The organism is Streptomyces niphimycinicus (assembly GCF_018883605.1).
Classification (GTDB): domain Bacteria; phylum Actinomycetota; class Actinomycetes; order Streptomycetales; family Streptomycetaceae; genus Streptomyces; species Streptomyces niphimycinicus.
In genome coordinates, this window is the sequence record NZ_JAHLEM010000174.1 from 1 (window position 1) to 41,063 (window position 41,063).

Sequence of the window (41,063 nt, forward strand, 5' to 3'; positions counted from 1 at the left end):
CGGGGAATCCGACGTGGCTCAGGACACCATGGAGCAGGCGCGACGGGAGCTGGATGAGGTACTGCGGCCCTGGCGGGAGAAGTTCCCCCGGGTGCGGGTCGTCGACGAGGTCCGGCTGGAGAGCCCGGCCCAGGCGGTCGTACAGGCCGCGACCGACAGCGATCTGCTCATGGTCGGACGGCGGAAGCACCCACCCGCGCTGGGTCCCCGCCTGGGTCCCGTGGTGCAGGCGGCGGTGCACCACGCGGACTGTCCGGTCGCCGTGGTCCCCCACGAATGACCGGGACGCGGCATGGGCGGGACGGATGACCATCCGCATTCCCGACGACGGAGATCCCCATGGTTCACCCCATCACCGCAGGTTTGGACGGGTCACTCGAAAGCCTGGCCGCCACCGACTGGGCGGCGCGGGAGGCACAGTGCCGTCGTGCACCGCTGCGGCTGATCCACGCCTGGGTACTGCCGCCGCAAACTGCCCGTACCGCGCAGGCACCCGAGATGCGCGAGCTCTGGGCGCAGGAGGCCCTGGAGCATGCCAAGGCACGTGTGCTGGCCGCCTACCCGGAGGTGCCGGTCTCCACCGAACTGCTCCCCGAGACGGCCGTCGAGGCCCTGTTGGCCCAGGGCGCGGCCTCCGAGATGCTGGTGCTCGGCTCACACGGACGTGGCGCCATGGGTGGCTTTCTGCTCGGGTCCGTCGGACTGCGGGTACTCGCGCTGTCCACGAACCCCGTTGTGCTGGTGCGGAGGGATGACGGGAAGCGAACCGGGTCTCACACCGGCGATGTCGTCGTAGGCATCCAGGAGCCACCGGAGTCTGCCGCGCCGATCGAGTTCGCCTTCGCCTCCGCCGCGGCGCACGGAGTGGCGGTACGGGCGGTACGGGCTTGGGCGTCGGCGCCCCTGTTCGCCTACGGCCTGCCGTCACGGCCGCCTCCCGACGAGATGCGGGGCCCCGAGCCGTGCGAACGGGATCGGGGACGGTTGGCGGAAGCCGTCGAGCTGTGGCGGGAGAAGTATCCGGACGTCCCGGTCACCGAGCGGGTCGAGCACGGCCACGCGGCGGAGGTCCTGCTGGGAGCTGCGTCGCACGCCGGGCTGATGGTGGTCGGCCGCCCCGTCGACCGGCCCGCCGTGGGCCCACGCCTCGGCCATGCCGCTCACGCGCTCCTCCACCACGCCGCCTGCCCCGTCGCTGTCGTGTCCCACTATGACGTCACTGCTCGTCCGGTCCGGAAGGGAGCACCGATGGCACGCCGCCCACCGCAGGACGAAGACGGACCAGGACGGCTGCCGCGTGCCCGGTACGAGGAGGAACTGCGCCGTCTGCAGATCGAACTGGTGAAGCTCCAGGAGTGGGTGCGGGCCGAGGGACAGCGCGTCGTGGTGGTCTTCGAGGGGCGGGACGCGGCTGGGAAGGGCGGCGCGATCAAACGGGTCACCGCACGCCTCAACCCGCGCGTCGTACGCACCGTAGCCCTGCCCGTGCCCACGGACCGCGAACGCACCCAGTGGTACTTCCAGCGTTATGCCGGGCAGTTTCCCGCCGCGGGGGAGATCGTGCTCTTCGACCGTAGCTGGTACAACCGGGCCGGAGTGGAGCGCGTCATGGGCTTTTGCACCGAGGAGGAGCACCAGCGCTTCCTCCGCCAGTGCCCGGTCTTCGAGCGGATGCTGGTCGAGGACGGGATCCTGCTGCGCAAGTACTGGTTCTCCGTGAGCGACGCCGAGCAGGATCGGCGGTTCCACCAGCGGCTGAGCGATCCCACGCGGCGCTGGAAGATCTCCGCGATGGACCTGGAATCCGTCGCTCGCTGGGAGGCGTACTCCCGCGCCAAGGACGAGATGTTCGCGTGCACCGACATCCCCGAGGCCCCGTGGTACGTCGTCGACAGCGACGACAAGCGCGCCGCCCGCATCAACATGATCGCCCACCTGCTGTCGACCGTGCCGTACGGCGACGTGAGGCTCCCGGAATTGCGCCTGCCGTCCCGCCCCGCGTCCACCGGCTACCAGCGGCCGCCCAAGGACCTGCAGACCTTCGTGCCCGACCACGCGGCCTCGCTCCTGGCGCCGGGCCGTGGACCAGCCCCCGACACGGACACGGACACGGCCGAAGCGAGGGGACACGGATGACGGACACCACACACCGTCCCGATACGGTCCACGCCCTGCTCGCCGACGGCAGCACCGTTGAGATACGCCCCGCGCGACCACAGGACCGGGACGAAGTACTGCGCATGCATCAGGAGCTGTCTCCCGAGGCCATGCGGCTGCGCTTCTTCGCCGTCAACCCGCGCTACGCACAGGAGGCGGCGGAGCGCATCTGCGCACCGGGAAACCGTGGCTACCGTGCGCTCGTCGCCTTGGCCGACGGCCGGGTGGTCGGGGTGGCCGAGTACACCATGCTGCCCACAGCCCCTGGCCAACCGGTGTCCGCGGACATCGCCCTGGCCGTCGCCGAGGGCCGCCACGGCCAAGGCATAGGCACCCTGCTGCTCGAACACCTCGTCCACGCTGCCCGGGAGGCGGGCATCTCCGGCTTCACCGCCGAAGCGCTCGCAGACAATCACGAGGTGCTGAAGGTCTTCGCCGATCTGGGGCTGCGCACCTCCCGTCACTTCGACGGTATCGACGTCCGCTGCACCGTCCACCTGGAGCAGGACGAGCACTACCTGGCGGCGGTGGACCGACGCGGCCGCATCGCCGATGTGGCCAGCCTGCGGCCACTGCTGAGACCACGCTCGGTGGCCGTCGCGGGGGCGGGCCGGCGGCCAGGATCGGTCGGGCGGGCGGTGCTGAGAAACCTGCGGTCAGGTGGTTTCACCGGGGCGCTGTACGCGGTCAACCCGCACGCCCGGGTCATCGAGGGGACACCGGTGTTCCCCTCCGTGGCGGCCCTCCCGCTCGTACCGGATCTCGTCGTACTCGCCGTACCGGCGCCCGCGGTGCCCGACGTCGCCGGGCAGTGCGGCACGGCGGGTGTGCGGGCGCTGGTCGTCCTGACGGCGGGGCTCGACACCGGCCAGGCGGAGGCGCTGTTCACCTGCTGCCGACGCCACGGGATGCGGCTGGTGGGCCCCAACTGCCTGGGCATCGCCGACCCGGCCGACGAGGCGAGGCTGAACGCCACGTTCGCCGCGCATCCTCTGCTGCCAGGGTGCGCGGGGGTCGCCGTGCAGTCCGGGGGCGTCGGCATCGCGCTGCTCGAACGGTTCGGCCGTCTCGGCGTCGGCGTGTCCAGCTTCGTCTCGCTCGGCGACAAGTACGACGTCAGCGGCAACGACATGCTCCAGTGGTGGGAGGCGGACCCCGGCACTCGGCTCGCCGTACTCCACCTGGAGTCCTTCGGTAATCCCCGGGCCTTCTCGCGCACCGCGCGCCGCGTCGCCCGCACCATGCCGGTGCTCACCGTGGACGCGGGCCGCTCGGAAGCCGGACGGCGCGCCGCCGCCTCGCACACCGCCGCCGCGGCCACCCCCACCATGACCCGCGGTGCTCTGTTCACCCAGGCGGGAATCATCGCCACCCGGAGTATCGCCGAACTGGTCGACACCACGGCCCTGTTGCACGCGCAGCCGCTGCCCACGGGCATCCGGGTCGCGGTGGTGAGCAACGCGGGAGGCGCCGGTGTGCTCGCCGCCGACGCCTGCGCCGACGCGGGACTCGCCGTCCCCGCCTTGGACGTCGGCCTGGCCGGTGAACTGCGGCCGGTCCTGCCGCCCGGCGCTGCCACCAGTAACCCCGTGGACACCACGGCCGCCGTCACCGCCGACCGGATGCGCTCCTGCGTGGACCGGCTGGCGGCGCACGGAACCGTGGACGCCGTGCTGGTGGTGCTCGTGCCCACCGCGCTCGCCACCGGAACGCGGGACGACCCGCTGCTGGCCCTCACCGACGCACCGGGACAGCGGCCCCGGCCGGTGGCCGCGGTCCTCCTCGACCAGGAGGCGCCCGTACGGCTCCTCGCAAGCGCCGACGACCGCCCCGTACCCGCCTATGCCGAGCCGCAGTCGGCGGCGCGCGCACTGGCCCATGCCGCCCGCTACGCGCGCTGGCGAGCCGAACCGCCGGGCACCCTGCCACCGCTGTCGGGCATCGACCCCGCCGGTGCAACGGCCCTCGTGGAGGACTTCCTCACCCGTCACCCCGACGGGGGCTGGCCCGACCCCCGTGGCTGCGCCGCGCTGCTCGATTGCTATCGCGTCCCCCAGTTGCCCTGGGCCTGGGCCGAGGACGAGGACACCGCCGTGGCCGCCGCACGGCACCTGGTGGCAGACGAGCGCGACCGGGTGGCCATCAAGGCGTACTGGCCAGGACTGGTGCACAAGAGTGACCAGGGAGCGCTGCGGCTCGACCTGGAGGGACCGGACCAGGTGCGCCACGCCTACCGCGATCTGCGGGCGCACTTCGGGGACCGGATGGCCGGTGCGCTCCTCCAGCCCATGGCCCGCCGCGGCGTGGAGCTGTTCGCGGGTGTCATCCAGGACGAGGTGTTCGGCCCTCTGGTGCTCTTCGGTCTCGGCGGCACCGCCACCGAACTCCTCGCCGACCACGCCGCCAGGCTCGCCCCGCTCACCGACCGCGATGCGCACAGCCTCCTCACCGCCCCGCGCTGCGCCCCGTTGCTCTTCGGCTACCGGGGCGGCGGGCCGGTGGACCTGGAGGGGCTGGAGCAACTGCTGCTGAGGCTGTCCCGGATGGCCTGCGACCTGCCCCAGCTCGCCGAGACCGACCTCAACCCGGTGGTGGCCCGACCCGACGGAGTCGTCGCACTGGACGTCCGGCTGCGCATCCTGCCACGCCACGCGCACGACCCCTACCTGCGGCGGCTACGCGCCGCCCGGCGGTGGCGGGCCTGAGTACCGTGCCGCGCACCCTCACACCTGTGGCACGATCACCACCGGGCATGCGGAGCGGTGGAGTACGGCGTGGCTGACCCGACCGAGCTGCAAACCCGTGTGGTCACGCCGCTGGAGGGCGCCGACCACCAGCAGATCGGCCTGCTCCGACACATCCAGCAGCACCCGGTGCGCCGGCCCCTCGATGACTTCGCGGTGGACCGCGATGTCATCGTGCTCGCGCTCGACCTGATCCAGCACCTCGCTGAGGACGCCCGCCGCCTGCTCCTCGTAGATCAGGCTGGTCGCCTCACGCTCGAGCAGCGACTGGCCCGCATGGGGGTGCGCGGGGCGCCGCCAGGAGCGTAGGGCGTGCAGTGCGGCGTCCCGCGCTCGCGCCTCACGGAAGGCGAACCGGACGGCTACCGACCCCTCCACGAGGTCGCCGACCGCGAGAACCACGCGCCCGAGGGCGCCCGCGCGGTTGCTCTCCCCACCACGGACCACGACCACCGGGCAGACGGCACGTGCCGCCACCGCCAAACTGACCGACCCCAGAAGCGTCTCCGCGATCGCGCCCCTGCCACGGGACCCCGTGACCACGGCGAACGCCTCACGGCTCTGCTCCAGCAGCGCCATCACGGTGTCCTCGGCCAGCACCTCGGCGGACACCTTCACGTCAGGGTTGCGCAACGTCGCGCGTTCCGCGCAGGCGGCGACGATGTTCTCGGCCGCTACATCCCCAGTGGGACGGTCGGTGCCGAACGAGGGCAGACGTCCTTCGTACCGTTCCCATCGGGAAGCATGGACCAGGTGCAAGGGCAGTTCATGGCGTGCCGCCTCGTCCACGGCCCAGTCCAGGGCCTCCAGGCTGGACTCCGATCCATCGACACCCACGACCAGCGGGAGCGCCATCATCCCCACCGCCTTTCCTCCGGTCGGCTCGTGCACCTCGGGTACCCCGTGGCCACGTACACACCGCCCCGCTTCCTCGCCTGGACCGATCCGTCGCCCGGTCCCGTAGGCGCCGGATGCGATCCGGGAACATCGGCCACACGATGAAGGCATGCCGACCCCTCGCCGCGCCGAGCGCTTCGCCGCGGGTCTGTCGCGGGAGGAGGCGGCGCGGCGGCTGGAGGAGTACGGGGCCAATGTCGTCGCCCGGGAGCGGCGCACCCCGGTGTGGCGTCGTGTGCTGCAGCAGTTGCGCGACCCGCTGATCGTGGTGTTGCTCATGGCCGCCGTGCTGACCCTGACCACGGGAGACCTGCCCGACGCCGCGGTGATCCTGCTCGTCATCACGGTGAACACCGTGGCCGGCGTCGTCCAGGAGGTACGGGCGGAACGGGCCGTGGCCGCCCTGACGGCCCTCAGCGCGCCCACCGCCCGGGTGGTGCGCGACGGCGGGGAGTGTTCCGTACCCGCTGCCGACGTGGTGCCGGGAGACCTGGTCCTGCTGGGCGAGGGGGACATCGTGCCCGCTGACGGTGAGGTCGTCGACGCGGCCCTGCTCCTGCTCGACGAGTCGGCGCTGACGGGCGAGTCCGTCCCGGTGGAGAAGGCCGCCGACGCGGACCGGCCGCCGTCCACGGTGTCGGCGGGCACGGTGGTCGTCCGCGGCCGCGGACGGGTCCGGATCACCGGCACCGGCCCGGACAGCGCGCTCGGCCGGATCGCCGCGCTGATGGGTACCGCGCCCGGACTGACCCCGCTGCAGCGCCGACTGGCCCGGTTCGGCAGGGTGCTGGCGGCCGTCACCGTCGCACTGTGCGCGGTGGTGCTCGCCTTGGGGCTGGTACGCGGACAGCCCGTCGAGCTGATGGTCGTGGCCGCGATCAGCCTCGCCGTCGCGGCCGTACCGGAGTCCCTGCCCGCCGTGGTCACCCTCGCCCTGGCTCTGGGGGCACGGCGGATGGCGGAGCGACACGCCATCGTCCGGCGGCTGCCCGCGGTGGAGACCCTGGGCTCGGTCACGGTGCTCGCCACCGACAAGACGGGCACCCTCACCGAGGGTCGGATGGCCGCGGAGAGACTATGGACGCCGCAGGGCGAGGCCACTGTCAGCGGCATCGGCTACGGCCCAGAAGGCCACGTCGTACGCGACGGCCACCCGGTGACCGCGCGCGACGCCCCGGACCTGGCCGCGCTGCTGCGCGCCTCGATGCTGTGCAACGACGCCGCGCTGGAGCCTCCTGCGGACGGCGACAGGCTGTGGCGCGCGATGGGCGACCCCACCGAGGCCGCCTTGCTCACGGCCGGAGCCAGGCTCGGCCTGGACCGGACGGCGCTGGAACGCGAACTGCCACGGGTCGACGAGATCCCCTTCGAGAGCGCGCGCAAGCGCATGACGACGGTGCACCGCGCGCCCGGCGGCGGACTCCGGATCGTGTGCAAGGGAGCCCCCGAGGTCATGCTCCGGCCGCCGGTCCTCACCGACCCCCCGGATACGCGGACCCGGGCCGCCGCCCAGGCCGAGACACTGGCCCGCGACGGATACCGAGTCCTCGCCATCGCCTCGGCCGACCACGACGAAACACGATTCCGGAGCCCGGGTGCCTGGGAATCGGGGCTTTCTCTGCTCGGCCTGATCGGCATCCTCGACCCGCCCCGCGACACCTCCCGAACCACCGTCACGGCGTGCGAACACGCCGGTATCGCCCCGGTCCTCATCACCGGCGACCACCCCCTCACGGCACGGGCGGTGGCCGCGCGCGCGGGCATCACGGTCCGGGAGGACGAGGTCACCACGGGTGAACGCATCCGCCAGGGCACTGCGGGCCCACTGACCGCCTCGCGCGTCTACGCCCGGACCACGCCCGATCAGAAACTGGACATCGTCCAGGCGTGGCGCGCGGCGGGCCATGTGGTGGCGATGACCGGCGACGGCGTCAACGACGGTCCCGCGCTGCGCCGCGCGGACATCGGCGTCGCCATGGGACAGCGCGGCACCGAAGTGGCCCGCCAGGCGGCCGACTTGGTGCTCGCCGACGACAACCTGGCCACCGTCGTCGCCGCCGTCGAGGAGGGCCGCCGCGTCTACGCCAACGTTCGCCGGTTCCTGCTCTACGCCCTCGCCGGAGGAACGGCGGAAATCCTGGTGATGCTCCTCGGCCCGTTCCTCGGCATGCCCCTGCCCCTGCTCCCCGCCCAGATCCTGTGGATCAACCTGCTCACCCATGGCCTCCCCGGAGTGGCACTCGGAGCCGAACCCGTGGAGCCGGGGGTGATGCGCCACCCACCACGCCCGCCCGAGGAGAGCGTCCTAGGCGCCGGACTCTGGCCGCGGCTCCTGGCCATGGGGGTCTTCGTCGCCGGTGTCACCCTGGTCGCCGCGGTCTGGGCCCGGGAGGCCGGACGACCCTGGCAGTCCGTGACGTTCCTGGTCCTCGGCGCCACCCAACTCGGTGTCGCGCTGGGCTCCCGCGCCCGCCCCGGCAGCCTCGCCAACCCGTTCCTGCTGCTGGCCGTGGGGACGGCCCTGGCCCTGCAAGTGGCGGGCGTCTATCTCCCACCCCTGCGCGCGCTGTTGGGCACGGAACCATTGCCCCTTGTCGACCTCGCGATCGCCGGTGCTCTCTCCGGCCTGGGTCACGTCGTCATGCGTGTACAACGAGGGCTCTTCCCGCTTCGCCCGCCCCGCCCCCGCTCGGCGCCCGGCCCGGCCCATCGCTGAACTGGCCGACTGTCGGGTGGCGGACCGGCGAACGCCCAGATGCTCGCGCCGGGCCGTGATGGACATGCCACTGTGAGGGGCGGCGAAGGTCCCGCTTACCCTGATTCGACCGTTCGTCCGTGGACGGCATGATCGGTAAGCGCTATGTGACCCAGGAGTACGCGATGGCCATCTCCACCGATGTGGAGCCCCGCCCGGCGGAGGCCCCCACGGGAGGCCGTCTGCGGACCTGGCTGCTCCAGGGCCTGTCCGATATGGCCAAACAGCAGCCCGGACCGCATGCCCAGGTCCCCGAGGGGCACCGGGGGCAGCGGTGGTGGCGGGTGATGTGCCTGACCGGAGTGGACTGTGACCAGCGCCGTGCTCGCCAGCGTGGCCGCGAACGCGGCGCTGCGGCGCGCGCTGACCACGGCCGTGAGGTAGGCGGCAGTGATCACCATGAAGGACAGCAGCAGGGCCGGATCCGCGTGCCAGGTGGTGAGCATGCGGGAGACGGTCAGGTCCGGCGCCCGTAGTAGTCGGCGTCGGGCGTCGTGGAGGGTACTTCCTCCCCGGAGGATGGGCGGGTGGTCGGGATCGTTGTCCGTGCTGGTGGGGTCCTGGGCGGTGGTCGGGGCCGTGGGTGTCCTCGCCGTCGTCGGATCAGGACCAGCCTGCCCTCGACCGGTGGGGCTGCCGGTGGTTGGCTGCGTAACCGGGCCAGGTGAGCAGCAGGACCAGGGCGAGGCCGTTGGCCTGGGCGGAGAGGATCTCGGCTCGTCGAGTCCGCAGGTGCGGCCGCCTCGGGCCGGGCGGGCCGTCGGCCGCATCGCCACCGGGGCAGTGGTCAGCCGGCGCCGGTCAGCATCGGCCGCGACACCGTGGGAGTGCCCGCCGCCCTGCTTCCCGGCGTTGTGGACGCTGCTGGAGGCCGAAACGCGGATGGTCGTGACCGGGCACAGTACCTCCCAAGCGACCCCCGTAAGCGGATGTGCCACCGAGTGAACCGCAGCGGCCCGCCAGGGCGCAAAGGCTGCAACGGTATCGGTTTCCACTCGCCACACCGACTACTGCGACCTGCGGCTTTGTGCCCCCGGGCCCGGGCCGCGGCCCGGGAGCGCGTCACGGGGCGACGGCCGCGGCGCAGACAGCGCCGGACGCCATGCCGGTGTACGAGGCGCTGCCGGCTGGCGAGCATCCCCGGCCGCGCCCCGGCGTCCGCCTCGGTACCGCCGGAATCGCCGCCGGACGTCACCAGGTCGCGTGCGCCTGCGGGCCGTCTCCGGCCGCGGGCTCACCGCCGGCTTCGGTGAACGCCTGTAGCGCCTCGATGAGATGGCGCCGCTGGCCCGGCGGCATGGCGTCGACGATGCGCGCGATCTCCTGCCGCCGCCGACCCGTGGCCTCACTGACGATCCGCCGACCGATCTTAGTGAGAGAAATCACGCTGGTGCGCCGGTCTCCCGCGGACACACCGCGCGCGACCATGCCCGCCGCGACCAGCCGGTCGATCATGCGCATGGCCGTCGAGGGCTGCACCCCCATCTCCCCCGCCAGCCCGGACAAGCTCAGCGGCCCACGGCCGTCGAGGACGACCAGCATCCGGAACTGCGGCAGCGTCAGGGAATCCTCCACCGCGGCCAACGACCTGGCGGAGACGGCGACCAGCAGCCGGGACGCGGTCAACAGGGCGGTGACCATCGCCTCGGCGGCGGACTCGGAATCTGGGGAACGGCGCGGCATACGCCCTTTCTACCGTCCCGGCCCGCTGCACGGGGCACCCGGCCGGTTCAGGGCGCCCTGCTGCAGCCAGTGACGCTCGATCTGCTCCACCGCCTGATCGAATTCCGGCATTCTGTGGAACTAGAGGGTTCTATCACCGCCGTAGAGGAGTACGGCCCCGAGGAGCGGATCTTCGCCGGTTCCTTCGAAGATCTGCCCGGGGCTCCCGTGGGGTACGCCCTGAACGTGACACAGGGCATGTTACGGAAGTCCCTGCTCGATCGAGTGAGCGAGCATCCGTCGGTCGCCGTCCTCGCGGGTACCCAGGTCCGTCGGCTGGAACGCACCGAGGCGGGGAATTGCCGGACGGTGGTGGCATCGGTCGACGATCCTGACGACCAGCTCACACTGCGGTGGAAAGCAGTCCGAAACCCGGGAGATGGCTGGCATCGACGCCCGTCTCGAAGGCGCCGACCACACTCTTTCACTGGTCCCGGTGCCCACCCCGGAAGACTACCCGCGAACGATCCGGGCACATCGCCGCACGGATGGTATGGCCACGACTGTTCCCGGCGCATCCCCCGGACTGACCTATGTCTTCACGTACCTGATGGGCCGCGAGGCCACACCCGACCAGATCGCGCAATGGTGCCGCACGGTGCTGCGAGACCAGGACCGACCCCTGGCCGACGCACTCGCGCTGCTGGACCGGATCATCACGATCACCCCTCAGATCGTCAGCGCATCGGCGTGGAGGCGTGAAGGGGTGCTGCTCCTCGGGGACTGTGCGCACGGTATGCACAACATCGGTGGCCAGGGCGTGAACACGTCCATCCAGGACGCCCTGCTGGTCGCGGAGGCCCTCTGCCGTCACGCGGAAGACGGCGGCAGCGGGCCGATCGACGACTTCATCGCACTGCGGCGCCCCTTCATCGACGAGTTCCAGACCGCTCGGCAGAGGGTTCTGGCCGATGAGTGACAGCCCTAGATGGTTCGAGAAACGCTTCGAGGAGCTCAGCCTCAGCCTAGCGGGGTTGCGGACGGCGTGGCGCGATGTGATCCTCTAGCGCTCCGCGGGTTCACCTTGTCTGGGGCAGTGGCGACGACTTCCCGTTCACCGCTTTCGGCTCCGTCCGGGGACCGGCGTGGCGCCCGCCCGAGGCCCGGTGAGGCGCCCGCGCAGGCGAGGAAAGCCTGGCAGATGAGTGATCCCTTCCGGCAGTGCCGCGCGGGAGATCCTCTTGGTGTGCTCTCGGTGTCCTCGAACTGATCGCAGCCTCCATGACGTCGCCCCACCGTGTGGAGGGCGCATTCACTCCTCCCGACCTCGATGGGGTATATGACCCATCCACGTGCGGAACCGAGCTTTCTGGCCAGTCTGGCACCAGGTGGGCCCCGAGCCGAGTCGTCCAGGTCCGCAAGTGGCGCCCGGACCCCGACGACGAGTAGGCCGACGACGCCGACATCGTCATGTACGGAGCGCCGGCCCGCAAAACCCATTGGCCGTCACCCACCGGAAGGCTGGAAACAGTCGGTGCGCCTCGCCTCATTGATATAGTTGATTAGTAACAATCGAACAAGGAGGGGTGAGTTCGTGATCGCGACGACCGAGGCCAGACGAGACCGCGCCGGGTGGCCGCCGGGACAGATCGCACTCGGTGCCGCGCCATGGCTGGTGGCGGCGGTGGTGCCGTGGGTGGTGCTACTGGTGCTGCGTGACCGTATGCCCGCGGAAGTGGTCTCGCACACCGGGTCGGGCGGTCCGGACGGCTTCATGTCGGCGCCAAAATTCGTGGCGAGCGTGACCCTTGTCTTCCTGCTCCAGGGCGCGCTGTTCGTCCCGGCACTGATCAAGGGCGCGCAGACGAACGGCCAGTACCTGCTCACCGCCGCCGTGTGCTGGGGGTTCGGTGTGGGTGAGACATACCTCTTCGCCGTGGACCTGCACGCCAACGCCCGCGGCAGCGACTTGGACCACGCGCAGTTGCTGGAGGCGTACGACATCAACTGGGTCCTGCACGGACCGGTCACCGCCGTGCTCGCGGTGGTGGCCGGTGCGGCGGGTGTGCTGATGGCGCGGAAGGCGGAACGCCGGTGACGACCCGCGGGGTGTGGTCCCGCGCCGCCGGGCCCTCCTGGTGCCTGCCCGTCGCCGGGGTCATCCTCCTGGTCGTCGCCCTGCTGGCGATCGCCAACGGCCTGGCGTGGTGGATGTGGGCTCCCGTCTTCTTCGCCGTCTGCACCGCGGGCTGCGGGCTGGTACGGGTCAGCGTGGACGCCGGCGGCGTGCGCGTGGCCTGCGGCCCGGTGCCGGTGCGTACGGTGGCGCTGGAGAAGATCGACAAGGCGGAGGCGGGTTACGCCAGGCTGATGGACATGGGAGGCTTCGGGTACCGCATCATGCCGGGGCGGCACGCCCTGGCGCTGCGCCCGGGCGACGCGCTGTGGCTGACGCTGACCAGCGGCCGGGAGTTCGTCATCACCGTGGATGACGCGGTCTCCGCCGCCTCGTTGGTCAACCGGCTGCGGAAGGAGGGCTGAAGGAGTGCTGGTGGAGATCGACGCGGCCTCCAAGGAGACTATCGGCGACCAGATCGCCGCGCAGATCCGCGGTCACCTGGTCTCCGGTCGGCTGCGTACCGGCGACCGGCTGCCCTCCGCCCGGGATCTGGCCCGCTCGCTGCAGATCTCGTTCCACACCGTGCTGCGTGGATACCAGACCCTGGCCACCGAGGGCTTGATCGAGCTGCGTCGCGGGCGCGGAGCGATCGTCATCCGGGAGATCGACCCGGGCCGTGCGCGATTGGAGGCGCTGGCACGGGAGTTCGCGCAGCTCTCCCGTTCCCTGGGAACGGGCCGGGATGACGCGCTGGCGCTGGTCGCGTCCTACTGGGACTGACTGGGGGCCGGTGGAAGGGGTGCGGGGTGGCCGTACCGGCACTCCCGACTGCCCCGCACCCTGATCTGCCGGTACGGCTGCCCGCCTGTCAGGGCAGCGCTGCGGTCTTTCCCGGCCCCGGCGTGTCCGGCTGTTCCTTTTGCTGCGCTTGTTCGGCCCGTTCCGCCTGCGGGACCTCGGCCGGCTCGACGGTCGGCTCCGGCTCGGTCTGTCGCCCACCCTCGGTACGGCGGCGGATGTGCGAACCGAGCGGCATGCAGAGCACCGTGATCCCCGCGGCCATGGCAAGCGCGAAGGACCACAGGCCCATCACCGCGGCGATGCACAGATGGAAGAAGAACCCGTGCCACATCGCCCAGTACCGGTAGCGCTGCGGCAGCAACAGCGCCGCCGCCAGGGCCAGTTCGATGACCAGCGGGGTCCATGTCATCAGCGCTACGCCTATGGGCGTCGCCACGATCGGATCGATCAGCCACGACAGCCACGGCGCGGCGCCGAAGTTGAGGTCCTGCGCCCAGTACCACAGGGCGGTTCCGTCGGCCCACTCCGCGTGCGGAAGCTTCGCCACCGCCGACTGGAAGTAGATGACCGACATCTGAAGGCGCAGCATCACCAGCGACGACAGGCCCAGCAGCGCCCACACCCGCTGCCTCCGGGCACCAGTGAAAGCGGGCGGCTCGTTCCAGTGCCAGCGCCGCGCATCGCCCAGGGCGGGCAGCACGAACAGCACCGAGAGGATCAGCGCCACCTGATCGCCGCCGTCGTTGATGGCGATCCCGGAGAACACCGAGTAGTTGACGTAGGCGTGTGGCAGCGCCGTCAGGCGTGGGCGCCAGCCGGAGGCGGCGATCAGCAGCACCGCGACACAGCCGTACATGATCCACGTCAGCCCGGAGTACGAGTCCTTCGCGGCACAGAACGCCGAGGCGGACAGCACTCCGTCACACGGCGGGTAGTCGCCAAGGGTCGCGACGGGACGGAAGAGGGTCTCGGCGCTGGAGAAGATCAGTGTGCCCGCCGTGCCGAGCGCGGCGAGGGTGCGGGCGAGGCCGTAGACGTTGGTCCACGGCAGCCGCAGCATGCGGTCTGTGCTCACTCGCAGGTCACATCCCATACGGCCGCCCGCTCCACGCTGTGGCTGCCTTCCATCAGGTCACGCCAGGCGAAGGGGACCGGCTTCATCTCCACCAGCGCGGCGCGTCCGCACAGTGACGGCGCCGGCGAGGTGTTCGTCACCGGTTTGGACAACTTCGCGCCCTTCAGGCACTCCTCCGCCGAGGAAGCATCAGAGCAGTCGTTCCAGCGGATGCCGTCCTTGCGGACCATCAGCGCCCCTTCGATGCCCTGCGACCGGGAGGCCCGGTCCAGGCCGAAGGCGTTCGACGGCTTCGCGTGCGGCGATATCCGCGCATCGGACCAGGTGCCGTCGGCGAGCTGCCGGAAGGGCACATACACCGGCTCACGGGGCGACTTGGTGAAGAACGCCCAGCCCTGCGGGGCCACGGCCAGGGCCACCTTGTGAGCCTTCTTCTGTCCGGGCAGCTTGATCACGTTCGGTGGGAGGAATGCCTGGGCCACGTAGACGGCCGCCAGCGCCCACACCGCGGTGACGAGGGTGATCCAGCGGCGAGGTGTGCGGGATCTCGGGGCCGGGGTGTCGGCCCGCCAGGGGAAGTCAGGGAGAGGCATAAGCAGTCCAAGGAGACGGAGGTGTCACGGCGCGGCGGGCCGCCCCCAGAAACTGGGAGGGGACGGCCCGCCGGTTACGCAGCGGTACTCAGCTCAGCTTTCAGGCGGTGGCCAGAAGCTCGGTGATGTCGGCGATCTTCTGGTCCTTGGACAAGTCCGAGGTGCCCGCCGCCATCGAAGCGTTGACCACCCACTTCCACGCCTGCACCGCGACGGCGACCGACACCGCGGCGGCGCCGCCAGTGGTCACGACCACCAGCGACTGCACGGCGAGCACGTTGATGACGCACTTGCCGGAGCCGTCGCCCAGGTCCTTCTCGTCCTCGGAAACGACCTTGTTGAGCAGCTTCACGGCGTCGCCCATACCGGCCTCCACCTTGCGCGGGTCACCCGAGCGCAGCTTGGCCGAGTAGTCCGCGAAGAAGCCCTTGTCCTTCTTGGCGATGGCGTCCATCACGAGAGCCGTGGCCTTCTTCGCCTTGGCGGAGTTGTTCGCCTCGTAGTTCTTCTTCGCCTCCGTGTACTCGGGCATGTCGACGAACTGCTTGCCGACCTCGCCCTGGATGAAGAACAGGCCCGCTAAGATGTCGCGGCCGTCCTGGTCGGTGCCGACTCTGGCGCCCTGCTGAGCGGCCAACTTCATCGTCGGGCCGGACTTGGCGCTCGGGGCGTTGTCGAGGGCCACCGCGGGCACCGCGACACCCAGCGCGAGAACGGCGGCAGCGGACGCCGCGACAGTGTGGAGAGTCCTGCGATTCACTTAAGATACTCCTGTGTGGTGTTGACAGCACTGCACAGCGGGGCGGGTTCGATCATTGCGGATTCGGGCCGCCCCGCTTTTCGTTCGTGGATCGCACCGGACTTTATGGCATTTTTTACCTGGAGTAACACCCCGCTGAAGTCCGTTGTGGCATGCATCACTTTTCGCGTTACATCTAGGTCACAACCCACGGATCCGGGCAACCCTCACGCGCGGCGTGAAATCGTCGGTCACGCAAAAAGAACTTGATTCCTGGCCCCGGTTCGTTCTCAAGGATGGCTTTGGTCCAGCCCGTCTCTCCGCGGAGAATCCGGAATAACGAATTCCAAGCGCGAAGGAATGCGTGCTGACGGCGGGAGCGAAGGTGAGCGGCTCAGTGGCAGGACGTGGGCGGGTGCCACCTGAGGCAGCGGGCCGTCCGCGTCCATGACGCAGACGGCGATTCCGGCGGGCCCGCACGCTGCTCGGCGACGACCCACGAGTTGCCCGAGCCGCCTAGAGGTGGAGGTGGTCAGTACGGCTGCCGTACACGGTGCCCCCCTGTACCCGCAACACGGCCTTCTGGCGGCGCGGTTCGAGCAGGCCGGCCGGAACCCGCGACCCACCTGAGTGGCTGCCGCGCTGCTCCTGAACTGATGATGGGGGCAGCCGGGGTCGGCGGCTCACCGGCGACCACGTGAAGCCCGCGTACATACGCAGACTCCCTCCCCTGCGGCCTCTCCCGCGTTCCCGGCCGAAGGAATCTTCATGACCGTTCCTGCTCGGCCGCAGGCCATAGCGGTCACAGGAGATCCCTCCCCCAAGAATTCCGCAAACCCGGTCTACAGACTGGCCGTGCGCCGACTTGCCGGGGCAACGGAATTCTCCGCTACGGCCGGCGGGGAAACCGAGGAGTTCATTTCTCCGGGGTGGCCGCCATCATGCGGCCATGCCCGGTGCAGGTACTTCCGTCTGTGTACTTTCTCTGGAGGTTGTTGACATATTCGTCCGCAAGTAGTCGCCATGGCCGTTTGAGCAGCGATGCGGAACAGGGGGTGATCACGTGAGCCTTTCGAACTGTGCGGCGATCAGGGTTTTCACGGACCGGCAGACCGGGAACGCGTTACCCTCATCGAGCACGGTCCCGTCGTACCGGAAACCCTCGCGCATTTCGGGTGCGGCCCGGACGTTGGGTTGACCAGTTTCACCGGCCGCCTGGTGCGCGCAGCCGTTTCTCAGGTCGAGGGCCAGGACCGGCACCGCTTCCTTCTCCACCCTTGCCGGATCGGGCCGCTTGAGCGATACGGCGGAGAACAGCGCGTCGTCTTCTCGAAGCTCGAGCGTCTTCCACCACTCGTCCCTGGCCCGCGCCGACGACCTGAGAGACCTCGGCCGCACTCCCGCCGAAGACTCGGGTGTGAACGGGGATGCCGCCGTCGGCGGACACCGCCAGCCCGGCCCTGGACCTGCTTCAGGTCCATGCGCCGGTCCTTGGGATGCCCGTACTTGATGACCGTGTACTGCTCGGTCCGGGTGGGCACCCCCGGCGGATATACTGGCCGTATACCCATGAAACCAGGACACGTCGATGCCGAACCCACCGATTCCCCGCGCGCCGGCCGTGCCCGCGATCGCCTCCGGCTTCAGCGCGATCGCGTCCAGCGCCGGGCCAGGCGGTCGTCGTTGAGCAGGTCCGGCTCAACGACGAAGACCTCCTCCACCGCTCTCCACTACGGACGTCACCACCACTTCAAGGCGCTGACGCTCAGACCGTGGCCGCGGGAACCGGGAAGTCATCGACACACCCAACACGACGCTGCGCTCCCGGCCCATGACACCCCCGAACCGGTCACACTGGCGACCCTCCGCAGGCAGAACGGCTACGTCAATACGGCTTTGCTCCGCCCGCCAGGAGTGGACGAGACGTACATCGCCTGCTTCGTTCAAGGCGGTTCACTCTTTGGGCTGGCTTTCCTGTTGTTGTCGGGGCCGGATGCGGACGCCTGGGCAGGCTGGTGGTCATGCCCGACGATCGTGATGCAACGATGGAACGGGGTGGCCCGGGTGACGGTGCGAGTGGTGCTGGTCGCCATCGGGACGTGCGTTTCGAGTTCCATGTCGACACGGTTCAGGGCCCGGAAGCGGAAGCTCTGGCTCGGCGGCAGGTGGCAGCATTGCGCGACGTGGTGAGCTGGGTCGCTCAGCAGCGAGAGCAGAGCCGCGCTTCCGAACCGGCCGCACATGACGAGGACCGGCCGGTGCGAGGTTCCCCCGCAGTGCGGGGGAACCTCAGTGGGCCAGGAGCCAGACTTCAAGCCACCGCCACGCGAGGCGTAGGCCCCTGCTCCCTTCTGACCTGCGCACCTTGTGGTGGGTGACCAGATGCTTGTCGCAGTTACCCCCTATGGCTCGAACCTGCGGCGCTGAGGGCCGGTGCTGACGTTGCTCATCCAACTCGATTGACCTGCGGAGACGTGGGGTGGAGACAGGCCGTGTGGCTGGCCCAGGCCTGTGCGCGCTCGCCTGTGCCCCGGTGCCTTAGGCAGCCCCAGTGGGAGTCGTATGACGTCTCTGACCTGGGGCTACGCAGGGTGTAGCGATGCGCCCCCGGCAGGGCGCTACGCAGAAGGATGGCGGTCCTCACCTGCGGAATTTCGTCGGCAGGCTGGTGATCAAGGGAAGTTTTGAGCTATCAGCGCAGGAGGAGACACGCTGATGGCTGGCGAGAGTCTGATACATGACAGCAGCGGTCCGAGTGCTTCCTTCGAGCGGGTGGTCACTCTTCGCGCGGTGACCTTGATCATGGCGGCGGTGGTGGGGCTGACGTTCTTGTTCGGCTTCGGCAATGTATGGACCTTGGCGCTGCGGTTGGGTGTGCTGCCGTGGGTGGCGCCCCTGGTGGTCCCGGCAGTGGATCTTTCTGTGCTGGGGCTGCTGCTGGGTACGCGGTATCTCGCCTTGCAGGGTGCGAGTCGGGAGCAGCTCCGGTCGGCGCGCCGGCTGTTGGTCTTCTCCAGCCTGATGACGTTGGCGTTGAACGTGACGGATCCGCTGCTGGCTGGTCAGAACGGCAAAGCCGCCTTCGATGCGGTTGGACCGTTGCTGCTGATTGGTTGGGCCGAGGTGGGGCCAGGGCTTCTACAGGCCATCAGTGTGGCTTCGTTGATTGCTTCGGGGTTCTGGCACAGATCTTGGGAAGCGGTCGCGCAGGGTTACTGAAGCAGGATCATCTTGCGGAGTAGTTCGAATCCGGCTCGTCCGTAGAGCTGCCTTTTGATCTTTTTGATGCGGTTCACGGCGCCTTCGGTGCCGCCGGAGCTCCAGTGCAGGGTGAGTCCGGCGGTCACGGCGTCGAGGTCGCGGAGCATATGAAGTGCGAAGTTGGTGAGGCCGGGCAGCTGGCTGGCGTCGACGGCGTTGATCCAGGCGGGGAGCGTGGGGCCGAGACGGTTGGTGAGGATCTCGCCGAAGTCGCGGACGTGTCCGGCGGCGGTGTCCAGTTCGGGGCAGCGGGCAAGGATGTCCTTCAGCGCGGCGCGCTCTTCTTCACTCAGGGCCGTGGGGTGGCGGGTGAGCCAGCCGGTGACCTGCCGCACCGTCGGCGGCGGAGGCGGCGCCTGTGGCGGGGCTGCGCGAAGGGTGGCGATGTAAGCACGGACCATCTGGTAGGCGACGGGGGCGTTCTCGGCGAGGAGTTCGTGGTGCAGACGGGTGACACTCGTGCATCCTGCGGCGAACCGCCGCTTCAGGTAGGACTTGTAGGGGTCCAACCTGCTTGGCCGGGGGCGGTTTTCGCGCAGGGTGTCCTGCCAGTGCCTGGCCCGTGCGTATCGGAGCACGGTGTTGAGGCCCCAGCCCAGGTGGCGGGCGATTGCCCGGCGCGAGTGGCCCTGGGCGAGCAGTTCGTGGACCTGGGCGTGTGCGGCCTTCTTGCGCTGAGCCCGTCGGCCTTCAGGTCCTGAGTCGTCCGGCGGCGTGTCGGAGTTCGTCGTCTTGGGCGGTGCCTGAGCCTGCAGGCACTTGCGGTGGGCGGCGACGCAGGTCTCCACGGCCCGGCCGAGGCCCTGCCACAAGTGGAACCGGTCGGCGATCTGGAGTGCGTCGGGGGCGCCGAGCCGGGCCCCTTCAGCGTAGGCGCCCGCACGGTCACGGCAGATGATCTCCACGCCCGGGTGGGTGGCCAGCCATGCGGCCAGCGGACCCGCTTCGCGTGTCGGGAGCACATCGATCACATGATGGGTTTCTCCGCAGGTCAAGACCGTGGAGTAGGCATGGCCCCGGCGGGTAGCGAAGTCATCCACGCCCAGCACGCGCGGCGTGCTGAACCGCGGATCCGGCAGCGCGATAACCCTGCGCAACAAGGTCATCCGCCCTGCGGTGAGGCCCCTCTGTGCAGCAAGCCGGGCGCCGGCTCGTCCGGCGAGCGCGAGTCCGATGCGTTCCAGGATGTGGTTGAGCCGAGTGGTGAAGCGCGCGTACGGGGCGGTCAGCTGAGCGAACGGCTCGGCGAACGTGCGGCGCGGGCAGTCCGCCGCGCCGCAGATGAAACGCCGGACCGTCAGCCGGATCACGACCCTCTGCCCACCGAGCGGGAGATCCTTCAACCTGCGCTGATAGGAGTCGTGTACCCGGTCCGAGAAGCGACCGCAGTCCGGACATGCCGCCCCGACCGCTCGGCCTCTGGCCACCACATCGACCGTGCCGAAGGCAGCGGTCACCGCCTCGACGTCCACGTCGTCAATTCCGTCGAACACGAGAGAGTCCCAGAACGATGTATCGGCCTGCATGACCAGCACCGTCACCGTCCACGGCCGGCCAAGACAGAGACAGTCAGAGATCTGACGGAGCGTCACCCCCCTTGTCTATCGGCGAACCGTACGCGGTCTCACGCGAACCCGCCCCAATCGAATCCCGCGCCCTCACGGACACAACGAGGGCGGTGCCCGGGCACTGGCACGAAGGGCCACGCTCCGCAGTTCGACACCCTGGCAGCGTTGCACTACACCATCGGCGACGAGCGATGCTGCACGCGGTCTCGGCCTCCGCCGCAGGACCACACATCGGGATCGCAATGTTCATCGGCTGCACTGAAACCGACAAGCCGTTCGCTTTACTAAAGTTGATCCACTACCAAGGTCACTTCGACCTTCGATCCCCTGCCTAGGACGGGAGCCACTCATGTCTGACAAGGAGATCCCGCGCATCCCCATGACCACCGAGGAGATCGAGGCGGCCAGCATCGGCGGAGCACCCAAGCTCATCGGCCAGGTCACTCTGTGGGAGTACGACCCGCGGTGGCCGCAGGTGTTCGAGCGCGAGACCGCGCGGATGCACGAGCGCCTCAGTCACATCGACCACCGGATCGAGCATGTCGGCTCCACCTCGGTACCGGACCTACCCGCCAAACCGGTCATCGACATGCTGCTGATCGTCCCCGACTCCGCCGACGAGGCAGCCTACGCGCCCGCTCTCGAAGGCATCGGCTTCGAGCTCGTCATCCGCGAGCCCGAGTGGTACGAGCACCGCGTCCTGCGCAAGCACAACCTCGCCCCCAGCGCAGACTCAGCCAACCTGCACGTCCTGTCGGAGGGCTGCCCGGAGGCCAGACGCATGCTGCTCTTCCGCGACCGACTGCGCACCCACAGCGGCGACCGTGAGCTGTACGCCGACACCAAGCGGTCCCTGTCCCGGCAAACATGGGAGTACATGCAGAACTATGCCGATGCCAAGACCGAAGTCGTCGAAGGAATCCTGAAGCGGGCGGTGACCGGCGACAGGTGACGCAGCCGGCGGCTGGCGCCTCGAGACGGCGGTCCCCGCTTCCTCACCGACGCCGCCATCGACTTCTGGGTAACGCTCCGCGACCGCTCCCCAAGATCTGTGCCAGAACCCACTACTGCTCGATAAAGCCATCAGTGGCGCCGGGCGCGAGACGGCACCTGAGTCTGAACGGGCGGAGGTCCAGGAATACCCCGTAGAACATGCTGTGCCGACAATTGAGCAGGAGAGGGCCAAGGCCGAGCGACCACACGTCCCGGACGAAGATGATCAGCAAAGTCAGCTCACGCCTGGCGGAGACGATCTTCTTGAGCGTGCGCTGACGGAAGATGCGTGGCATTGGGAGACGTATCAACGGCCAATCTCAGCTGAGACGCTACGGAAACGACTTGTCGGTGCGGCCAGATCCCGCATGCTGGTGGACGCTGTTCGTTCGACAAGGACCGATCATCTGGTGGTCCGAGCATCATCTGTCAGGGGCAGCCGTTCGATCGCTCAGTCTTGCCGCCAGGCCGACGGTGCAGGCGAGGAAGGCCTGGCAGATGAGTGATTCTGCACGATGCCACGCGAGGAGCTCTCCTTGGTGGGTGTACGGGACGAAGAGGGCCTCGCATCGGTGTGCTTCGCCGGTCACAGGGTCAGGAGGCGCAAGGCGTCTTTGTGTCTGCTGAGTGAGTGAACCTACTCCCAATACGTCGGGACTATGGCCCCTGACCGGAGCTGCTCCCGAAGGGGGTCCGGTCGCCGCGGAGGTTCCCACGGCGCCGGGTGTTCCGCCGGGCACGGCTCTCCAGCACCTGAGTCGTCCGACAGGGTGACGCCGGGATACGCCGGTTACCCCGTGGCCTGCCGTCACTCCACAAAGGGTTCCTCACCTCGCGCGCGTTATGGGGGGCGGAGCGGATACTCAAGTATGGCCGATCGACCTCCCGGCAAGGCACGGCGCGAGACGCCTCTTGAGCGTGCCGACCGCAACTTCGCCGAGTTGTTGCAGGAACTGCGTGTCACCCAGACCGGGGTGCAGATCCTCTTCGCGTTCCTGTTGACGCTGGCCTTCGCTCCGCGCTTTCCGACGCTGGACACCGTCCAGCGCGTCACGTACGTAACAACGCTCCTGCTCGCCATGCTGGCCGCGGCCATCTTCACAGCACCTGCCGCGCTGCACAGGGCGCTGTTCCAGCAGCACGCCAAGCCCGTCATCGTGCGCGTCTCCTCGCGCCTGGCCAAGATCGGGACGTGGGTCCTCATGCTGGCGTTCACCGGCTCGGTGCTACTGGTGGTGGACGTGTCGCTCGGCCGCGTGGCAGGGGTCGCGGCCGGTACGGGGACGCTGCTGGTGTGCGTGGGGTTGTGGCGGATCCTGCCTTGGGTGGTGCGGTGCGCGATGGTCGCACCGCGGAAGTATCGAGGGCGGACCTAGACAGAGGGAGCCCGGACTTCGGTTACGGACTTGGTGGCGCGACGCCGGTCCGATGGACCGAGGGGCACGCGGGTGAGGGCCACGACGTCAGCACGTCGAACCTCACATGTCCCACCGCCCTCGGCGCGTCCGCGCCGGGAAACGAGCTGCTGTTCCGCGTTCCGGCATGAGGAGCCTCGTTCAGTCAACGATTGGCTTCTGTTCGTGCGCGTGCGGGACGGTGATGACCGGGCAGCGCGCGTGGTGCAGCACTCCCTGGCTGACCGAGCCCAGCAGCATGCCGGTGAAGCCGCCGTGCCCGCGTGTGCCCACGAACAGGCCGAGGGCGTGTTCGGATGCCTTGGTGAGGATCTGTACTGGGTGTCCGCGCACGACCTCGTGGTGCAGTTCCACCTCCGGGTGAGCCGCGGTACGTCCGGCAACTGTCTCCGACAGCAGCCGACGGCACTCCCGGATGGCGGTGCCCTCGTCCAGGACCCCGAGCCGGGGAGGGTGCCACACGTACAGAACCCGCAGGACCGCGCCGCGCAGGGCGGCCTCCTCGAAGGCGAGGTCGACGGCGGCCGCGGAATGAGCGCTGCCATCCACTCCGACCACGAAATACGGCCGCTGCTGGGTGACGTGCTCCGACTCCGGTACGACCACCACGGGACAGGGGGCGTGGGCGATGAGCGGCAGGGTGACGGCGGCGGAGGTGAAGAGCTCCTGGAGGGCACTCAGATGCCAGGAACCGAGCACGACCTCCTTGGCGTGCTGAGCCTGCTCACGCAGCACCCACGCCGGATGCCCCTCCGCCAGCAGCCCGGACACCCGCACCCGGGGGTGACGCGACTCGACAAAGGCCACCGCGTCCCTCATCAGGCGATCCCCCGTCGCATGCAGCGCCTCGTTCCACTCCTCCCAGGACGGCCGCCCACCCGTCGGCCGGTAGCCCGGGGTCGGCAGGTTCTGCGCGAGGACCAGCAGCAGCGGCAGGCGGCGCCGGTCCGCCGCGTCGCTGGCCCAGGCAAGCGCCATGCGTCTGCCCGGATCAGGGTCGAGGCCGACCACGATCGGGGTACCTGTGGTGTGAGGCGGGCCGTTACTCGGAGGGGGGAGATCAGGCCCTAGTGGCCGTCGTAGCGGTGGCACAGGACGTTTCCCCGTCCGGTGGTGTCGTCGGCGAAGAACACGAACGGCAAGCCGGCGATGTTCAGCCGCCGCTTCGCCCCGGCCACGTTCATCCGAGGTGCGGGCAGGTCACTGACGGTGAGCGGTACGGCCACGGGGCCGACGAGGTGGGGGTGGGGGCGCACCTGGGCGAGGCGGTAGCCGGTCGGGCCGGACCGGTACAGCACGCTGTCCTCGCCGGTTCCGATGTCGGTGAACAGGTGGAAGCCGTAGTCCATCATCTCCATCTCGAAGGCCGCCTCGTCGGGTGACTCGCGGGCCAGGGAGAAGGACTTGTGCCGTACGACCTCGCGTTCCTCGGGCGGGCGGGGAAGTAGCCGGGGCGGTGGGCGGGCTCGCTGCCGTGCCGCCACTCGTGCGGGCCCGGCGCGGGTCCGCGGCCTCGACGGGCCTCCCAGTGCTCCTCCAGCCGCTCCAGCCGTGCGGCGAGCCGCTCCAGCCGTGCGGCGAGCCGCTCCAGCCGTGCGGCGAGCCGGTCCTGTAGTAGATCGACGGCCTCGGTGACGGTCGTGGCGGCGACGTGGGCCCGGGCAAGGCGTCCGTTGACGTCCAGGTTGGCCTGGGCGAGCGCCGGTCGTTCCATGGCGGGGTTCGCCATGTGGGTCAACTTCACGCGAGCGAAGAGGACCGGTTCCCCTGTCCGACCGGTGAGCGCCCGTACCTTCTCCTGCGCGTACTCGATGACGCCGGGCGGCATCTGCCCCTGGGTCTCCACCTGGATCTCAGGAGCCCGCTGTGATGCCGATCGCTTCATGGCAACCCTCCTCACTCCAGGAAATGTCACTTTCCACACTTATCGCCTATGGCTCCCCTCTGCATGGGCAGCGCGGAACCGGGCGGCAGGGCACCCACACGCGTACTCCTGGGCGCAGGTTTGACGACTTCGGGCGTCGCCCATCGGGTTGCTTCCCGGTGACGGCGACAGCCTCGCCTCGCGGCGCAGCAGGCATAGGGATCCCCTGGCGCGCACATGGCACACCACCTATGTGGTGCGCTGGGTCGGGAGCGGCTCGGGTGGTTTCCCCGGCGGCGTACGTCTCCGGCCGGCCCCGTGTTCTCCAGCGCATGGTGCCCGTGATGTTGCGCGGTGGTGCGGCTGCCAATCGATTCCGCCCGGCCTAGCATGGAAGCTGGGCAGGAAAAGAGAGGCCACCGAGCCCATCCCTTGATTGATGCGGATGCAAGACGCTACCGGGGTCCGGTGTGTCTAGCCGCCGCTTGTGAGCGGGCCGACCTTCTCAGTGGGCGCATACCGCCCCGCGTGGCGCATGAACGCGAGGACAGACTGGAAGGGAAAATCCATGCGCACCACACATCCACCGGGCTTCGAGCACGCCATCCACAGCGCCAACAACTGGCTGAAGGCGGTGTCGGAAGTTCTCGGAACCGAGGACCGCCACGTCGCCCACCGCATCCTGCGCGCCTGGCTGCACACGTTTCGTGACAGGCTCACTGTCGATGTGGCCGCCCACTTCGCCGCGCAGCTCCCCGAGCTGCTGCGGGGCGCCTACTACGACGGCTGGGACCCCAGCGTGGTACCGGTCAAGTACAACCGCGAAGGCTACGTGAACCGCTTCGTCCGGGAAGCCAAGGTCACCGCCGAGGACGTCCCCCGGATGGCCGCCGCGGTCACCACCGTCGTACATGGGCACGGCTCGCCCGGACATCTGGAGGCGGCACTGGAACAATTCCCGCACGACATCCGCGCTTTGCTCGTCCAGCCGACTGCCTGACCGGGCCGCCGTCCGGGCGAAGAGGCGGATGCTGCCGAAATCAGGGACCAAGGTTGCGGATCCAGCATGTAATGAACACGCTGTCGGCCAGGCGGGGCGACTTGGCGCCCACCGCGCGACACGCAGGCGGGAAGGAGGTGCGACGATGCCCGCCCAGCACAGCACCGTCAGTGAGGTGATGACACGAGATGTCGTTACCGTCCGACGGGAGACCCCCTTCAAGGAAATCACGTCCATCCTGTCAAGCCACGGCATCAGTGCCGTGCCCGTGGCCGACGAGCAAGGTGCGCCGGTGGGGCTGGTATCCGAAGCCGATCTGCTCCGCAAGCAAGCCGAACGGCCCGAACAGCACGGGGGGCGGGCAGCGACCCGCGGGTGGCCGCACGAGAAGGCCAAGGCACGCGCGGAGAACGCCGCTGGGCTGATGACCACCCCCGTGGCCACCGCTCACGCCGACTGGCCGGTCGCCCGGGCGGCCCGTGAGATGGACCACCATCACGTCAAGCGACTGGTCGTCGTGGACGAGACGGACCACATCATCGGCATCGTCAGCCGCCCGGACCTGCTGCGCGTCTTCCTACGCTCCGACGAGGAGATACGCCAGGAGATACGCGCCGAAGTACTGACGGCGATACTGCGGCTGGGCGAACAGGAGGTGCAGGTTCAGGTTCATGACGGCGTCGTCACTCTGCGCGGCGAGGTGGAGAACCGCAGCACCGCCCAGATCGCCGAACGGCTGGCCGGGGGCGTGGACGGGGTGGTCACCGTCAGACCGCTGATCGACTACGCCCTCGACGACAGGGCCGCCAAGGACTGACCACAGCCGCCACCACCCTGCTCGACCACCGCCGCTGGGCTGGAGTTCGTGGGCGAGTCGTGCGCCGCGCGCCGCTTCTTCGGACGGAGTTGCCTGGAGGCGGGATGGTCCCCCGAGCGGTGGGGCGGGTGAGATGGCTCGTCCCACCGCTGTGCATCCGTGGCGGATCAGGCTCAGGTGACCTCGATATGCCGTGGCTTGGCCGCCTGCGCCTTGGGCACGGTGACGGTCAGTACCCCGTCGGCCAGTGCTGCTGTGATCTCGTCGGCCTTGACGTCGACCGGCAGCAGAGCCCGGTACTCGAACCGTCCGGTACGCCGGGTGCCGTGCCGCAGGACGCCTTCGCGCTCACGTTCTTTGTACGTCCCGGAGACGCACATTTCCCGCTCGCCGATCTCGACGTCGATGTCCTCCCGCTTGATGCCGGGCAACTCCGCCTCGACCACGTAGGCATCATCCGTCTCGTGTAGATCGGCCAGGGGGGAGAAGGCCATGGCGGCGGGCGCGGTACTGGCGGCAGCCGCGAGGAAGCGGTTCATCCGCTCGAAGAGGTCGTCGTACTCGGCGGCGACGGGCTCCCCCCATCCCAGCGTGTGGAAGGGCCTTTCCAGGAGCTGGCCGGGTCGGCGGTGTACGGGCACAGTCATGGCACCTCACCTCGCGAAATGCTGGAAATCGGTCAACTCCCATGCTGCGCGCCTTCACGCCACACTGCGAATCGAGCACCGAACGCGGGGCAGCAGGGACGCTCGGTACACATGCGCGGCCTGGCTGACCCATGGATGACCGTGGTCCTCAGGTGGCCGGGGGACATCGGCGGGCCGGACACTGAGTGAGGGGGAGTCGGCGGAAGGCCGTGCGAAGGGAGGAATTCCCGTGTCCGAGACTTTCCACATCGTGAGTGATGTGATGACCCGGACGGTAGTCGCTGTCGGGCGTGACGCGTTGTTCAAGGAACTGGTGCAGACGCTGGGGCAGTGGCGTGTGAGCGCCATGCCGGTGCTGGAGGGTGAGGGGCGTGTCATCGGTGTCGTCTCCGAGGCGGATCTGCTGCCCAAGGAGGAGCTCCGGGACAGTGATCCGGACCGCTTCCAGCGGTTGCGGAGCCTCCCCGACCTGGTGAAGGCGGGGGCGGTGACAGCGGAGGAGCTGATGAGCTCCCCGGCGGTGACCGTCCACCCGGACGCCACGCTGGCCGAGGCGGCCCGGATCATGGCAGTGAGAGGAGTCAAACGGCTTCCCGTGGTCGACCATGAGGGCAAGTTGCTGGGAATCGTCAGCCGGGGCGATCTGCTGAAGGTCTTCCTCCGCTCGGACCAGGACATCGAGGAAGAGGTCCGTCGCACGGTGGTGTCCTACCTCTTCCCCGGAGACAGCGGTATCCACGTGCGGGTCGACGAGGGCGTCGTCACCCTCAGCGGTCGGCTCCGCGACACCGCGCGTATTCCTGTGGCCGCGCGCCTTGCCCGAGCCGTGGAGGGGGTCGTGGATGTGGAATGCCACTTCCGGGGCGTCGGACGGGACGAGGCGGTACGCGCGACCTGAGCGATTCCTCCAGGACGCGCGGGAGCTACGGTTCGATGACGCGTCGACCGGCCGCCTGGGGTCCGCGTGTCCGGAGGGCCGTACCCCAGCCGCAGCACCATCTGCACGTAGGCCATGCCCGACATAGGGTCGCGCGGCGGCCAGCGCAGGTTGTGCCATTCGAGGGTGTCACCCCCACACCGCATGGGGCCGGGCGCGGGGGGATGCACCGCTGCCCTTGATATCGCGCTCCGCGGCGCTCAGCAGTTGGTCACCCAGATCGTGCAGCGCCCGCCCGGCCGCCAGCTCGTCGCCGATCTCGGGCACGTCATCATCCTCGGGATTGCGTCGGGCAGTCCCGTGACCGGTTAGGGAGGTGTCCCTGGTATCGAGCACGACGCGTGCCTTCGTCGTTCCCTCGTCCTCGAAGAGGTAGAGGCGGACTTTCCATTCCACTGTGTGTGGCATCGTCTACTCCTCTCAGAAGATGATGGTCGGCCATGGCACCGTTCAGGGAGACCTTCCGGACCACTGTGGTTCCAGCCGGTCCCATTCGGCCCCCCACCGCGCGTATCTCCGGCGGTCCAGCACGTGGGCGAGGCCGGCGCGTGCATTGGTGATCATGGCGAAGACCGCGCCGGCGGTGACGCATCCGGTGATCCAGCCGGTCGCCGTCGCGTCCGCGGGCCGCACCGGCGCTTCGGTGACGGTCCCTTCGCGGTCCACCCAGATCCGCACGATGGTGCCATTCGGAGTGCCCCTGGCCGCACGGGCGAGGCCCGTGCGCTTCGGTCCGCCCCTATCCGCCCATCTGACCTGGGCCCACTGCCGGGCGGCACCTGTCCCCTCGCTGTCCGTGATCAGGCGCGCCGTGACCTGGTGCCGTTCCGCCGCCTGGACGCGAACCGTGTGCATCTCGGATCTGTACGCGGCGAGTCCGGCACTCAGCGAGGCAGTCGGCAGGCCGATCACCAGGACGAACAGCAGCAGTATGGAGAGCCGGAACTGTAGCCGGTCGCAGGGGCGCAGCAATTGATTGTCGACTCTCGACAGACGCGCATAAGCACGCAGGTCGAGTTGTCTCGCACCGGGGCGACCATGTGAGTTCATGTCCGGCCTCCGGAACCCGTTCGGCCGAGCTCCTGCTCCTCCACGGTCGGGCGCGGGCGAACCTGGATACAGGGCCGAAGGGCCCCATAGAGACGACCGAATAACCCTATTTATCAAAAAAATGGCATTCCATGATAGATGGGGTTTGGGGGTGTGTGAGGGTACTCGTCGGGCGGTACTCACACCGGAAGGACAGTGCATGGTCTGGGAGACGATCCGGAAGGACACCGCACCGTATGTCACGCCGAACCTCACCGACTACGACCGGGCCCGAGCCGAGTTCACCTGGTCGCGGGCGCGCTCTGCGCTGGCCGGACTCCCCGGCGGCGGCTTGAACATCGCCCACGAGGCGGTGGACCGGCACGTTCACTCCGGCGGTGGAGGGAAGTTCGCGCTGTGCTGTGTCGCCCGGGACGGTGCCGTCCATACTGTCAGCTACGCGGAACTGGCCCGGCGTACCGCCCGGTTCGCGAACGTCCTGCGCGCGTTGGGCGTCGGCCGGGGCGACCGCGTGTTCACGCTGCTCGGCCGTTGCCCCGAGCTGTATACGGCGGTGCTGGGCACACTGAAGAACACCAGCGTGCTCTGTCCGCTGTTCTCCGCCTTCGGCCCCGACCCGGTGGAACAGCGGCTGAGGCTCGGCGACGCGCGAGTCCTGGTGACCACCGCGGCGCTCTACCGGCGCAAGGTCGCGGAACGCCGCGCCTCGCTCCCGGGACTTGCCCATGTGGTCATCGTCGGCCCCGGCGGGGAGGACCTGCCCGGCACTGCCCGTTTCGACGAGCTGATGGACGAGGCTCCGGAGGAGTTCACGATCCCGCCGACCTCGCCGGAGGACATGGCACTGCTGCATTTCACCAGTGGCACCACCGGCACCCCCAAGGGCGCGGTGCACGTCCACGAGGCGGTGGTCGCCCACCACGCCACCGCCGCCTACGCGCTCGATCTGCACCCCGAGGATGTCTACTGGTGCACCGCCGACCCCGGGTGGGTCACCGGCATGTCGTACGGCATCATCGCCCCCCTCGTCCACGGCGCGACGGTCGTCGTCGACGAGGGAGACTACGACACCAGGCGCTGGTACCGGATCCTCCAGGAGCAGCGGGTGAGCGTCTGGTACACCGCGCCCACGGCGCTGCGCATGCTGATGCGGTCCACGCCCCGGCAGGGCTCCCACGCCCTGCCGGCCTCCTACGATCTGTCCCGTCTGCGGTTCATCGCCTCGGTCGGCGAGCCGCTGAACCCCGAGGCGGTGGTCTGGGGCCGGGATGTCCTGGGCCTCCCGGTCCACGACAACTGGTGGCAGACCGAAACCGGCTGCATCATGATCGCGAACTTCGCGGCCTGCGAGATCCGCCCCGGCTCGATGGGACGCCCGCTGCCGGGCGTCGAGGCGGCGGTCCTGACCTGTGGGGAGAACGGCCGGGCATTGGTGACGGACGGGCGGGTGAGGGTGGAGGACCGCCCGGGGGCCGAGGGAGAGCTGGCGCTGCGCCCTGGATGGCCATCCATGTTCCGCGGCTATCTGCACGACAAGGAGCGTTACGAGGCATCGTTCGCCGATGGCTGGTATCTCACGGGCGACCTGGTCAGCCGGGATGCGGACGGCTGGTTCTGGTTCGTGGGCCGCGCCGACGACGTGATCAAGTCCGCGGGCCATCTGATCGGGCCGTTCGAGGTGGAGAGCGCGCTCATGGAACATGACGCGGTCGCCGAGGCAGGAGTGATCGGCCGACCGGATCCCGTCGCCGGGAACCTCGTCAAGGCGTTCGTGTCGCTGCGCCCCGGCATCGAGCCCAGCCCGGCTCTCGAACGTGACCTGCTGGCCTTCGCACGCCGTCGCCTGGGCCCGGCGGTGGCGCCCCGCGAGCTCGCCTTCGACCAGAACCTGCCCAAGACCCGCAGCGGCAAGGTCATGCGCCGAGTGCTGCGGGCCCGGGAACTCGACTTGCCCACCGGCGACCTGTCCACTCTGGAGGGATCAGCATGAGCCCGGCCCGCGAGACCCGGACGCGCAAGACGTCCAAGACCACCGAGGCTCCGAAAACGGCGAAGACCCCCCGGGCATCGAAGAGCGTGCGCAAGAGCGGCAAAGGTGCTTCCGCCGATCGGCCCGGGGCCGCACACCGCCGCGACCTGTTGCACGCCATGCTGCGGATACGCCGTTTCGAGGAGCGGTGTGTCGAACTGTACAGCGCGGCGAAGATCCGGGGCTTCGTCCACCTCTATATCGGAGAGGAGGCCGTCGCCGTCGGCGTCAACGAGGCGCTGACCGCGGACGACGCGGTGGTCTCCACGTACCGTGAGCACGGCCACGCACTCGCCCGAGGCATTCCGGCCGAGGCCGTCATGGCCGAGATGTACGGCAGGACGACCGGGTGCAGCGGAGGCCGTGGCGGGTCCATGCACCTGTTCGACGCCAACCGCCGCTTCTACGGCGGGAACGCGATCGTCGCCGGCGGGATACCGCTGGCCGCCGGGCTCGCTCTGGCCGACCGTATGCGCGGACAGCCCCGCGTCACCTGCTGCTTCTTCGGCGACGGCGCCTTCGCGGAGGGCGAGTTCCATGAGACCGCGAACCTCGCCGCGCTGTGGCACCTGCCGCTGCTGCTGGTCTGTGAGAACAACCGCTACGCCATGGGCACGGCCCTGGAGCGCCATGAGGCACAGACCGACCTGGCCCTGCGCGCCGCCTCGTACGGCATGGTCTCCTGGGCCGTGGACGGCATGGACGCCGAGGCCGTCGAAACGGCGGCCCACCGGGCGGCCGGGGGAATCAGGGCAGGCGCCGGACCACACTTCCTGGAACTGCGTACCTACCGGTTCCGGGCGCACTCGATGTACGACCCGGACCGTTACCGCGACAAGGCCGAGATCGAGCGGTGGAAGGCGCAGGACCCCATCGAGCGGCTCACGGACCGGATGCGCGAGCGCGGGGAACTGGACGACAAGGAGCCGGCCGAGGCGGAACGCCGGATCGGTGACGAGGTGGACCAGGCGGTCGAGGCGGCCGAACAGGCGCCGGAGGAGTCGTCCGAGAGCCTCTTGCGCCATGTCACCAGCACACCGGCGGAGGTGAGCTGAGGCCATGGGACCCGGCCGGACGGATGAGCGGAAGACCACCTACCGGGAAGCGCTGCGCGAGGGCCTCCGCGAAGCCATGCGCTCCGACGACCGCGTGTTCCTGATGGGGGAGGACGTGGGACGGTACGGCGGCTGCTTCGGCGTCAGCCTCGGACTGCTGGAGGAGTTCGGTCCGGAGCGGGTCCGCGACACCCCGCTGTCGGAGTCCGCGTTCGTCGGCGCGGGCATCGGCGCGGCGCTGGCCGGGATGCGGCCGATCGTCGAGATCATGACGGTGAACTTCAGCCTGCTCGCCCTCGACCAGATCCTGAACAACGCCGCCACCCTGCTCCACATGTCGGGCGGTCAGCTGCCCGTTCCCCTGGTGATCCGCATGACCACGGGCGCCGGCCGCCAGCTCGCGGCGCAGCACTCGCACAGCCTCGAGGGCTGGTACGCCCACATTCCCGGCATCCGGGTGATCGCCCCGGCGACCCTCGAGGACGCTCGCCACATGCTGGCTCCCGCACTGGCCGACCCCGATCCGGTCCTGATCTTCGAGCATGGCGTTCTCTACAACGCCTCGGGCGAGCTCGGGCCACCTGCCGCGGCGGTGGACCTGGACCACGCGGCGGTCCGCAGATCCGGCACCGACATCTCCCTGATCACCTATGGCGGCTCGCTGCCCAAGGCGCTCATGGCGGCCGACGAGCTGGCCGTCGACGGCATCAGCGCCGAGGTCGTCGACCTGCGCACACTGCGGCCACTGGACGGCGGGACCATCGCCGCCTCGGTGGCCCGCACGCACCGCGCCGTCGTCGTCGACGAAGCCTGGCGGACCGGCAGTCTGGCCGCCGAGGTATCCGCACGGATCGCCGAGGGTTCGTTCTACGAACTGGACGCACCCGTCGAGCGAGTGTGCAGTGCCGAGTGCCCCATGCCCTACGCCCGGCGACTGGAGGAGGCCGCGCTGCCGCAGGTGACCGACATCGTGGCCGCGGCCCACCGGGCGGTGGACTGACCATGGCCGAGTTCACGATGCCGTCGCTGGGCGCCGACATGGACGAGGGAACGCTCCAGGAGTGGCTGGTGCGCCCCGGTGAGCGGGTCCGGCGGGGTGATCCGGTCGCGGTGGTCGAAACCGCGAAGTCCACGATCGAGGTCGAGTGCTTCGAGACCGGAACGGTGGGGGAGTTGCTGGTCGAGCCCGGAAGGACGGTGCCCGTGGGCACCCCGCTCGCGCTGATCGAAACGGAGCCGAGGGAACCGGAGAAGCCCAGGAGGAAGCCGCCGCGGGGGCGCAAGCCGAAGGCCACGCCGCCACCGGAGGCGATCCCGCCGCCTCTGCCCGAGCCGGCCCCCGCCGGTGTCCAGGAGTCCCCCGTCGCCCCTCCACCGGAGGAGCGCCCTCAGCACGAGGCCGTCCCCCTGGTCCGGCGGCTGGCGCGGGAGCGGGGTGTCGACCTGGAGACACTCCACGGTTCGGGCCTTCATGGGCGCATCTCTCGCTCCGATGTCAGGCGCGCTGCCGCCCGGCAGCCGCGAGCGCGGATCACCCCGCTCGCCCGAAGGCTGGCCGGGGAACTGGGGGTGGATCTCTCGACCGTGTCGGGGACCGGCAGATACGGCGCCGTCCGGGCCGATGACGTGCGCAAGGCGGCTGCCGGTCCCGCCACCGCTCTGGTGAGCGACCGCGCGGAACCGGCGCGTACGGCTGCGGAACCGGCGCGTACTGCTGACGACCGGGCCGCGGCTATGCGCCGGACGATCGCCAGTCTGATGGCGCGTTCCAAGCGGGACATCCCGCACTACTATCTGTCCACCACGGTGGACATGGCCGCCGCGATGGGCTGGCTGCGCGAGCACAACCGGCGCGGCCCGGTGGGCGAGCGGGTGCTCCCCGCGGCCCTGTTGCTGAAGGCCGCGGCCCTGGCGGTGCGGGAAGTGCCCGCGCTCAACGGTTTCTGGACCGAGGACCACTTCACCGAGGGCGACGGTGTGCACCTGGGCGTGGCGGTGTCCCTCCGCGGCGGCGGGCTCGTGGCCCCCGCGCTGCGCGACGCCGACACTCTTGCCCTCCCGCAGTTGATGGCCCGCCTGAAGGATCTGGTCACCCGGGCCCGTGAGGGGCGGCTGCGCGGGTCCGAGGTCTCCGACCCCACCATCACGGTCACCAACCTCGGGGATCAGGGAGTGGAGAGCGTTCTCGGCGTGATCTACCCGCCGCAAGTGGCCCTCATCGGGTTCGGGCGCGTTGTAGACCGTCCCTGTGCCGTCGACGGGCTGCTGGGTGTACGGCCGACGGTCACGGCCACCCTCTCCGCCGACCACCGGGCAACCGACGGCGCCATCGGGGCCCGCTGCCTGACCGCGGTCGACCGCCTCTTGCAACACCCGGAGGAGCTGTGAACCGCACCGAAGCAGTGGACGTGGTCAAGGAGTCCCTGGCGCAGGTCGTGCCGGGCGCCGACCTCGCCGCCCTGCGCCCGGACGATGCCTTCCGCGACGCCCTCGAGCTCGACTCGCTGGACTTCCTGAGCTTCGTCGAGACACTCAGCCGGCGCACGGGTGTCCGCATCGACGACGAGGACACTCCGCGGCTCACCACCCTGTCCGGCTGTGCCGAGTTCCTCGCCTCGCGCACGGAGTGAGGCCGATGGCGGCTGACGCGGGTTCGTCTCCACCGCGGCGGCCGGCGCGCGTGCCGACCGGCCGGGACCAGGCGGCGGTCATCCACCATCGCTCTCGCGGCCGTCGGACGAACCGGCCGCCCACCGGCGTCGCACGGCGTCCTCGTGCTCACTCTCCTCCAAGGCCAGTCCGACCTGGGCGAGCGACTCTTCCAGACGGGGGATCCAATGGCGCCGCAGCGCGCGTGCCCGCTGACGGGTGCGCGCCACCTCGGCCCCGACGATCCCGGCGGCCGCCCGCGCGACGGCGTACTCCGCGCCTGCCCGCAGCGCTTCCCGCCAGGCGGCCTCGGCGTGTATCAAGGCGGTGCTCCCGGGAGTGGCGGCGTCCGGGGAGCGGCCGGGGACCCGGCACGAGACGTGCGAGGGGTGGCGCACTCCCATCGTGGTCTCCTCGCGCCAGTCGATCTCCGGGGGGCCGACTCCGTCCGCCGCCGTTTCCAAGGCGTGCTCGCCCCCTTGGAGAAGCCCCCGCAGCAGCCAGGTCTCGGCTTCCCGGACCGTGTCGTGCCAGGCGTGCGCCCCGGCCTCCTCGGCTCGCAGCAGCTCCTCGTGCCGCGTTCGCAGGATGCGCAGCTTCTGATCGAGGAGGTCGGCTCCCCGCAAGGCGACGTCCAGGCTGTGCCGTAGCCGCAGACGGCCCGCGCGTGATGGCGGGGTGGCCGACGCGGCGCTCATGTTTCTGACGCCCGTCTCTCGCCGTCCGCCGTTTCTTCCTCCTCCGCGCCGTGCGCGTCGAGCAGGGCTGGGGGAAGCATGGCGAGCTGGCCGCGAGGGAGGGTGAGCAGCACCTGCCAGGCGGTGTCCAGTGTCCGGTCCAAGGAACGCGCCTCATCACGCGGCTGGTCCACGAAACGGTGCAGGAACGCCTCGTCGAAGGCGAGGTAGCGGTGGTCGGTCGGGCTCAGGGCCGCCTGCCCGACGAGGTCGGCCAACTCCCGGACCTGCCGTGCCCGGGAGAGGGCGGCCAGCATCTGGGCGGCCAGATCGAGGTGATCGGGCCGGGTCCGGCCGGGCCCGGCGCCCTTGCGCATCAGCCGGGACAGGGAGGAGAGGGCGTCAACAGGCGGATACACGCCCAGGGCATGCGTCTGGCGGGAGAGCACGATCTGGCCTTCGGTGATGTAGCCGGTCAGGTCGGGGACCGGATGGGTGATGTCTCCCGCCGGCATGGTGAGGACGGGCAGGACGGTGACCGATCCCTTCCGGCCGCGGATCCGCCCGCAGCGCTCGTAGAGCGAGGCCAGATCGCTGTAGAGGTAGCCGGGGTAGGCGCGGCGGGCCGGGACCTCGCCCCGGGCGGCGGAGACCTCCCGCAGCGCTTCGGCGTAGGCCGTCATGTCGGTCATCACCACGAGCACATGGCGGCCGCCGGTGAAGGCGAGGTCTTCGGCCACGGTCAGCGCGACCCGCGGGGTCAGGATCCGCTCGATCACGGGATCGTCGGCGGTGTTGAGCAGCAGTACGAGCTCCCCGGCGGCCGAGCGCTCTTCGAGGACGTCCCGGATGAAACGGGCGTCCGGGTGGGTCAGGCCCATGCCGGCGAAGACCACGCTGAACGGATCGCCGCCGACGGTGGACTGCGCGGCGATCTGGGCGGCCAGCTCCAGATGGGGCAGCCCGGCCACGGAGAACACCGGCAGTTTCTGCCCGCGCACCAGCGTCGTCAGGCCGTCGACGGCGCCGACTCCGGTGAGGACCGGATCCGACGGTGGCTCCCGCCGCACCGGATTGATCGGGGTGCCGCCCACCGCCGCGCCGCGCTCACCGAAGACCGGTGGACCGCCGTCGACGGGCTCGCCCCGGCCGTTGCACACCCGGCCCAGCCAGTCCGGTCCGACCGGAATCCGCAGCGGCTCCCCGGCGAAGGACACCCGCACACCCGCCGGATCCATGCCGGAGGTGTCCTCCAGCACCTGCACCACGGCGAGTTCACGGTCCACCTCCAGCACCAGGCCGTAGCGCAGCTCGCCCGAGTCGAGAGTGATCCGTACGAACTCGTCCCACCCCACTCCCGAGACCCCGTCCACGATGGCGAGCGGGCCGCGCAGCTCCCGCACGGCGGTGTACTCGACCTCACTCCAGCCAGTCACGGTCGCTCACGTCCCGACCCGCCACGGCACGGTGGGAGACACCTGGTCCACGGAGTTCCCCGAGGCGGGCGAGCATCGCCTCCCGCCGTGCCCTCACCCCTTCGGCGTCGTGCGGCCCCACCTCCTCCCCGGCCCGGAGCACCGGCCCGAAGTCCACCGTCTCGACGGTGGCCGCGGGCAGCCCCGAGGCCACCAGTTCCCGGCAGCGGCCGACGACCGCGAGCACGGCCTCGGCCAGCGCCGCGGCCTTGTCCGGCCCGCAGTACGCGTCGTGGGCGGACAGCGCGCTCTGCCGCAGCACTCCCTCGCGCACCAGCCGCCCGGCCAGAACACTGACCCGCTCCTGGTCGGGCAGGGCCGTGATGCCGATCAGGTCGACCAGGTCGGCCAGCCGGTCGGCCTCCGCGAGCACCGAGGCGATCCGATCACGCCGGGCGGACCAGGCGGGGTCGCCCGCCGCCGCGTGCCGGGCGGCGAGCGCCGCCGCGTCCCGGGAGAACGAGCCCGCCCAGGACACCGCCGGGTAGTGACGGGCGTAGGCCAGGTCGCGGTCCAGCGACCACAGGCAGCGCACGAAACGTTCGGTGTGCGCGGTGACCGGCTCGGTCAGGTCGCCGCCGGGCGGCGAGACCGCCCCGATCACGGTGACCGAGCCCCGGCCGCCCCCCAGTGTCGTCACGGCTCCCGCACGCTCGTAGAACGCGGCGATCGCCGATGCCAGGCCCGCCGGATAGCCCTCCTCGGCGGGCAGCGCCCCGGTACGGGAGGCGAACTCGCGCAGCGCCTCGGCCCACCGCGAGGTGGAATCGGCGATGACGACCACATCGAGGTCCATGTCGCGGAAGTACTCGGCGACCGTGGCTCCCGTGTAGATGCTCGCCTCACGGGCCATCATCGGCATGTTGGAGGTGTTGGCGATGGTCACCGTGCGGTCGGCCAGCCGTCCCCCGCCGCGCGGGTCCTCCAAGGCGGACAGCTCGGCGATGACATCCGCCATCTCATTGCCGCGTTCCCCGCAACCGACGTAGACGATCACATCGGCGTCGCACCATTTGGCGATCTGCTGCAACAGCATCGTCTTTCCGGTGCCGAAGCCGCCCGGGACGGCCACCGTGCCACCGCGCGCCACGGGGAAGAGCAGATCGATCACGCGCTGTCCGGTGGCGAGCGCCTCCCGCTCGCCACCGCGCTCGCGTACCGGGCGCGGACGTCGGACCGGCCACGTGGTGCCGATCCGTACCTCCGTTCCGCTCACGGCGGCCACCACCGCCTCCTGGCGGTATCTCCCCTCGGGAGCGACGCGCTCCACCACGCCACCGGCCCCCGGAGGCACCAGAACTCGCAGCGGGACCGGCCCGCCGTCCCGGATCTGCCCCAGCACGCCGCCCTCATGGACGCGATCCCCCTCGCTCACCGCCGGCACAAAGAGCCAGGCACGCTCCTCGGCCACACCCTGGGCCGCCCCCGGCGCAAGCCAGTCCCCGCTGCCGGACAGCGGCCGCAGCAGGCCGTCGAACACACCACCGAGCAGTCCGGGGCCGAGCGACGCGGACAGCGGGGCGCCCTGTGGCCGCGCCACGTCCCCCGGGGCCAGCCCGCCGGTGTACTCGTAGGACTGCACGGTCACCACACTGCCGCTGATCGCCACCACCTCGCCCGGGATCCCGGCCTCACCGAGGGATACCAGGTCGTACATCGCGGTGTCGCCCACGTACTCCATCTCGACCAGTGGCCCCGCGACCCGCAGGACGCGGCAGGAATCTCCCGGGGCGGCTCGGTGCACGAACCGCCCGGACGCCTCGGCGGATCCGCTCACGGCGACCACAGCGCCTCCACCTCCACCCCGAGCCGGTCCAGCGCGCGTGCGGTGAGACTGTCCAGAGTGCACTCGGCGCGCCGACCCGCAGCCCGGCCCACCACCCCTCCGTCCGGGGCCTCGGTGACCTCGGCATCAGGGCCCAGCAACCGCGACGCCCGCCGTCGCAGCCGATCCCGGGCGGCCGGATACCTCGCGGGGTCCTCCCGAAGTTCACGGCCACGCGTGAAGGCCCGGCGGCGCAGCTCTTCGTACGCCTCCCGCCGAACAGCCAGCGTCCGAACCCTGGCCGCCCGGCGGGCGCCCGCCCGTATGGTGCGGGCGGCGGCCGCGCCGTCCTGCTCGCCCTGCCGCGAAGCCTCCTCCAGAAGCGAGCGCGCCGTGGCCCTCGCCTCGCCGAGCAGTGCCGCGGCCTCCCGGTCCGCCCGATCGAGGAGCCCCCGCGCCTCGTCGCGGGCCGTGCGCAGCAAGGCGGCGCGCACCGGCGCGAGTGCGGTCACCGCCTGGTCGGAGGTCGGTTTCATGACGGCATCACCACGGTGAGCGGCCGGGTACCTTCCACGAGGACCTGGCCGAGCGCGTCCGCCGCGGCGGGAGTGAGGATGACCAGTGCGGTCCCGGGCGGCAGCGCTTGCCACGCCTCGCGGACCGCGTCCGGTTCCTCGGCGGCCACCACGGTGACCCCCGCCAGGACGAATCCGGCCATTCGTGTCCGCTCCCCGACGGCTACCACCCGCCCCATGATCAGGACTTTCCGATCAAGATGATCGCCACGACCAGGCCGTAGATGGCGATGCCCTCGGCCAGCCCGACGATCACCATCGCCCGGCCGAACAGCTCCGGACGCTCGCTGATCGCGGCCACGGCGGCGGCCCCGGTGTAGGCCACGGCGATCGCGGCGCCGATGGACGCCCCGGCCACCGAGATCGCGGCACCGATCAGCGCGGCCGAGCCGGAGCCCTGCGCCGCCGCCGCGGCCGGGGCGGCCGCCTGCGCGGGGCGGTGGTCGAGTGCCACCGTGAGCAGCGCCACCGCACCCGTGAACAGCAGGGAGTTGGTGGCGAGCACCCACCGCAGGGCGGTGTGCCCGGAACGCCGCAGCAGCCCCCGGCCGACCGCCAGGACCACGGCGACGACGGGCAGAACGATGAGCCAGACGATCATGTGGTCTCCTTGCCCGGCGTATCCCCTCGCGGCGGAGCGGCCTCGGGTCCGTTACCGTCCAGTACGGGCAGCCGCCAGGGACGGAACGAGCGGCCTTGTGCCTCGAAAACCCGCGAGAACAGCTCGTAGAACTCCAGCCGCAGCGCCTGTACCCCGGCGACCAGCGCTTCGAGGGCGAAGGCGAGCGCGTTGCCGACGGCGAAGAACACCACGGCCGCGGGCAGTGCCGCCGCGCCCAGGCCCGCCAGCGCCCTGGTGCCCTGCCACACGATCGCGCCGAGCGCCGCGTGCGTGAGTCCGAACGCCGCCAGCCGGGCGAAGGAGACGACGTTCGACCCGATGCGCAACACCCCGTCGAAAAGCTGGATCCCGACTTGGACCACCCCTCCCGGACCGCCGCCGGTCACGGCGAACAGACCGTTGCCCGCCAGGACGAGACCCGCGCCCGCGACCGCCACGCCTGTGAAGGCCAATTCCGGGCGGTGCAGCCAGGCCGCGCCGCCCACGACGAGGAGCCCGAGGTAGAGCGCCGCCCCGGCGATACCGGAGAGCGCGTACAGGGCCCCTGCCGGCCCGCCCTCCCGCCAGCGGTTGACGATGCCCACCCCGTAAGCCAGGGCGAGCAGCACGACGCCGAGCCCGACGGCGGCGATGAGCAGCCGCATCGGCTCCTCCAGCGGATTCAGCCAGAGCACCGGCAGCACACCGGTGGGCCCGAAGAACTCCCCGTACGCCACACCGGCCAGGGCACTGGTCAGCCCGGCCCCGGCGATGAACGGCCACAGCGGACGCAAGCCGCGGGCCCGGCAGGGGTGGCCGAAGCGCAGCAGGAGCCCGGCGAGAAGCAACAGCGCCCCGTGCCCGGCGTCCCCGAACATGACCCCGAACATCACCACATAGACGACGCCCGCGGGCATCGTCGGGTCGAGATCCGCGTAGGGCACCGTGCCGTAGGTGCGCACCAGTGGTGCGAACGAGCGCCGTACCGCCCCGGTACCGCGCAGCAGCGTCGGCGGATCGGTTCCGCGCGGGGCGCGCAGGGGCACCAGCGCGGCGCCCGCCCCGGCCAGGCGTTCAGCGGTCGCCGGGACGTCCGCGGCGGGACACCATCCGGCGAGTGCCGCGACGGCGCCGTGCGGCACC

The 41,063-nt window shown here is 70.3% G+C and carries 39 protein-coding genes and 2 pseudogenes; 21 read left to right on the forward strand and 20 right to left on the reverse strand.

All coding sequences use genetic code 11. The features are described from left to right. The 4 genes and pseudogenes from KN815_RS17220 to KN815_RS17230 all read left to right on the forward strand — a co-directional run. A partial coding sequence (locus tag KN815_RS17220) for a universal stress protein (protein WP_216342809.1) occupies positions 1 to 280 on the forward strand: 280 nt, incomplete at its 5' end. Positions 281 to 339: 59 nt separating this feature from the next. Further along, positions 340 to 1,191: pseudogene (locus KN815_RS50425) on the forward strand (universal stress protein); the annotation flags it as partial. A gap of 57 nt (positions 1,192 to 1,248) precedes the next feature. Further along, entirely contained in the window at positions 1,249 to 2,136 is an 888-nt protein-coding gene (gene ppk2 / locus KN815_RS50430) for a polyphosphate kinase 2 (RefSeq protein ID WP_253209044.1), read from the forward strand. Continuing rightward, positions 2,133 to 4,862 carry a bifunctional acetate--CoA ligase family protein/GNAT family N-acetyltransferase gene (locus tag KN815_RS17230; protein WP_216342811.1) on the forward strand — a complete coding sequence of 910 codons (2,730 nt, stop codon included), beginning with the start codon at positions 2,133 to 2,135 and terminating at the stop codon, positions 4,860 to 4,862. The genes ppk2 and KN815_RS17230 overlap by 4 nt, the downstream gene beginning before the upstream one ends. Positions 4,863 to 4,880: 18 nt before the next feature. On the opposite strand, the gene KN815_RS17235 is transcribed toward KN815_RS17230, so the two are convergent. Then, positions 4,881 to 5,756: a universal stress protein gene (locus KN815_RS17235; RefSeq protein WP_216342842.1), complete on the reverse strand. Its 876-nt coding sequence runs from the start codon at positions 5,754 to 5,756 to the stop codon at positions 4,881 to 4,883. Between the two features lie 151 nt (positions 5,757 to 5,907). On the opposite strand from KN815_RS17235, the gene KN815_RS17240 reads away from it, so the two are divergent. Next, positions 5,908 to 8,514 carry a cation-translocating P-type ATPase gene (locus KN815_RS17240; protein WP_216342812.1) on the forward strand — a complete coding sequence of 869 codons (2,607 nt, stop codon included), beginning with the start codon at positions 5,908 to 5,910 and terminating at the stop codon, positions 8,512 to 8,514. 164 nt (positions 8,515 to 8,678) lie between these two features. Then, positions 8,679 to 8,861, forward strand: a pseudogene (locus KN815_RS17245) (hypothetical protein); the annotation flags it as partial. Positions 8,862 to 9,744: 883 nt separating this feature from the next. On the opposite strand, the gene KN815_RS17250 reads toward KN815_RS17245, so the two are convergent. Then, on the reverse strand, positions 9,745 to 10,236 hold the full coding sequence (locus tag KN815_RS17250) for a MarR family winged helix-turn-helix transcriptional regulator (RefSeq protein ID WP_216342813.1): 492 nt from the start codon (positions 10,234 to 10,236) through the stop codon (positions 9,745 to 9,747). Between the two features lie 370 nt (positions 10,237 to 10,606). Here KN815_RS17250 and KN815_RS17255 point away from each other — a divergent pair, with 370 nt between their 5' ends. The 4 genes from KN815_RS17255 (at position 10,607) to KN815_RS17270 (ending at position 13,114) form a co-directional block, all read left to right on the forward strand. Continuing rightward, a complete protein-coding gene (locus KN815_RS17255; RefSeq protein WP_301184591.1) occupies positions 10,607 to 11,194 on the forward strand; it encodes an FAD-dependent monooxygenase in 588 nt (195 codons plus the stop codon). Between the two features lie 615 nt (positions 11,195 to 11,809). Next, on the forward strand, positions 11,810 to 12,313 hold the full coding sequence (locus KN815_RS17260) for a hypothetical protein (RefSeq protein ID WP_216342815.1): 504 nt from the start codon (positions 11,810 to 11,812) through the stop codon (positions 12,311 to 12,313). After that, positions 12,310 to 12,756, forward strand: coding sequence for a hypothetical protein (locus KN815_RS17265; RefSeq protein ID WP_216342816.1), 447 nt, complete (start codon positions 12,310 to 12,312; stop codon positions 12,754 to 12,756). The genes KN815_RS17260 and KN815_RS17265 overlap by 4 nt, the downstream gene beginning before the upstream one ends. A gap of 10 nt (positions 12,757 to 12,766) precedes the next feature. Beyond that, entirely contained in the window at positions 12,767 to 13,114 is a 348-nt protein-coding gene (locus KN815_RS17270; RefSeq protein ID WP_372458382.1) for a GntR family transcriptional regulator, read from the forward strand. An 88-nt stretch (positions 13,115 to 13,202) separates the two neighbouring features. On the opposite strand, the gene KN815_RS17275 is transcribed toward KN815_RS17270, so the two are convergent. The 4 genes from KN815_RS17275 to KN815_RS17290 all read right to left on the reverse strand — a co-directional run bounded on the left by KN815_RS17275 (position 13,203) and on the right by KN815_RS17290 (position 16,817). Continuing rightward, on the reverse strand, positions 13,203 to 14,210 hold the full coding sequence (locus KN815_RS17275; RefSeq protein ID WP_253209038.1) for a sporulation-delaying protein SdpB family protein: 1,008 nt from the start codon (positions 14,208 to 14,210) through the stop codon (positions 13,203 to 13,205). Next, positions 14,207 to 14,803 carry an SdpA family antimicrobial peptide system protein gene (locus KN815_RS17280; RefSeq protein ID WP_216342818.1) on the reverse strand — a complete coding sequence of 199 codons (597 nt, stop codon included), beginning with the start codon at positions 14,801 to 14,803 and terminating at the stop codon, positions 14,207 to 14,209. The genes KN815_RS17275 and KN815_RS17280 overlap by 4 nt, the downstream gene beginning before the upstream one ends. Before the next feature lie 100 nt (positions 14,804 to 14,903). Further along, entirely contained in the window at positions 14,904 to 15,563 is a 660-nt protein-coding gene (locus KN815_RS17285) for a sporulation delaying protein family toxin (protein WP_216342819.1), read from the reverse strand. A 1,038-nt stretch (positions 15,564 to 16,601) separates the two neighbouring features. Next, positions 16,602 to 16,817, reverse strand: coding sequence for a hypothetical protein (locus tag KN815_RS17290; protein WP_216342820.1), 216 nt, complete (start codon positions 16,815 to 16,817; stop codon positions 16,602 to 16,604). A 1,440-nt stretch (positions 16,818 to 18,257) separates the two neighbouring features. On the opposite strand from KN815_RS17290, the gene KN815_RS17295 reads away from it, so the two are divergent. Then, complete coding sequence (locus KN815_RS17295) at positions 18,258 to 18,761, forward strand: hypothetical protein (RefSeq protein ID WP_216342821.1); 504 nt, start codon at positions 18,258 to 18,260, stop codon at positions 18,759 to 18,761. Here KN815_RS17295 and KN815_RS17300 read toward each other — a convergent pair. After that, entirely contained in the window at positions 18,755 to 20,329 is a 1,575-nt protein-coding gene (locus tag KN815_RS17300; RefSeq protein WP_253209039.1) for an ISL3 family transposase, read from the reverse strand. The two genes, KN815_RS17295 and KN815_RS17300, sit on opposite strands and share 7 nt — an antisense overlap. A 391-nt stretch (positions 20,330 to 20,720) precedes the next feature. On the opposite strand from KN815_RS17300, the gene KN815_RS17305 reads away from it, so the two are divergent. Further along, a complete protein-coding gene (locus KN815_RS17305) occupies positions 20,721 to 21,323 on the forward strand; it encodes a GrpB family protein (protein WP_216342823.1) in 603 nt (200 codons plus the stop codon). 910 nt (positions 21,324 to 22,233) lie between these two features. Further along, positions 22,234 to 22,740, forward strand: coding sequence for a DUF6328 family protein (locus KN815_RS17310; RefSeq protein ID WP_216342824.1), 507 nt, complete (start codon positions 22,234 to 22,236; stop codon positions 22,738 to 22,740). 180 nt (positions 22,741 to 22,920) lie between these two features. Here KN815_RS17310 and KN815_RS17315 read toward each other — a convergent pair whose 3' ends face one another. The 3 genes from KN815_RS17315 to KN815_RS50440 are packed head-to-tail and all read right to left on the reverse strand — an operon-like array spanning position 22,921 to position 24,664. Continuing rightward, a complete protein-coding gene (locus tag KN815_RS17315; protein ID WP_216342825.1) occupies positions 22,921 to 23,790 on the reverse strand; it encodes a universal stress protein in 870 nt (289 codons plus the stop codon). 56 nt (positions 23,791 to 23,846) lie between these two features. Continuing rightward, positions 23,847 to 24,173 carry a sigma 54 modulation/S30EA ribosomal C-terminal domain-containing protein gene (locus KN815_RS17320; protein ID WP_253209045.1) on the reverse strand — a complete coding sequence of 109 codons (327 nt, stop codon included), beginning with the start codon at positions 24,171 to 24,173 and terminating at the stop codon, positions 23,847 to 23,849. Further along, on the reverse strand, positions 24,128 to 24,664 hold the full coding sequence (locus KN815_RS50440; protein WP_253209046.1) for an HPF/RaiA family ribosome-associated protein: 537 nt from the start codon (positions 24,662 to 24,664) through the stop codon (positions 24,128 to 24,130). Before KN815_RS50440 ends, KN815_RS17320 begins: the two co-directional genes overlap by 46 nt. A 547-nt stretch (positions 24,665 to 25,211) precedes the next feature. Between KN815_RS50440 and KN815_RS17325 the strand changes: the two genes are divergently transcribed. Further along, positions 25,212 to 25,643, forward strand: a complete 432-nt coding sequence (locus tag KN815_RS17325; RefSeq protein ID WP_216342827.1) for a DUF2267 domain-containing protein — start codon at positions 25,212 to 25,214, stop codon at positions 25,641 to 25,643. A gap of 178 nt (positions 25,644 to 25,821) precedes the next feature. Next, positions 25,822 to 26,460, forward strand: coding sequence for a CBS domain-containing protein (locus tag KN815_RS17330; protein ID WP_308403657.1), 639 nt, complete (start codon positions 25,822 to 25,824; stop codon positions 26,458 to 26,460). A gap of 173 nt (positions 26,461 to 26,633) precedes the next feature. Here KN815_RS17330 and KN815_RS17335 read toward each other — a convergent pair whose 3' ends face one another. After that, positions 26,634 to 27,107, reverse strand: a complete 474-nt coding sequence (locus KN815_RS17335; RefSeq protein WP_216342829.1) for an Hsp20/alpha crystallin family protein — start codon at positions 27,105 to 27,107, stop codon at positions 26,634 to 26,636. 229 nt (positions 27,108 to 27,336) lie between these two features. On the opposite strand from KN815_RS17335, the gene KN815_RS17340 reads away from it, so the two are divergent. Next, a complete protein-coding gene (locus KN815_RS17340) occupies positions 27,337 to 28,005 on the forward strand; it encodes a CBS domain-containing protein (RefSeq protein ID WP_216342830.1) in 669 nt (222 codons plus the stop codon). Between the two features lie 168 nt (positions 28,006 to 28,173). On the opposite strand, the gene KN815_RS17345 is transcribed toward KN815_RS17340, so the two are convergent. After that, on the reverse strand, positions 28,174 to 28,452 hold the full coding sequence (locus KN815_RS17345) for a DUF1876 domain-containing protein (protein WP_216342831.1): 279 nt from the start codon (positions 28,450 to 28,452) through the stop codon (positions 28,174 to 28,176). A 42-nt stretch (positions 28,453 to 28,494) separates the two neighbouring features. Beyond that, on the reverse strand, positions 28,495 to 29,094 hold the full coding sequence (locus tag KN815_RS17350; protein ID WP_253209041.1) for an Rv1733c family protein: 600 nt from the start codon (positions 29,092 to 29,094) through the stop codon (positions 28,495 to 28,497). Between the two features lie 199 nt (positions 29,095 to 29,293). Between KN815_RS17350 and acsA the strand changes: the two genes are divergently transcribed. From acsA to KN815_RS17375, 5 genes are read left to right on the forward strand one after another with little or no spacing between them, the layout of a single operon-like run. Continuing rightward, on the forward strand, positions 29,294 to 31,084 hold the full coding sequence (acsA, locus tag KN815_RS17355) for an acetate--CoA ligase (protein WP_216342832.1): 1,791 nt from the start codon (positions 29,294 to 29,296) through the stop codon (positions 31,082 to 31,084). Next, positions 31,081 to 32,178 (forward strand): pyruvate dehydrogenase (acetyl-transferring) E1 component subunit alpha, encoded by a 1,098-nt coding sequence (pdhA, locus tag KN815_RS17360; protein WP_216342833.1) that lies wholly within the window; start codon positions 31,081 to 31,083, stop codon positions 32,176 to 32,178. Before acsA ends, pdhA begins: the two co-directional genes overlap by 4 nt. A 4-nt stretch (positions 32,179 to 32,182) precedes the next feature. Continuing rightward, the gene (locus tag KN815_RS17365) at positions 32,183 to 33,178 is read left to right on the forward strand and encodes an alpha-ketoacid dehydrogenase subunit beta (protein ID WP_216342834.1); all 996 of its coding nucleotides are present in this window, start codon (positions 32,183 to 32,185) and stop codon (positions 33,176 to 33,178) included. A 2-nt stretch (positions 33,179 to 33,180) separates the two neighbouring features. Further along, positions 33,181 to 34,566, forward strand: a complete 1,386-nt coding sequence (locus KN815_RS17370) for a dihydrolipoamide acetyltransferase family protein (protein ID WP_216342835.1) — start codon at positions 33,181 to 33,183, stop codon at positions 34,564 to 34,566. Beyond that, on the forward strand, positions 34,563 to 34,808 hold the full coding sequence (locus KN815_RS17375) for an acyl carrier protein (RefSeq protein ID WP_216342836.1): 246 nt from the start codon (positions 34,563 to 34,565) through the stop codon (positions 34,806 to 34,808). Before KN815_RS17370 ends, KN815_RS17375 begins: the two co-directional genes overlap by 4 nt. Before the next feature lie 78 nt (positions 34,809 to 34,886). Here the strand turns inward: KN815_RS17375 and KN815_RS17380 are convergent, their stop codons facing one another. From KN815_RS17380 to KN815_RS17410, 7 genes are all read right to left on the reverse strand, one after another. Beyond that, positions 34,887 to 35,525: a V-type ATP synthase subunit D gene (locus tag KN815_RS17380; RefSeq protein WP_216342837.1), complete on the reverse strand. Its 639-nt coding sequence runs from the start codon at positions 35,523 to 35,525 to the stop codon at positions 34,887 to 34,889. Further along, positions 35,522 to 36,940, reverse strand: a complete 1,419-nt coding sequence (locus KN815_RS17385; RefSeq protein WP_216342838.1) for a V-type ATP synthase subunit B — start codon at positions 36,938 to 36,940, stop codon at positions 35,522 to 35,524. The genes KN815_RS17380 and KN815_RS17385 overlap by 4 nt, the downstream gene beginning before the upstream one ends. After that, positions 36,924 to 38,756, reverse strand: coding sequence for a V-type ATP synthase subunit A (locus KN815_RS17390; RefSeq protein WP_253209042.1), 1,833 nt, complete (start codon positions 38,754 to 38,756; stop codon positions 36,924 to 36,926). Before KN815_RS17390 ends, KN815_RS17385 begins: the two co-directional genes overlap by 17 nt. Beyond that, positions 38,753 to 39,280 (reverse strand): hypothetical protein, encoded by a 528-nt coding sequence (locus KN815_RS17395; protein ID WP_216342845.1) that lies wholly within the window; start codon positions 39,278 to 39,280, stop codon positions 38,753 to 38,755. Before KN815_RS17395 ends, KN815_RS17390 begins: the two co-directional genes overlap by 4 nt. Continuing rightward, positions 39,277 to 39,462: a V-type proton ATPase subunit F family protein gene (locus KN815_RS17400; RefSeq protein ID WP_253209043.1), complete on the reverse strand. Its 186-nt coding sequence runs from the start codon at positions 39,460 to 39,462 to the stop codon at positions 39,277 to 39,279. The genes KN815_RS17395 and KN815_RS17400 overlap by 4 nt, the downstream gene beginning before the upstream one ends. 38 nt (positions 39,463 to 39,500) lie before the next feature. Then, entirely contained in the window at positions 39,501 to 39,920 is a 420-nt protein-coding gene (locus KN815_RS17405; RefSeq protein ID WP_216342840.1) for an ATP synthase subunit C, read from the reverse strand. Further along, a partial coding sequence (locus KN815_RS17410) for a V-type ATPase 116kDa subunit family protein (protein WP_216342841.1) occupies positions 39,917 to 41,063 on the reverse strand: 1,147 nt, incomplete at its 5' end. The genes KN815_RS17410 and KN815_RS17405, both read right to left, overlap by 4 nt.

Bases quoted from the DNA above. Each gene is read 5' to 3' on its own strand.
- KN815_RS17325 (WP_216342827.1), top strand. From the start codon at position 25,212: ATGCGCACCACACATCCACCGGGCTTCGAGCACGCCATCCACAGCGCC.
- KN815_RS17280 (WP_216342818.1), bottom strand. From the start codon at position 14,803: ATGCCTCTCCCTGACTTCCCCTGGCGGGCCGACACCCCGGCCCCGAGA.
- pdhA (WP_216342833.1), top strand. From the start codon at position 31,081: ATGAGCCCGGCCCGCGAGACCCGGACGCGCAAGACGTCCAAGACCACC.
- KN815_RS17395 (WP_216342845.1), bottom strand. From the start codon at position 39,280: ATGAAACCGACCTCCGACCAGGCGGTGACCGCACTCGCGCCGGTGCGC.
- KN815_RS17330 (WP_308403657.1), top strand. From the start codon at position 25,822: ATGACACGAGATGTCGTTACCGTCCGACGGGAGACCCCCTTCAAGGAA.
- KN815_RS17345 (WP_216342831.1), bottom strand. From the start codon at position 28,452: ATGCCACACACAGTGGAATGGAAAGTCCGCCTCTACCTCTTCGAGGAC.
- KN815_RS17305 (WP_216342823.1), top strand. From the start codon at position 20,721: ATGTCTGACAAGGAGATCCCGCGCATCCCCATGACCACCGAGGAGATC.
- KN815_RS17405 (WP_216342840.1), bottom strand. From the start codon at position 39,920: ATGATCGTCTGGCTCATCGTTCTGCCCGTCGTCGCCGTGGTCCTGGCG.
- ppk2 (WP_253209044.1), top strand. From the start codon at position 1,249: ATGGCACGCCGCCCACCGCAGGACGAAGACGGACCAGGACGGCTGCCG.
- KN815_RS17335 (WP_216342829.1), bottom strand. From the start codon at position 27,107: ATGACTGTGCCCGTACACCGCCGACCCGGCCAGCTCCTGGAAAGGCCC.
- KN815_RS17400 (WP_253209043.1), bottom strand. From the start codon at position 39,462: ATGGCCGGATTCGTCCTGGCGGGGGTCACCGTGGTGGCCGCCGAGGAA.
- KN815_RS17350 (WP_253209041.1), bottom strand. From the start codon at position 29,094: ATGAACTCACATGGTCGCCCCGGTGCGAGACAACTCGACCTGCGTGCT.
- KN815_RS17295 (WP_216342821.1), top strand. From the start codon at position 18,258: ATGGCTGGCGAGAGTCTGATACATGACAGCAGCGGTCCGAGTGCTTCC.
- KN815_RS17370 (WP_216342835.1), top strand. From the start codon at position 33,181: ATGGCCGAGTTCACGATGCCGTCGCTGGGCGCCGACATGGACGAGGGA.
- KN815_RS17310 (WP_216342824.1), top strand. From the start codon at position 22,234: ATGGCCGATCGACCTCCCGGCAAGGCACGGCGCGAGACGCCTCTTGAG.
- KN815_RS17230 (WP_216342811.1), top strand. From the start codon at position 2,133: ATGACGGACACCACACACCGTCCCGATACGGTCCACGCCCTGCTCGCC.
- KN815_RS17365 (WP_216342834.1), top strand. From the start codon at position 32,183: ATGGGACCCGGCCGGACGGATGAGCGGAAGACCACCTACCGGGAAGCG.
- KN815_RS50440 (WP_253209046.1), bottom strand. From the start codon at position 24,664: ATGAAGCGATCGGCATCACAGCGGGCTCCTGAGATCCAGGTGGAGACC.
- KN815_RS17380 (WP_216342837.1), bottom strand. From the start codon at position 35,525: ATGAGCGCCGCGTCGGCCACCCCGCCATCACGCGCGGGCCGTCTGCGG.
- KN815_RS17250 (WP_216342813.1), bottom strand. From the start codon at position 10,236: ATGCCGCGCCGTTCCCCAGATTCCGAGTCCGCCGCCGAGGCGATGGTC.
- acsA (WP_216342832.1), top strand. From the start codon at position 29,294: ATGGTCTGGGAGACGATCCGGAAGGACACCGCACCGTATGTCACGCCG.
- KN815_RS17235 (WP_216342842.1), bottom strand. From the start codon at position 5,756: ATGGCGCTCCCGCTGGTCGTGGGTGTCGATGGATCGGAGTCCAGCCTG.
- KN815_RS17240 (WP_216342812.1), top strand. From the start codon at position 5,908: ATGCCGACCCCTCGCCGCGCCGAGCGCTTCGCCGCGGGTCTGTCGCGG.
- KN815_RS17300 (WP_253209039.1), bottom strand. From the start codon at position 20,329: ATGCAGGCCGATACATCGTTCTGGGACTCTCTCGTGTTCGACGGAATT.